Raw genomic sequence first — 41,405 nt, forward strand, 5'->3', positions numbered from 1 at the left:
TTTACACATATGTTTATAGTGATAAAACAAATTCATATTCAGGTATAATATGGGGAAACCTTTTATCAGTATACTCTGTAATAGTTGTAAAGTCACCATGTTGTTCTATCTTTACACATATGTTTATAGTGATAAAACAAATTCATATTCAGGTATAATATGGGGAAACCTTTTATCAGTATACTCTGTAATAGTTGTAAAGTCACCATGTTGTTCTATGTCTTGGTTGATATTTGCAACTCTATCTTGAAGCGCCTCTAGATATATACTATGTAGTATATATTTACTTTCTTTTCCTTTGGCTCTAAAAATTCGTTTATCACCATAATATAATTCATATGAAATTAATTGACCATATGGTTCAAAATGAATTCCCATACCTTTAGCGTGATTTGTTGAATATACACTTCTTATTTTTACTTGTTTTTCGAACATATATGAGCAAGTTGCAAGTTCAATATCTAACCAAGAGCATGCCTTTTCCCCCCTAAAATCACCAAGTGCTAATTTACCTTTTTTTTCAATTAAAGTTTCAACAGTAAAAAGCCCCCAAAATCCTTTTAAAGAAATAGCAAATCTTAGTGGAAAATTTTGCCTATCTGCAAAATCTTTTCTCTTTTGCAAATTCCCCTGGGATATTTTAAATATTTCTTTATCTGTATGTTTTACTTCAAGTAACATCTCATAGCCGTCACGCAATTCTATTTTAAAATCCGGAGTATATTCTCCTGTAATATGAGATAATCCTTCGTCATAGGCTTCAAAATGTTTTATGCTTCAAGTGATTTTAAAACAATAATAAAATCAGCTTCTTTTTCTTTCCCGACAATTCTTTTTTTATATTCTTCATAATCAATATTTAAAGACTGTGCTAAACTCTTTTTTTCATCTTCGGTCTTATCAATTACGAATTGATTAAATGCTAATAATTTATGTAAATCCATTAACAATTACCTCCGTCAAATTCCGATTTACTCTTGCCAATCGAACAGCCAAGACCAAAACTATTGAGCAGAGACTAACCGCTACCGTTTAGGTCGATAATAGATATATTATATCAAACATATGTTCGGAGTGCAATATATAAATGAAATTTTCAGGAGAAATTGATGGATGATATCTGTCCTGACTCCAAAATCATTTTCCATATCCTGATAGTACTGTCTATCACGTAATAAACACGAACTTATTCACCTTGTTCACACTTCAGAAAGTACGCTTTTCATATGCCGGACCTAGAAGAAAGTCCACTCAGCGAACCTCGTCTCCGGACTCCAGCCGGCGATTCCCAACTGCCTAAGGAACGGGCGTAGTGACTTGGCCACCGCCTTGGAACGCAGTCCGTTCCTTAGGCGGCGTAATCCTATGGAGTCCGCAGTGCAGCTCCATTGCGCTTCGCTTAATACCCGATGAAGCGGGGCACGCTGTGTCGCTCACGGGCTTCGCCCTATGAAAAAGGACAAAATCAAATTTGCTTATGTGCAAGCACAATGCAAATCCGCTTTTGTCCTTTTTCGCACTGCTCATTGCCTGCGTGTAAATTCCCATAGAACTTTGGAAAAAATTGTGATATAATTCATGGAAAACTGAAAAAGGTATGGTGAATCGCATGAAAATAAAGGAAATACTGGAACAGAGAAAACCAACCATTTCTTTTGAGGTGTTCCCTCCAAAGACAGAAGATAAATATGAGACGGTAAAAGAGGCGGCTCTTGAGATTGCAAAGCTGAAGCCGGCCTTTATGAGTGTTACATACGGAGCAGGCGGCGGGACGAGCCGCTATACGGTGGATATTGCTTCTACGCTGATGGAGCAGGGAGGTGTGACGCCGATTGCCCATCTGACCTGCGTTTCTTCTACCAGGGAAAAAGTGAGGGAAGTTCTTGGAGAACTGAAAATAAGAGAAATTGAAAACATACTGGCTCTGCGCGGTGATATTCCGGAAGGAGGGCCTGTTGAGAACGATTACCGGTATGCTTCCGAACTGATCTATGATATCAAGCAGGCAGGAGACTTCTGTATAGGGGCGGCATGCTATCCGGAGGGCCATGTGGAATCAGAGAATAAGACGGTAGATATCGGATATCTGAAAGAAAAGGTGGAAGCAGGCTGCGATTTTGTGACTACGCAGATGTTTTTTGACAACAATATTTTATATAACTATCTTTACAGGATCAGGGAGCGGGGAATTACGGTCCCCGTCGTGGCAGGGATTATGCCTGTGACGAATGTCAGCCAGATTAAGAGAATCTGCCAGATGTCGGGAACGGCTCTGCCGGTCAGATTCAAGGCGTTGCTGGACCGGTTCGGCAACAGCCCGGCAGCAATGAAGCAGGCCGGAATTGCCTACGCTACGGAGCAGATCATCGACCTGATTGCCAACGGAGTAAACGGAATCCATGTGTATTCCATGAATAAGCCGGATGTAGCGGCAAAAATCAGGGAGAATCTGTCCGATATCATAGACTGATGTAAGAAGCGGATGATCCGGAAAGGCGGCTTTGATCGATGCGGTTGGAACATGTGGCAAAGGAAACCAGACGGTATCTGGGATATGGAAACAGGGAGGCAGATGAGGCGACGGATAGGTTGATTGCAGAGGCGATGGAGGAACTTCTTCAGACGGCTGTCTGCCGTTCTGTCTGCCGTGAATTTGATCTGTTTCTTCCGCATGGAGATGAGGAAGGGACAGTGACAACGGATGCATTTACGGCAAAGAGCCGGAATTTGCATAAAAATCTGAAGGACTGTGAAAAAGTACTTATTTTTGGTGCTACGCTGGGAGCGCCGGTGGATAAGCTGATTCAGCGGTATGAGCGAATCAGAATGAGCCGGGCCGTCGTGCTTCAGGCCGCTGCCGCAGCACTGATTGAAGAGTACTGCGACGAAGAAAACAGCCGTTGGAAGACAGAGTATGAGGAAAAGGGCTGGTATATGAGACCGCGTTTCAGCCCGGGATACGGAGATTTTCCACTGGAATGCCAGAGCGGAATTATAGCGGCTCTGGAAGCCGGAAAACGAATCGGAATTACGCTGACGGAGAGCCTTTTGATGGCGCCTTCCAAGTCGGTGACGGCGGTAATCGGGCTGAGCCGCCGGAAGGCCTCATGCGTTCTTCAGGGCTGCGAGGCGTGTGCAAAAACGGACTGTGCCTACCGAAGAGGATGACAGACAGGAGTGAATTATGAGTATCTTAGATAAAATTGGAAAACAGATTATATTTTTTGACGGAGGAATGGGAAGCCTTCTACAGGAAAAGGGCCTGAAGCCGGGAGAGCTGCCGGAAACCTGGAATATCCGTCATAGTGACGTGATAACAGAGATTCACCGCAGCTATCTGGAAGCCGGCAGTGATATCATAACGACAAATACATTCGGCGCCAACAGGCTGAAATATCACGAGGCAGCGGAGTACGGGCTGGAGGCCGTCGTATCGGCGGCTCTTAAAAATGCCGTAAAGGCTGTGGAAGAGGCGGAGAAAACGACAGGCAGGAGAGGTGTAATTGCCCTCGATCTGGGACCGACCGGCAAGCTTTTAAAACCTCTTGGAGATCTGGATTTTGAAGAAGCCGTATCCATGTATAAGGAAGTGGTGGAGATCGGCGTAAAAAACGGAGCCGACTGCATTTTGATTGAAACCATGAGCGACGGCTATGAGATGAAGGCTGCCGTTCTGGCGGTGAAGGAAAATTCGGCCCTTCCTGTTTTTGCGACACTGACCTTTGACGAAAGGGGAAAGCTGCTGACAGGAGGAGACGTATCGTCGGCCGTTGCACTTTTGGAAGGCTTAGGCGTTGATGCGGTTGGAATCAACTGCGGTCTTGGCCCCGTTCAGATGAAAAAAATTGCTGAAAGCATGATAAAAACGGCTTCAGTTCCAGTTATTATCAACCCTAACGCCGGCCTGCCGAGAAGTGAAAATGGTAAGACCGTATATGACATTGACGCGGATGAATTCGCTAAGACGGTAAAAGAAATTGCAGACATGGGAGCCTCATTCATAGGGGGCTGCTGCGGCACCACGCCGGAACATATCAGGAAAACGGTGGAACTCTGTAAAGATATGACGCCTGTTCCGATTATAAAAAAAGACAAGACCGTAGTTACATCCTGGTCCCATGCAGTGGAGATCGGCAGGGATCCTGTAATAATCGGGGAGAGGATCAATCCTACTGGAAAATCGAAGCTGAAGCAGGCGCTGAAGGATCATAACCTGGACTACCTCCTTCAGGAGGGAGTGGTACAACAGGACAATGGAGCCCATATTTTAGATGTTAATGTGGGACTTCCGGATATAAATGAACCAGAAATGATGACAGAAGTGGTGAGAGAACTTCAAAGCGTACTGGACCTTCCGCTCCAGATCGATACCTCCGATGTGGAGGCGATGGAACGCGCCATGAGAATCTATAACGGCAAGCCTCTGGTCAATTCCGTCAATGGAAAAGAGGAATCCATGAGAGCCGTTTTTCCGCTGGTTAAAAAATATGGAGGCGTTGTGGTAGCACTGGCTCTGGATGAAGGAGGAATTCCGGAGACGCCGGAGGGCCGCCTGGCGATTGCAGAAAAGATATACCGCAGGGCGGCAGAGTATGGCATTGAGAAGAAGGATATTCTCGTGGATGCTCTCTGTCTGACCGTGAGTTCTGACAGCAAAGGCGCGCTGACCACCCTGGAGACGGTGCAGAGGATTACTGTCGACGGCGGAAGAACGATTCTGGGAGTGTCAAATATTTCGTTCGGCCTGCCCCACAGAGAGATTATCAATGCCTCTTTCTTTGCCATGGCGCTTCAAAGCGGCCTGAGCGCGGCGATTATCAATCCGAATTCAGAGGGGATGATGCGGGCTTATTACAGTTTCCGCGCCCTGGCGGATCTGGACGCTCAGTGTGCCGACTACATTGCCCAATACGCAGGCCTGCCGGCCGGAGGAGACACGAAACGGACGGCTGAAAAAGCGGGCGCAGGCGATGGAAAAGGCGCCAAAGGCGCGGAAAAGGGAGCTGTCAGATCACTAGGAGAGAGCGTGGAGAAGGGACTGAGAGAGCAGGCGGTTCACCATGTGAGAGAGCTTCTGGAGGAAAAAGAACCTTTGACCATTATCCAGGAAGAGATGATACCGGCTCTCGACGCCGTAGGAAAACGATTCGAAGAGGGGACGATGTTTCTTCCACAGCTTCTGATGAGCGCTGAGGCGGCAAAAGCCGCATTTGAAGTGATTAAGGACAGAATGGCTGTCAGCGGACAGAGCCAGGAGAAAAAAGGAACGATCATTCTGGCTACGGTGAAGGGCGACATTCACGACATAGGGAAGAATATTGTAAAGGTACTGCTGGAAAATTACAGCTATGATGTGATCGACCTTGGGAAGGACGTGCCGCCGGAGTTGATTCTTCAGAAAGCTCAGGAAGAGCACGTGCCTCTTGTCGGCCTTTCTGCTCTGATGACGACTACGGTTCCGAGCATGGAAGAGACGATCAGAAGACTTCGAAAAGAGGCGCCGTGGGTAAAGGTTATGGTCGGAGGAGCCGTTTTGACGGAAGAATACGCGAGAACGATCGATGCGGATCGATACTGCAGGGATGCCATGGCATCCGTAAAATACGCAGAAGAAATTTTTCTGTAGGGAAAAGAGGAGATAACGATGTATCAGGGATGTATATTTGATCTGGACGGAACACTGCTCAATACGATCCATGCGCTGACCTTTACTACGAACAAGGTTCTGGAGCGGTTTCACCTGCCTCCGGTAGGGGAAGAAGATATGAAGCAGTTTGTAGGCGATGGATATAAAAAGCAGATGGAACGCTCCCTGATCTGCGCCGGAGACAGGGAATTAAAGTATTTTGAGGATTCCCTTCCTGTATATATGGAAGAATTTGAGAAATACTGCCTTTATAAGGTAGTGCCATATGATGGAATCCCGGAGCTTCTGGATTTCCTGAAAAAGAAGGGAATAAAAACTGCCGTTTTTTCCAACAAGCCTCATGCCAGAACGGTGGAAACCATCGAGGGGACATTTGGCAAAGGCTGCTTTGATGCTGTTTACGGAGAACGGCCGGGCATAGCGAAAAAGCCGGATCCGGCCGGCGTTGCCGCAATTATAAACGAATGGAAGCTCAAACCGGAAGATATCCTTTATTTTGGAGATACAAATACCGATATGAAGACCGGGGAGGCGGCCGGCGTGGATACGGCGGGCGTTTTGTGGGGATTTCGCGGACGTGAGGAACTGGAAGCATTCAGCCCCAGATATATCATCGCCCATCCTTCTGATATTTTCAAAGCCTTTGAGGATTAGAACATGAAAATAAAGAGCAGAAAAAAAAGCCGGATCATGGCTTTTACAGCAGGTATCCTCCTTATTCTGACAGCTGCCGGATGCGGGAACAGGATCCATGGAGAATATTCAGACATAGATAAAGAGGCGGATGCATACCGTTTTGAGAGCCGGGCCGGGGAAGACGAGAATTCCCGGCTTTCTGTTGTTACGACCATATTTCCCTACTATGACTTTATCAGGCAGGTGGCCGGAGAACGGGTAGAGCTGTCCATGGTCGTACCCGCAGGCATGGACAGTCATTCGTTTGAACCAACGCCTGCGGATATGAGACTGATCCAGGAAGCGGACCTTTTAATCTGTAACGGCGGGGCCATGGAACACTGGATGGGAGAGGCGCTGCAGGCGATTGACACATCCCATATGGAAGTCATCACGATGATGGACTATGTGGAATTATTTGAAGAAGATCATGTGGAGGGAATGGAAGAGGAGGAAGTTCATGACCATGACGGCCATGAAGAAGAGATCGAATACGATGAGCATATCTGGACATCGCCCCGTAATGCGGTAATTATTGTAGGGAAAATACGGGATGCCCTGATTGCAGCAGACCCGCAGGGAGCAGAAGATTACAGAAAAAATGCGGGTTCCTATATTGCTTCACTGGAAAAACTGGATGAAGAGATGAAGACGGTTATGAAGGACAGAAAACGGAATATGATTATTCTGGGAGATAAGTTCCCGTTTCGCTATCTGGCGGAGGAATATGGTCTGGATTACAGAGCAGCGTTTTCCGGGTGCAGTACGGATACGGAACCGAGTGCCAGAACGATCGCCTATCTGATAGATAAAATAAAGGAAAAAAACATTCCTGCCGTGTATTATCTGGAGCTTTCCAGTCACAGGGTGGCGGAAATTATCTCAGAAGAGACGGGAGCAGAACCTTTGCTCTTGCATTCCTGCCACAATGTGACTAGAATAGAGTTTGAATCCGGCATTACCTATCTCCAGCTGATGGAGGGGAATGTGGAAAACCTTAGAAAAGGATTAGATGAATGAATTCGCTTATAACATGCAGCCATGTGGATTTTGGATATGAAAATTACGATGCGGTGGTGGATGTGACTATGGAGGTGAACCCGGGCGATTACCTCTGTATCGTCGGGGAGAACGGAGCGGGAAAGAGTACGCTGATGAAGGGCCTTTTAGGGCTTTTAAAGCCTACGGCTGGAACGATTGCCATTGCAGATGAATTAAAGAAGACGGGAATCGGCTATCTCCCGCAGCAGACAGCGGCCCAGAAGGATTTTCCTGCTACCGTATGGGAAGTCGTACTTTCCGGAACGCTGGCCAGGATGGGACACCGGCCTTTTTATTCGAGAGAAGAGAAAAACATGGCTATTGTCAATATGGAACGGCTGGGAATTATGGATTTGAAAAAGGAGTGCTACCGCGACCTGTCCGGCGGACAGCAGCAGAGAGTACTCATAGCGAGAGCGCTCTGCGCAACGGAGCGGCTTCTGATTCTGGATGAGCCAATTACGGGGCTGGACCCTTCTGCGGCTCAGGATTTTTACCATTTGATCCGCCATCTGAACAGGGATGAGCATGTCGCTATTCTCATGGTGACCCATGATGTGCAGAACATCGTGTCCCAGGCGGGGAAAATACTGCATTTGAAGCAGAAGACCCTGTTTTACGGGACGGCGGAGGAATACAAAAAGAGCCTGGTGGGAAAGAAATTTCTGGGAGGTGAGGGAGTATGAGCCTGTTCCTGGAAATGATGTCTTATCCCTTTCTTGTAAGGGCGCTGGCAGGCGGTATATTTATATCGCTATGTGCGGCACTGCTGGGCGTGAGCCTGGTGCTGAAGCGGTATTCCATGATCGGAGACGGTCTGTCCCATGTGTCTTTCGGTGCATTGTCCGTGGCCGTCGCTGTCGGCTGGTCGCCGATTAAATTTTCTATTCCGATTGTGGTCGTGGCAGCTTTTCTGCTTTTACGGATTCGGGAAAACGGTAAAATTAAAAGTGATGCTGCAATTGCGGTGATCTCCGCCAGTGCCCTTGCATTCGGAATTACGGTGACATCCTTGACTACGGGAATGACGACCGATGTGAGCAGTTATATGTTTGGAAGCATCCTGGCTATGAGCCGGGAAGACGTCCTGCTTGCGATGGCGCTTTCCGCCGTTGTATTGTGTCTGTTTCTGTTCTTTTACCACAAAGTGTTTGCAGTGACGTTTGATGAAAATTTTGCCAGAGCCACGGGAGTGAAGGTGGGTCTGTACGACGGCCTGTTTGCGGTGCTTACAGCCGTTACAATTGTTTTGGGAATGCGGATGATGGGGGCTATGCTGATATCCAGTCTGGTTATATTTCCTGCTCTCACATCTATGCGGATATGGAAAAGCTTTTTGGGAGTGGTAGCGGCCTCCGGTGTGATCGCCGTTATATGCTTCTGTATTGGAATGGTGATTTCTTATCAGTATTCCACACCGGCAGGGGCAAGCGTCGTGCTGGTCAATCTGACCGCCTTCCTGATCTGTGCCATGATTCAGAATATCCGCGGGAGGTAGGAAAGAAAATGAAAATAAACCGAGAAATAGTACGGCATCGGAAGAGCCACCTGTCTCAGACGCAGTTTATCGCTTACGGATTTTTCTGTGTAATTATGACAGGAACCCTTCTGCTGACCCTTCCTGTGGCAAGCAGAAGCGGAGTCAGTGTGGGATTTTTGGACGCCCTGTTTACTGCAACGAGTGCCACCTGTGTGACGGGGCTGATCGTTCATGATACATGGAGCCAGTGGACGCTGTTCGGACAGCTGGTCCTGATTACCCTGATTCAGATTGGAGGCCTGGGATTCATTACAATCGGCGTATTCCTTTCGATTATACTCAGAAGGAAGATCGGACTGAAAGAGAGAGGACTTCTGCAGGAGAGCGTGAACACCCTTCAGATCGGCGGAGTCGTGCGGCTTGCCAGAAAAATTATCATCGGAACCTTTATCTTTGAAGGTACGGGAGCCGTCATTCTGGCCGCGCGTTTTATACCGGAATACGGGCTGTTAAAAGGCGCCTTTTACGGGTTCTTTCACTCTGTATCCGCTTTCTGCAACGCAGGCTTTGACCTGATGGGAAGAAATGAGCCATATTCCTCCTTTGTAGGATATTACGACGATATTGTCATCAATGCAGTGATTATGTCCCTGATTGTGATCGGCGGCATTGGATTTATCGTGTGGGATGATATTCACAAGAATAAATGGCATGTCAGAAAATATATGCTCCATACGAAAATCGTACTTCTGACGACGTTCGTGCTCATTTTCGGCGGAGCATGGCTGATTTACCTCTGTGAGAAAAATTACCTGATGGAGGATATGACGACACAGGGAAAAATACTGACCTCCCTGTTCGCATCGGTGACGGCGAGAACGGCAGGCTTTAATACGATTGATACGGGAGCCATGAGAGACAGCAGTAAATTTATTACAATTATACTTATGTTTATCGGAGGAAGCCCGGGATCGACGGCCGGCGGTGTCAAGACGACCACAATCGTAATCATGCTGTTGAGCGTGCTGTCCAGCATAAAGAGAACGAACGGATTTAATGTATTTGGCAGAAGGCTGGAGGACGACGCAATTAAAAGGGCCAGTGCCATTTTTTCCATAAACCTGTTTTTAGCGCTGACGGCGTCAATGGCGATAATGATGATGCAGCCGTCCCTGGTGATGTCAGATGTGCTGTTTGAAACTTTTTCAGCGATTGGAACGGTAGGAATGACGACAGGAATTACGAGAAATCTGACGTCCGTTTCCAAGGTACTTATTATTCTGCTTATGTACTGCGGCCGTATCGGAAGCCTTTCCTTTGCCCTTGCATTTACGCAGCAGAAGAAGATTCTTCAGGTAAAACTGCCGGTTGGGCGGATTACAATCGGATAAAAGGAATAGGCCGCGAAGGGGCTGTGGACTGTTAAAAGGAGAAATGATATGAAATCGATTTTAATTATTGGAATGGGACGTTTCGGAAAGCATCTCTGCATGAATTTATCGAAACTGGGAAATCAGATTATGATCGTAGACGATCACGAGGAAAATCTGGAAGGACTTCTGCCGTATGTGGTCAGCGCCAAGATCGGCGACTGTACGAATGAAGAAGTATTAAAAAGCCTTGGAATCTCCAACTTTGACGTGTGCTTTATCTGCATCGGAACGAATTTTCAGAGCAGCCTGGAAGTTACGAGCCTTGTCAAAGAACTGGGAGCCAGACACGTGGTCAGCAAGGCCACCAGGGATATTCACGCCAAGTTCCTTTTAAGGAACGGAGCGGACGAAGTGATCTATCCTGACAGGGATGTGGCGGAAAAACTGGCGGTAAGGTTCTCTGCCAATCACGTATTCGACTATGTGGAATTATCGGAGGATTATTCCATCTATGAAATTCTTCCTCTTCCGGAATGGGTGAACAAGAGCCTGAAGGAGTTGGATATACGAAACCGCTGGCATATCAGTATTATCGGAAGCAAGGTAAATGGGAAGGTAAGGCTTATGCCGACTGCGGATTATAAAATTCTCTCGGGAGAGCATCTGATGATTCTCGGCCAGAAGAGCGATATTGATAAAATTCTCAAGAAGCTGTAAACCTTGATATTTCAAACTGGTTATGCTAGTATGGCTAGTGCAGAATGCGAACGAATGACATGTTAAAGGAGGACGATTGAACATGACAAAAATAGATATTATTTCCGGTTTCCTTGGAGCCGGAAAGACAACATTTATTAAAAAACTGATCCAGGAAGCCATTGCAGGAGAGCAGGTGGTGCTGATCGAAAATGAATTCGGAGAAATCGGCATAGACGGTGGATTCTTAAAGGATTCCGGCATCGAGATACGGGAAATGAATTCCGGATGTATCTGCTGTTCCCTGGTAGGAGACTTTGGAAAATCGTTGAAGGAGGTGCTGATAAAGTACCGGCCGGACCGGGTGATTATTGAACCTTCAGGAGTTGGAAAGCTGTCTGACGTAATGAAAGCCGTACGTGACGTTGCGGCAGACCTGGAAGTGGAGCTAAACAGCGCCGTGACGATTGTGGATGCCGCGAAATGCAAGATGTATATGAAGAATTTCGGCGAATTCTTCAATAACCAGATCGAACATGCTGGTACGATTGTGCTGAGCAGAACTGACGTGGTTCCGGCAGAAAAAGTCCAGGCCGCAGTAGAACTGCTGCGCGGCCATAATGAAAGATGCACGATTGTGACTACGCCGGCCGCAGAGCTTTCGGGAAGCCAGCTGCTGGAAATTATCGAAAAGCCGGACAACATGGAAGATGAACTGATGCAGGAGGCTCTTGAGGCATATAAAGAGCATCATCATCACGATCATGACCATGACCACGAGCACGGAGAGCACTGCAGCTGCGGCTGTGAGGACCACGAGCACGGACATGACCACGCCCATGAGGAATGCGGCTGCCATGAAGAGCATGACCATGCCCACGGACATGACCATGCCCATGAGGAATGCGGCTGCCATGAAGAGCATGACCACGCCCACCATCACGATCATGACCATGAACACGAGCACGGAGAGCACTGCAGCTGCGGCTGTCATGACCATGATCATGACCATCATCATGCGGACGAGGTATTTACCAGTTGGGGAATCGAGCATGTGGGAGCCTGCAAAAAGGAGGACCTGGAGGCTGTGCTGGAGGAACTGGCATATGGCGCTTCCTACGGCGATGTACTGAGGGCCAAGGGAATGGTTCCAGGTGAAAATCAGGGAGAATGGTACTATTTTGACCTGGTTCCGGAGGAATATGAAATCCGGACCGGTCGCCCGGAATACACAGGCAAGGTCTGTGTAATCGGCGCAAACCTGAATGAAGATGAATTAAAGAAAGCATTTGGCAGGGGTTGATGATATGGGACCAATGATTGAAGACGAAATCATGCCGGTATTCCTCATTAACGGATTTTTGGAAGCGGGAAAGACAGAATTTCTGAAATTTACGATGGATCAGGAGTATTTTCAGATTGAAGGCAAGACCCTTCTGATCGTCTGCGAGGAAGGCGATACGGACTATGAAAAAGAGCTGCTGGAGAGAACAAAAACAGCTGTTGTTTATATTGAAGACTTTTCCGATCTGACAGCTGAAAAACTTACGGAACTGGAACTTCTCTACAACCCGGAGCGGGTGGTAATCGAGTGGAACGGTATGTGGAATCAGGATGAACTGAAATTGCCGGAAGATTGGACGGTTTATCAGCAGATTACGATTGCCGACGGCTCTACGTTTGAACTGTACCTGAAGAACATGAAACCGCTTCTGGGAGCTATGCTGAGAAATACGGAACTTGTCATTATGAACCGCTGTGACGGCATTTCAGAAGAGGTGCTGGGCGGCTACAGGAGGACGATCAAGGCTATGGGTCGTCAGGCAGACATCGTATTTGAAACCTCGGAAGGAGAGGTGGAACCGGAGATTACGGAGGAAGACCTGCCATACGATATGAAAGCTGATGTGATATCCATTTCGCCTGATCAGTACGGAATCTGGTATATTGACTGTATGGACAGGCCAAAACGGTATGCAGGACGTGTCGTGGAATTTACAGCAATGGTTATGAAATCACCGGAGTTTCCGAAAAATTACTTTGTGCCGGGAAGAATGGCTATGACGTGTTGTGAAGCGGACATGACCTTTCTTGGATATATCTGCAAGGCCAGAGAAGCGCGCCTTTTGGAGAACGGCAACTGGGTTCGTGTCCGTGCAAAGGTAGCTCTGGAGTATTGGAAGGATTATAACGGGGAAGGGCCGGTTCTTTACGCAGAATCTGTAGAACCTGCCGCAGAGATCAAAGAAATCGTGCAGTTTTAAGAAGTGGAGGATGTTGCAATGCGGATTCGACTTTTGCAACACCCTCTATTTTTTGCCCAATTGTTGATTGAGTTCAGAATTGGAAGAACATCCTTTCCCATTTCTGTGAGAGAATACTCAACTTTGGGCGGCACAGCAGGATAAACTTCCCTGTGAATTACGCCGTAACGTTCAAGCATACGCAGATCTTTGGTGAGATTGGCCTCAGTGATATGAGGCAGCCGGCGCCGGATTTCACTGAATCGCAGCGTTCCTTCAGAGAGAATATATATGATGACCATGGACCGTTTCCCACAATGCCAAAGGAGATGATACTGGTTCTTCCGAAGGATTATCTGATCGAACTTGGCGCTGATGCGGCCAGCCTGATTTTATTTTTCTTTACACTTTATTCCGTAATTTCCCCGGCTGCCGTTTTCGTATCCTCTATAAATTTCGTATTTTTTTCCGTTTATCTCCACTTCATCATCACCGGTGAACATGTACGAATCTCCATTATCATCGCAATATTTGGATATTGCAGCCATGGCCTTCGTAACGGTAGGATAAGTTCCGCTTTCTTCATAAGGAACCCAAAATGATTTTTTAAACATAAGCTTCCTCCTTTACTTTCTCGTTCATTTCGATTTAATAATTATACCATGTAATTCAAAAAATTATATTAAAATTGGTGAATACATACACGATATTGAAAACAGGGACAGGAAATGATGTGACTTGGCTGCGTGCTGAAAACGCAGGAATCCGTTCCTGTTTTTTCCTATCGCTTTTCTGGAAAAATATAGTATAATTGTAACTATTCAGGGAGTTATGCGGCCTGAGTGGTTTACAGTAAATTAAAACATATCAAACAACAAGAGAGAAGGGGCAGAATCATGATTTACCGCTGTGCAAACAAGGAATGTGATTACATAGTAGAGCAGGAAGAGGCTCCTGCAAGATGCGCCATTTGTTCAAGTACGATGGAGGAAGCAGGGGAGCAGGATCTGGACGGCAGAGAGTGGAGCATGCTGGGGGTATTCTGGCTTAAAAAAGGGGATAACGGGGAACGGGCGCTTCAGTGTTTCCGAAGAGCGGCTTCTGAGGCAATGCCTGGGGAATCTGTAACCTGGGGTGGTGCATGGAGTGCGGAATCGGAACGGAAGCTGATTATAAACAGGCTGCGTGGCTGTATGAGCAGGCGGCAGAGATGGGATATGTACCGGCAATGTGCAATCTGGGAGTATTTTATGAGGATGGGCTTGGAGTGCCGAAAAATGGTGAAAAGGCAGCGCAGTTGTATAGAGAAGCGGCAGAAGCCGGCTTTCCCAGGGCACAGATTCTGCTGGCAAACTGCTATGAAGACGGCGTGGGGGTTGAGAAGGATTTAAAAGAGGCGTTTCAGTGGATGGAATCGGCTGCGTGGCAGAATGATCCGGAGGGACAGGCGGAGATAGGACGGTTCTATGAGTTCGGAATCGGCGTACAGGAAGAACTGCAGGCAGCTGTGAGGTGGTACAGGAAGGCTGCAGAACAGGGAAACAGAAACGGACAGGTATGCCTTGGAACGTGCTATGAGCTGGGACGCGGTGTGGAACAGGATTATGAACGGGCGGTTTACTGGTATACTGAGTCTGCAAAGCAGGGAAACGTTAGAGCCATGACGAGACTTTATCTCTGCATGGGGGAAGGAAAAGGAACGGCCAAAAATGAAGAAGAGGCAGTGAAGCTTCTTATGAGAGCAGCTGAAACCGGTTATCCCCCGGCTGTATGGCGCCTTGGATGTGAGTTTTATTATGGCGGTCATGGTATGGAACAGGACAGAGAGAAGGCCAGAGAACTCTTCGAAAAGGCAGCGGAGCATCATTCTCCGGAAGGGACATATTATCTGGGAATCTGGTACTGGGAAAAGAAAGAGGGGAATGAGAGCGACGCGAAAGCGGTGGAATGGTTCCGGAAAGCAGGCGAAATGGGGGATGATGATGCCCAGTTTTATATGGGATATGCATGCGAATCAGGTCGCGGAACGAAACAGGATATAAAAGAAGCGGCGGAATGGTACAGAAAAGCTGCTGAGAACGGAAATGCGGCGGCACAGAACAACATCGGCTTGTTTTACTGCAACGGCGAAGGCGTGGAACAGGACTATGAACAGGCCGTTTATTGGCTTAGAAAATCAGCAGCTCAGGGCGACATGAGCGCTGTCTGTACGCTCGGATGGTGCTATGAATACGGTAACGGCGTGGAAAAAGATACAACTCAGGCGGCGGAGCTCTATAAAAAGGCGGCGGAACAGGGATACAGTCAGGGAATGATCAATCTGGGCATCTGCTATGAATATGCAGTCGGCGTCGAGAAGGATGAACAGCAGGCGGCTCACTGGTACAGGCAGGCTGCAGAGAAAGGACATTCCCGCGGCATGGTCAATCTGGGTATCTGCTATGAATATGGAACTGGCATGGAAAAAGATATGGAACAGGCCGTTTACTGGTACCGTAAGGGCGTAGAAGCCGGAGATGCCAGGGCGATGGTTAACCTGGGAACATGCTACGAATTTGCAAAAGGTGTAGAGAAGGATATGGAACAGGCCTTTTCCCTGTACCTGCAGAGTGCGGAGAGAGGTCATGCAGGTGCAATGTGCAATGCGGCGTGGTGCTATGAACACGGAGCAGGAACAGAGAAAAATATAGAACAGGCGATAGCCTTATATGAAAAGAGCGCGGAAAACGGAATTCCCAGAGCAAAAAATAATCTGGGAAATATCTACCAGAACGGACGTGAGGGCGTTCCCGTCGATTATGAGAAAGCGGTTTACTGGTATATGAAGGCGGCAGAACAGGGATATGCTTCTTCCATGTGCAGTCTGGGCTGCTGCATGAAGGGGGAAAAGGCTGTGAAAAGAGTATGGAAGAAGCAGCCAAATGGTATGAAAAGGCGGCTGAGGCGGACGATTCCTGTGCTCAGGCTAATCTTGGCTTTTGCTACGACAGAGGAAACGGCGTAAAAATGGATAAGGAAAAGGCGGCATACTGGTACAAAAAAGCAGCTGATAACGGAGAAAGCAGAGGAATGAATAACCTGGGCGAGATGTACAGAACAGGTCAGGGAGTGGAAATAAACTACGAAGAGGCATTTAGGCTGTATCAGGAGGCTGCAAAGGATAAAGACAACTGTGCCATCTACAACATGGGAGAATGTTATGAACATGGCCAGGGAGTAGAAAAGAATATGGAAAAGGCTCTGGAAATGTACCGTCAGGCGGCAGAACTGGGCGACAGCTCCGCCTGCTGTGCGATGGGACGCTTCTGTGAATATGGAATTCTTATGGAAATCGATATGAATAAAGCCGTGGAATGGTATACAAAAGGGGCGGATAGCAAAAACAAAGATGAAGAGGCGCTTTACCGGCTGGCGCTCTGCTATGCGGAAGGAAAGGGAGTCGCACAGGACGAGGAAAAGGCAAGGGAATTGTGCCGCAGGGCATGGCCGGAGAATGAGTCGGAAAAAGAAGGCATAAGAAACGACTTCTTCAACGCTCCCAATGACCTTTCCCAGGTATTGTCCAGTCTAAAAGAACTTCTCCATGATGAAGTGATTGGTGCGCAGCTGGATGAGCTGGTGGAATATCTGAAAACAACGCCGGTGAAAAAATAATGAAAGGGGAATTAGGCCCTTCGTTAAAGAACCGCAGAGCGGTTCAGAAAGGATAATAGTTTATGATATACCGCTGTACAGGAAGGGACTGCGGCCTGCTGACAGAAGAAAAAGACGGAACAAAAATTTGTCCTGTATGCGGAAGCAGGATGAATACTCTGGATGAAAAAGAGCTGACAGGCAATGACTGGAGTCATCTGGGAATCTTCTGGACGGAACGGGCCGATGAAAACATGGGAGAAGAGAAAGAGTTCTGTGAAAAACAGGCTTATTCCCGCTTCCGACATGCGTCAGCCTTGGGGGACGCTCTGGGAATCTGTAATCTGGGATGGTGTATGGAATGCGGAATTGGGACGGAACCAGATGAAAATCAGGCGTTCTGGCTGTATGATCAGGCGGCAGAACTGGGATATGTACCGGCAATCTGCAACCTGGCAATCTGCTATGAAGGCGGGATCGGCGTACGTGAAGACGTATCAAAGGCGTTTGAGTTGTATAAAGAAGCTGCAGAATGCGGCTATCCGCGGGCGGAGCGGCTGCTGGCTTTCTGCTATGAAGATGGAATCGGGATAAACAAAGATGAGAAAAAGGCATTCTTCTGGATGAAACGGTCGGCAGAGCACAGAGATGGGACTGCACAGACGGAACTGGGCAGGATGTACGAATTTGGTATTGGAACAGCAGAAGATGGTAAGAAAGCTGTTTACTGGTACAAAAAGGCTGCTGAATCAGGGGATGCAGACGGGCAGTGCCGTCTGGCATGGTGTTTCGAAACGGGAAAAGGTCAGGAAATCGATCTGGAGCAGGCCGCTTTCTGGTATAAAAAGGCGGCTGACCAGGGCAATCTGAGAGCACAGACCTGCATGTATGTATGTCTCCGTGAGGGAAAGGGCACCGCGCATGATGAAAAAAAGGCCGCCGGATATTTAAAGAAGGCGGCTGAAGCCGGGTATGCACCCGCTATCTGGAGACTGGGATGTACCTATTACTTTGGTGAATGCGGTCAGACTAAGGATTACGGGAAAGCAAAGGAACTGTATGAAAAGGCTGCGGCGCAAGGCGTATCCGAAGCCGCATTCAGCCTGGGATGGATGTACTGGGAAGGCGAAGGCGTTGAGAGAGATTATGAAAAGGCTGTTTACTGGTACAGGAAGGCCGCCGGGAGACAGGACAGGTATTCCATGTTTTTTCTGGGACTGGCTTTTCTGGAAGGATGCGGAGTACAGAAGGATGAGCAGGAAGCGGTCAGGTGGTTCAAGGCTGCTGCAGAGCTTGAGCTGGAAAGCGCCTGTTATCTGATGGCATATTGCTGTAAAAAGGGACTGGGAACGGAGCAGAACCAGGAACAGGCCTTGAATTACTGCCGAGCAGCGGCGAAGGACAGGAGAGAGTTAAAATGGCTGTGCAGGGATTTAAGCGTTGCTCCGGATGAGTTTAAAGAAGTATTAAAAGGGCTGTCCGAAGGGATGGAAGACGGCCAGGGAAAAAAACGCCTGGAAGAATTGACCAGTACAATGAATGAGAGATAAAAGATTAGAGTGCTGCAAAAAAGAAAAAACCATTGCCTATACCAATCGGGTGATCTGTCGGCTGCCCAGGCGAAATCTGGTATCGGATGGAATTGATCTAATATTTGCAGCGCTCTTTTTATATCATGAAGACCTTGACGAAAGGATTTTCCAGTCATAAATTCCAGCCGGTGTAAAATTATACCAATCATTGATGATAATTATATTTTGTCTGTCCTTGTCTATACTTGTTAGCATGGAGGACATGATATGATTCTAAAAACTGCTGAACGGATTAAAGAACTGCGTGAACGGAATAATTTAACACAGTCAGAACTGGCCCGGAAGCTTCAGCTGTCACGTACCAGCATCAATGCGTGGGAAATGGGCACTTCGATTCCAGCATCGAAAAAAATTCCGGAAATTTGTCTGATTCTTCATACGACTGCTGATTATCTTCTCGGAATGGATACAGAAGATGTGATCCCCATTTATCCGTATGATCCCGATGAAAAGGAAATCCTGTACCGTCTGACCCGATATTTCGATGAGGTACATGCTGCTGCTGAAAAAAAGAAGAAATAATGTGATTACTGCCTGCCATGTGCCGATGACAGGCATGGGGAAAGAGAACTCTGCGAAGTATAAATCATTGTCTTCGATACCAGGGAAGGACCAGGCCGCTGTCTGGAAGAAAATCAGGTGTCGAAGATATATCTGATTATGGAGCGCTACTCATCAGGCAGATAAACAAGAATTTTTGCCAGCTGGATTTTTGCCAGCTGGTATTTTTATGCTGGAGCAAAAATTAAATGCTACAGATGGAAAAGTATTATTTTGCGATATTTGCTATACTTTACTCAAAGGACGGTGATACTTCATGGATACAAAGGAAAAATGGGCCGCCGTAATCTCAAACGATCAGAGATATGATGGGAGGTTCTTCTACGGAGTAAAGAGTACGGGAATCTATTGCAGACCCTCTTGTAAATCAAAAAATCCCTCTCAGAAAAATGTGCTTTTCTTTGACAGCAGAGAGGAAGCTGAATTCGCAGGACTTCGGCCATGCAAAATATGCAGGCCGGATTTACTATCCTATGACCCTGCTGCAGATATGGCTGAGGCGGTAAAAGATCTGATTGACAGAAATTTTGCCGACCGGATAGCGCTTCAGGATCAATTGAATTCCCTCGGTGTATCGAGAAGACATTTAACAGAACTGTTTGAAAGAAGGTTTGATATGCCGCCGGAACAGTATATGAATCAAGTCCGTTTTTCCCACGCAAAGAGTTTTGAAAAACCAAACAACAAAACAGGCGGTATACTGCCCTTTCCGGGAGCATACCGCCTGTTTATTGTCGGCAGACCGTTTTACGGTCTTCGAGTAATTCCTTGTAATCTGGCCGGACACACCTGTAAGACGATTTTTACATCGGCGGTACGGGAGTGGGCCGTGTGCGGTCAAAGACCTCGCTGACATCGAAGAGATCACTTAAATGATCCTTTTCCGGATTATTTTCCGGCAGGTCATAATACATACGGAAACCATCGAGATTGCGTCGCCCCTGTCTCATATAGTGATCGCCGATCTGCACCCAGTACGGCGTGGAATCTACGTTGCAGAAATATCGGAATCCGGCATTATAAAGGTAGGAAAATCGTTCGTTTTCCATTGTATAGGGATGCCAGTCACCGATATCTGCTCCAAAAGGAAACAGGATAATATCGGTAGGACCGATGAGGGACTCCACCTGATCTTCCCATTTGTCCGTATCCCTTCGGAAGGTATCCATATCGACGGTCCCCAGGTTCTTGTGCCCCCAGCTGTGAGAAGCCAGTTCCCAGCCGTTGTCACGGAGACACTGCGCCACTTTTTTTACCTGTTCTCTGTCTGCTTCAAGGTTTGGATTGGTGTCCCTGTAGGATTCATCTGTTCGGTATCCCAGTACGCCATTGTAGCCGGTAAAGGCGATGACGGCCCTCGCTCCCTTATAAGAAAAGTCGGGATGCTCTTCGATAAAGTCGTCTAAAAGAGGAATCAGATCATAGGAACCGGTTGAAATACTGCCGTCGTCCATTTTCATTTCGCAGGTGGGTTTTCCATCTTCGCCGATAACAATTCTGGAAGCAAATCCGTCACCTTCCATGTATTCATAATAGCAGACATCGTCCTGAGACATTACAAATGGCTTTTTTCCTTCAGGAAGCATAATATCGCCTGACTTAAAAACAGGGCTGCCATTTTCGTCTACAGTTTCATACGAAATGTCGTGAAGCCGGACTAGTACATATCCCCGGTCATACATCTGCTGAAGAATCTTCATAAATTCATCCTTAGTAGTCATTACCTGATTGTAGCCGGTCTGTGTCTTATCGCCGTCAAAGGCCTTGCTGTTGTCCATAATCAGGGAATGAAAGAAAACGTGGGTAATCTTATGGGGATCGGCACGCACAAGGGTGGACTTGACTGCTTCATAACGTTCTACTGCAGCGGAGGCCTTCGGATCGCTGCTGAATTCACTGTTCTTTATAAGGTCAATTGCCCTGTCGTAATCATAGCCTGCGGCAAGCAGGTCTGCTTCTGCAATCACTGCATCTACACCGGACAGAACAGGTTCTGTAGCGGCGGTAACGGTAACAGCGCCGCCGTCTGTCTGTTCAGTTGAAAAAGAAGCACTTTCCGCATGAAAATGCCCCCTTATTTTTTTGAATGCCAGTATGGACCCGCTTAACAGAATCGCGGCGATCAGTATGATCGCGATTAGAAATGGAAAATTCCGGAATGGCCTTCTGGGTTCCCGGAATGTCAGATCGCGTTTATAGCCATATCTTCTCATAATAAACAACTCCTGTATTATTCTTTATGCTTTTACCAATCTGTTTCGCAGATATGGGAATGGATATCCGGCAGAACTTCATCCGCCGCTTTCAGTGGTGCTTGCAGGTATGACAGCCACTTTGAAGTTATTATACCATAGTTGCAGGCGGCTATGGCTGCCTTCGGCAAATTTAAGCGCACGGCTTTTGCGGCAAGCGCAGAAACCGTCAATCCACTGGTATAATGCCTGCTTTGCGGACATTATACCATAAAGACAAGCTGGTTGTCAGTCTCTGTCATAAAAAACTTATCTTTTTTTAGATTTAAGCGTATTATCGAAGAAGAATGGGCCTATACATTATTAATGGAGAAAATAATAAGAGGGATTTTATGAAACGATTTTTAGCAGCCGTACTGGCCATGCTCATGGCGTTTCTGACCCCTGCGGGACAGGTACTGGCAGAAGAGCCGAACCTGGCTGTCGGCAGCGATGCAGTGATGGCCGGCGTCCTGAACGAGGAGGACGCTGCAGGGGGAACAAGTGAGTATTCAGGACTTCAGGTTCAGGCGCCGAGTGTAATACTTATGGAGGCCAGCACGGGAAAGGTCATTTATGAAAAAAATGCGGATGAACAGAGGAGACCTGCAAGTATTACGAAGATTATGACGTTGATACTGATTTTTGATGCGCTCAAATCAGGAAAGATAAATCTTTCTGACGAAGTAGTCACGAGCGCGCATGCGAAATCCATGGGAGGATCCCAGGTCTTTCTGGAGGAAGGGGAAGTACAGACGGTCGATACGCTTATTAAGTGTATCGTTGTGGCTTCAGGAAATGATGCCAGCGTAGCCATGGCGGAATACATAGCCGGCAGCGAACCGGAATTCGTGAATATGATGAACGAGCGGGCAGCGGGATTGGGAATGACAGGCACCCACTTCGAAGACTGCTGCGGCCTCACGGATTCCGGCACCCACCTGACGACGGCCAGGGATATAGCAACCATGTCCAGGGAACTGATTAATAAATACCCTGAAATCCACAACTATTCCACAATATGGATGGAAAACATCACTCATGTAACGAAACAGGGTACGAAAGAATTCGGCCTTTCCAATACGAATAAACTGTTGAAAATGGCGACTAATTTTAAAGTGACAGGGCTGAAGACTGGTTCTACCTCACTGGCAAAATACTGCCTGTCCGCTACAGCAGAAAAGGATGGGGTCCGTCTGATTGCATCGATTATGGCAGCTCCCGATTATAAAGCCAGATTTGCAGATGCCGTCAGCCTGCTGAATTATGGGTATGCAAACTGCCGACTTTATGAGGATACCGAGATGCCGCCGCTCATGCCGGTTGAAGTCATAAACGGCGTTGAAGACCGTGTGCCGTTAAAGTACGCAGGAACGTTTTCCTACCTGGGTCTGAACGGCGAAGATTTTTCAAAAATCGAAAAGAAGCTGATAGTAGAGGAAAAAATGCAGGCTCCTGTCGAACCGGGGCAGAAGGCAGGTACTCTGCAGTATATACTGAACGGAAACGTGCTTGGAGAGGTGGAAATTATCACTGACGGTACGGTGAAAAAGGCCGGAATATTTGATTACCTGAAAAAAATGGCAAGAGGATTTTTGTTCTGATAAAAAAGCAGGAAGAAAAACATCTTGTTCCATCAGTATCTTTATAGTATAATTAGCGTAAACGCGCCATAAGCGAACGTAAAATATAAAGATACAGGAGAATGAAAATGGATAGAATGGTTGGAACAGTATCACGTGGTGTGAGAGCACCGATTATCCGTGAGGGTGATGACTTGGCAAAGATTGTTGTAGATTCCGTATTGAAGGCAGCAGAGTCGGAGAAGTTTGATCTCCATGACCGGGATGTGGTTGCCGTGACGGAAGCTGTCGTAGCCCGCGCTCAGGGAAATTATGCTACAATTGACCAGATTGCAGAAGACGTACATCAGAAATTCGGAGACGATACCGTCGGCGTCATTTTCCCGATCCTCAGCAGAAACCGTTTTGCAATTTGTTTAAAAGGAATTGCAAAGGGATGCAGAAAAGTTGTGCTGATGCTGAGCTACCCTTCAGACGAAGTAGGGAATCATCTGATCGATGAAGAACTGCTGGAAGAGAAGAATGTAAATCCATGGAGTGATGTGCTGACGGAAGCTCAGTACAGAAATTATTTTGGCTATCAGAAACATTACTTTACAGGCGTGGATTACGTAGAGTACTATAAAGACCTGATTCAGAAGGCAGGAGCTGATGTTGAAATTATTTTTGCCAATAATCCAAAGGCAATCCTCAAATATACGACGAGTATTTTGAATTGCGATATCCACACCAGACTGAAGACCAAGAGGACTCTGCTGAACAGCGGAGCAAAGAAGGTCTACTCTCTCGATGATATTCTGACAGAGAGCGTAAACGGCGGCGGTTATAATGACAGATACGGTCTGCTCGGATCCAATAAGGCAACCGAGGACAGCGTAAAGCTGTTTCCGATCAACTGTCAGGATATGGTAGACAGAATTCACTCCATGTTCATGGAGAAGACTGGAAAGAAAGTCGAAGTCATGATTTACGGGGACGGAGCATTCAAAGATCCGGTCGGAAAGATCTGGGAACTGGCTGATCCTGTTGTTTCACCGGCTTATACGGATGGACTGGACGGAACGCCGAACGAGGTGAAGTTAAAATATCTGGCTGATAACGACTTTGCCCAGTTATCAGGAGAAGAACTTCAGGAAGCGATTAAAAATTATATTCATGAAAAAGATGAAAAGGCAGAGAATTTAAAGGGAACGATGGTAACCCAGGGAACGACCCCAAGAAGGATCACAGATTTAATCGGATCTCTGGCTGACCTCACATCCGGAAGCGGAGATAAGGGAACGCCGATCGTACTGGTTCAGGGATATTTTGATAATTATACGAAATAATTAAAAAGTAATTCTACAGAAAGAAAACCATGTTCTGATTCTGGTACAGCCAGACTTCAGAACATGGTTTTTCTGTTCTCTTACTTGAGGAATTTTGAACTATTATTTTGCGGCTGTTATGGAGAAATCGGTAGTAACCAGGTCTTCATAAGGAACACGTTCCTTCAGTTCTCCGGCTTCCTCCAGAATGTTCTGGAGCAGGTCAAAGCTGTCTTTTTCAAATATTGTATCCTCTTTCCAGGTGTCCTGTTCTTTATAGCGCTCTACGATTTTAGCGATAGTATCAACATCTGTTTCCGGAAACTGAGGCTTAATGGTCTTTGCGATCTCTTCGGCAGAGTGGGAATTGACGTATTCCAGACCTTTCTGAATTGCATTTGTGAATTTTTGAATGACTTCTGGATTTTTTTCCAGGTAGCTCTTTTTTGCAGAGTAGGCGGTATATGGAACATAACCGGAATCTTTGCCCAGAGAAGCTACAACGTATCCGCCCCCTTCCAATTCCAGGCCGGTTGCAAACGGTTCGAACTCTACGGTATAGTCGGCATCATTGCTTGTAAAGGCGGCAGCCGTCAGACCAAAATCGATACTCTGATCGATGGTCAGGTCTGCTTTGGGATCCAGTCCGTTCTTTTTCAAAATGTACTCAAAAATCATTTCCGGCATGCCGCCGGCTCTGCCGCCCAGCACTTTTTTGCCTTTCAGACTCTGCCAGTCAAAGGAGGTTTCCGGTGTGCGTCCAACGAGGAAGTTGCCGGCCCTCTGAGTCAGCTGGGCAAAATTCACGGCATAGTCGTCAGAACCTTCCTGATAAACGTAAATACTGGCTTCCGATCCCATAAATCCGATATCGGCGTCTCCGGAGATCAGGGCGGTCATGACCTTGTCTGCTCCCGCGCCATTGACCAGTTTCAGATCCAGGCCTTCGTCTTCGAAGTAGCCGAGTTCAATGGCCGAGTACTGAGGAGCGTAAAAAATAGAATGGGCAACTTCATTTAATGTGACGGGAGTCAGACCGTTTTTGTCCCCGGATGAGCTGCAGCCGGAAAGAAGTGCGGAAGAGAAAAGGAGCGTCCCTGCGAGGAAGCAGGAAAAAACAGATGTACGGGTGCTTTTTTTCATAAAATACAAAGTCCTCCTGTTAAATTTCCATATAATACATAGTATTAAAGGAATGTGGAATGGTGCTGTAAATTTAATTGAATTTTTCGTAATTTAAGAAAACTATAAGGCGACATACACAGAAATATCACAGAACGTACACAATATTGCCTTATTATGGGAAACAGGTGAAAAGGGCTGCGGAGGACGGGATCAGCCGGCGGTCCTAAGAAAAAGGAAAGTGAGAAGAAACTGTGGAAGGGTATCTGACAGAGGAAGATTACAGAAAACTCATCGTTCCGTATGAAGAAAGTATGGAAACCGTGGAAAAACGGATTTTGATTCTGGGTAATAATTATCAGGAGACATTTGGATATGAGGCAATTCACCATATCCAGATGCGTGTAAAGACCAAGACAAGTATCGAAGGGAAGCTACTGCGCAAGGGGAGTGAGGTATCTCTTGAAAGCGCCAGGGATACGCTTCAGGACATAGCCGGGATACGGGTAATCTGCTATGATGCAAAAGTCATATATGAGATTGCGGAATGCCTTAAAAAACAGAATGATATGGAGATCATACGGGAAAAAGACTATATTGTAAACCCAAAACGGAATGGTTACAGGAGCTATCACCTGATCGTAGGGGTTCCCTTTTATCTTCTGGAAACGAAAGAGTATTATCCGGTAGAAATCCAGTTCCGTACCATGGCTATGGATATGTGGGCGAGTCTGGAACACAGGAACTGCTATAAAAAAAGCGAAGAAGAAAAGAGAAGATGGCAGGAACAGTTTCGGGAATATGCGGCCCTTCTGGATCAGATGGAACGGGATATTACGCAGGTGAGAGATGAAGATATGAGAAAATCAGCTGTAAAATTACATATATAGTTGAAATTGACAGTAAGATAACGTAAAATTAGGGAAAGAAACAAAAGAAATGGAGAAGAGAAAACGAAATGGAATACGAATTGATTGTGCTGGATCTCGACGGGACGCTGACGAACAGCGATAAGGTGATTACGCCTAAGACCAGAGAGGCTCTCATGCGTGTGCAGGAGAGGGGGAAAAAAGTGGTCCTGGCATCCGGGAGGCCGACACAGGGGGTGGTCCATCTGGCGGACGAGCTGAAGCTGGGGGAATATGGAGGATTTATTCTCTCCTATAACGGAGGGGTCATTATTAATTATGAGACAAAGGAAGTTGTCTTTTCAGCACTTCTTCCTGTATCGTCAAATCAGAAAATTATCGGATTGTCAAGAGAATACAGGGTGGATATTCTGACTTATGAGGGCGAAACAATTATTACGAATAATAAAGAATGCCCTTACGGACAACTGGAATCGAAAATAAACGGTATGGAACTGAAAGAAATCCAGGATATGGAAAGCTACGTAAATTTCCCGGTGCCCAAATTTATTATGCTGGATGACGGAGATTATCTGGCAACGGTAGAACCAAGGGTAAAGGCGTATCTTGGTAAAAATTACAGCGTTTACCGGTCCGAGCCTTACTTCCTGGAAGTGCTTCCAAAGGGAATCGATAAGGCTCAGTCCCTGGAACGTCTGCTGGAGCGGATGGGACTTACAAGAGAACAGATGATTGCATGCGGAGATGGATATAATGATCTGTCCATGATCAAGTATGCAGGTATGGGCGTTGCAATGGAAAATGCAGTTCTTCCTGTCCGCAATGCTGCTGACTTTATAACGTTTTCCAACAATCATGACGGAATTGCTCACGTTGTGGAGAAATTTATGCTGGCGTGAACGGCCTCTAAAAAACAGTGGACTTTGCAACTTTAGTATGCTAAAATATGTTACATAATAACTGATCAGGACAGTTGATCTGCCCGCATGGCCTTTGGCCGCAGAGGTAAGGCCTGAGATTCATTTGATGGAAATGCGGGTATAAAAATCTGCTTACAGACAAACTTGAAGCTGAGTTCGCCTCATGTTTCCGCCGCCCTGAACAGTCGTGATACATCATTGAAATACCGGGATGAGCCGGACAAAGAGGTAGGATTATGAATAAAAAGATTAAAACAGAGACGGTGGACCATTTGTTCCAGGCTATATTGACATTAAAAGATATCGATGAATGCTATACATTTTTTGAAGATGTCTGTACAGTAAACGAGCTGCTTTCCCTCTCCCAGAGATACGAAGTCGCTAAAATGCTCAGGGAAGAGAAGACATATCTGGAAATCGCTTCCAAGACGGGTGCTTCTACGGCAACCATCAGCAGGGTGAACCGTTCGCTTAATTACGGGAACGACGGATACGACATGGTTTTTGAACGGCTGAAAGAGAAAGAATAAGCGGACATACGTAAGCGCTGGAAATGCCATGAGAATTGTTAAAAATCAGAATTTCTAAGAACATTAAAAAACAGCCTGTTGGAGTAAATATGATCTGCTCCGGCAGGCTGTTTTCTTTTGATATCAATTCAGCTATTTTTTCTTTTTCATTGAGGAATTCCTGGTATTTTCAGCTTTCAGCTCGTCAATAATCTTTTCGATCATCTGTTTCTTCAGATAAACGTCAAAGGCAAGCTCGCTCAGAAAAGCAAAGAGCTGCAGATATTCCTTCTCAGACGACGAGTCATCCACGTCAGGAAACGTCTTCAGGGCATGTTCAAACTTCTGTAGAACATCGTCCTTTAGATGCTGCCGCTGTTCCTGCTCCAGAGAGAATACTTCCTCATAAATCCGGGAAAGAGACGGAGATGAACCGGAAGCAAAATGGCCTTCCGTTATGGGCCGGAGCAGTTCCCCGATGTCGGTAATCGACAGTATGTTTTTATAATAATAGATAAAAATCAGGAGCAGGATATGCTCTCTGGAATATTTTTTCTTGTTCGGAGGAGGAAGAAGATTGTTCTTGGCATAATTATTAATCATGGTCTTAGTCAAAATCTTATCCTCGTCATCCCGCTTACAGACACCAAGATGAGTATCCATAAATGTGGTCACCTGATCCATATATAAATCAATGTTTGGAATGTCTTCCGGAGTCACATAACTCAGGCGGCCGAGCCTGTCAACTATATCATGTAATCGTTCATCATTCGTTTTCATTCTGCTTTTATCACCTCTCTACCCTATTATATAGTATTAAAAACTATATGACAAGAGGTAAATAACAGTAAATAACATTTACAAGTGAACCATATTGTTCCGATGTAACGTTGCGGTCAAATCACGGCAGGATCAGCTAATGCGGAGATTTCAGCCAGAAAACGGCAGGCTGCAAATACCTGGCTGCAGATGAAGCCGGACAGTTGATCCAAGGAAATGGACGGCTTGTCGGAACAAAACCATTCTTTATAGGCAGCGGAAATCTGCGCCAGTATGACGTTTAAATAGAATTGGAAGATATCATAATCGATCAGGAAATTCTTTGACAGCATATGATAAATGTAGTCTCTTGCCCACGCCCGGATCTTCGTAAAGATCTCAGCTTCAATTCCGGATCGAATCAGAATGCGGTAAATGCTTTCCTGCTCCTTCAGGCGGGCGGAAAGAGCATCAAAAAATGGTTTGGGGTCCCCCATATTTTCCAGGAAGTCTTCATGCTTGAGCACATCAAAAATAGAATCAGACAGTTCATCTTCAATATCTACGAGCACATCCTGCAGGCTGGTATAGTGATTATAGAAGGTCTTACGATTAATATCTGCCGTTTCCGCCAGTTCGCTGATGGAAATTTCTGAAAGCGGCCGGTCGGCCAGCATCGTAAGAAGAGCTGTCTTAATCGATTCTACTGTCTTGCGGCACCTGCGGTCCTGTCTTTTTTTCTCAATTATTTCATCCATGCAACACAACACCTCGCTTTTGTGTAATAAGTAACACTATGTGGCTGAATTGACCATTGTCAAATCTCGTATCTTTATTTATTATAATATACAAAAGTATAAAAATCAACAAGTGAGTAATAAAATGATAGAAAATAAGAATAACAAGGGGAAGAAAATCATGGGAGACGGCATGAAGAAACATAAAAGCTTCATAGATATCGTGATCGAGATTGTCGTGACCAAACGCAGAATCATTGAGAAATTTTTTATGGTGGGCGTCGTTATTTCTGCGGCTTTGAGTCTTCTGGTAGGAACAAATTACGATTTGACGGAATATCTTCCCGATTGGGCGCCGGTAGAGCAGGGAATACACGTGATGGAGGACCATTTCGGATATCCGGGAAGCGCCCGGCTGATGATCGACGATGTATCCATTTATGAGGCGAAGACATACAAAAACCAGGTACAGGATCTGGATGGCGTGGATACGGTTTCCTGGATGGACAGTACAGTGTCCGTCTATGAATCAGAGGCATTTTTAAATACTCATGATATTGAGGATTACTATAAGGACGGCCATGCGGTTATGGATATCCTGTTCAAGGAAGGCGACTCTAATCCGAAGACTTACGAGGCCCTGGAGCAGATCCGACAGATGTTCGGAGATAAAGGTCATTTGTCCGGGCCTGCGGTGGATAATAAAAACGTAGAAGAGAGCCTGGAAAACGAGATGCCTAAGATTCTGGCATTCGGAGTTTTTGCGATCCTGGCGATCCTGGCGTTTACAACGACTTCCTGGGTGGAGCCGCTGCTGTTCATGACAACTATGGGAATTGCAATCGCCTTCAATATGGGCTCCAACATCATATTCGGAAAGATTTCGTTCCTTTCCGCCAGCGTGGCCGCAGTGCTTCAGCTGGCCGTAGCGATGGACTATTCCATTTTTCTGTTACATACATTTACGAGAGAGAGGGAAGCAGGGCTGGATATTGAACCTGCCATGGTCAATGCCCTTCATGAGGCCGTTCCGTCCATCATGGCCAGCGGTGTAACGACGATCATCGGCTTTGTAGCCTGGCGCTCATGAAATTTACAATCGGAATGGATATGGGATTTGTTCTGGCAAAGGGGATTGTCTGGAGCATTCTTACGGTTCTGTTTCTCATGCCGGCTCTTATTATCCGTTTTAACAATCTGATTATGAGAACACGGCATAAATCATTTGTGCCTCCGCTGGACCATTTTGTAAAGATGCAGTTTAAAGTGCGGTACGTGATAGCAGCGCTGGCTATCATTCTGGCTGTTCCGTGTTATGTTGCCCAGGGAATGAATGATTTCCGCTACGGCAATGCGGCCATCGGTTCGGGGGAAGGCTCCAGAAGTTATGAGGATAAAAAAGTAACGGATGAGATGTTCGGCGAAAGTAATATGCTCATTGTGATTGTGCCGGATACGAGTACGGTTAAGGAAGGGAAGCTGTCCGACAGGCTGGAGGATCTGCCTTATGTGAAGAGCGTAACTTCCATGGCGGGAGCGCTGCCGCCGGGAATTCCCGAGGACTTTCTGCCGCGAAGCCTGACATCCCAGCTCCATGACGGCGGATATGCCAGAATGGTGGTAATCGTCAAGAGTGATACGGAGAGTGCGAAAGCGTTTCACTGCATCAATGAGATTAAAGAAATAACCGGTGAATACTATTCGGACGAAACTTATTTTGTCGGGACGACGCCTGCAACGCAGGACATGAAAGAGATCATTTCTTCTGATTATAATTCTGTTAACGGAATTTCCACGCTGGGGGTTGCTCTCGTTATTCTCGTCAGCTTTTCCTCCATGGCTTCCGTAATCGCTGTAATGATCCCGATTGAACTGGCGATTTTCGTCAATATGGCTCTGCCTTACCTGTATGGTCAGGAACTGGTATTTTTGGGATATCTGATGGTCAGCAGCATGCAGCTGGGGGCTACGGTGGACTATTCTATATTGATGACTAATACTTACCTGTCCGTGAGGGAAAATGAGCCGGATAAGAAAAAGGCGGCGATCGCAGCCGTTGACCAGTGTGTGCTTTCCATACTGACATCAGGAACGGTTTTGACAGTGGCCGGCTATGGCGTATATAAGCTGTCTTCCGTTAAAGCAATCGCTACGATGGGGCAGCTGATCGGCAGAGGCGGATTTTTCGGCATGACTCTCGTGCTCACTCTGCTGCCATGGCTTCTTAATACCTTTGATTCCAGAATTATGAAGGACAGGGCGAAGAAGCAGGCGAAAAAGAAGAAACGTATGGAGAAGAAGGCGGAAATGAGAAAAATAAAGGGTCAGGAATCTGACATTGTAAATAATAAAGCAGAGGGAGAGGAGGAATCCGTATGAAAGGGGTTATAAGTAAAAGCAGATGTAAAAAATTTATAATAGATAAAAAATGGATAAAGAGAAGTACGGCTGTCCTGCTCGCTTCTGCTATGACGTTTCCTTCCATGGCAGCTCCAGTCCCGGTGACTACGGATGAAACGGCATATGTGCTGCTGGATTACGATGGGAAAGTACGCGACGTCAGCATTGTGAAGGCCTGCGATCTGAACGGCAACAACACGGTAACGGATTACGGCAGCTACGGCCAGGTGAAGAATATGACTACCGAAGATGAGCCGGAAATCCGGGACGACGGGGTCACATGGAAAATCAACGGGATTGCGCCGAGAAAATTTTATTATGAAGTAAAACCGGAAAATGAATTCCTTGACGTTCCATGGAATGTAGAGGTGAGTTATAAATTAAACGGGGTTCCGACGGACCCGCAGAAGCTGGCGGGAGCCTCCGGGCTCGTGGCTGTCGACGTTCATGTCGTGCCCAATGAGGCAGCAGACGATTATTTTAAGAACAACTTCATGCTGATGGCAGGCATGGTGTCCGATACGGAGGATGACTTAAGCTTTACTGCGCCGGGAGCACAGTTTCAGACGTTCGGCTCGTATCAAGCAGCAATTTTCATGGCGTTTCCGAAAAAGGAAGAGACATTTCACTTTGAAATCGGTACAGACAGTTTTGAAAATATGGGGGTTCTCATCTCCATGCTGCCTGTGACTATGAGCCAGATGGACGATATCGCCGACATTCGGGAACATAAGGAAAATATCGAAGATGCAGGGAATGCCATGGACGAAATCATGAACGATATGCTGGACATGATGGGAGATATGACAGAGGATACGGACCAGACCATTGCAGGGCTGGAGCGGCTGGATAAAGCCAGGGAAGAGGCTCACAGTTACAGAAATGATACGGACGCCAGTCTGGAGGAAATCAAGGCATCCATCAGCCGTCTGGAGGCTACCATGACGGATTTTGCGGCAATCGTTGGCGACACGAAACTGCCAGCCGCCGTTAGGACCATGGGGAGAGGGCTGGAGGACATTTCCAGCGCTGTAAACAGTATAATGGGCAAGATGGAAACCATGGTTGATGCCATGGACAATATTCAGAATACTCTGGATAAGATCAAGCGGATGACGGATATGGAGCAGAAGGCTCAGATGATGGAGAAGCTGAAGCAGGAAGTGGAAGCTCTCCAGCAGCAGATGGGTGCTATGCAGGAGAGCGGGGAACTGGATCAGCTGGCGGGAGGGATTCAGGACTGGCTGGATTCTCTGGAGGATGCCGGCCTGGTACATGAGGGGACCGTCCCCCACCTGGCAACCCCGTCAGAAATCGATATGCCGATTCTCGATCTGGATGAGGTAGATGAATACGCAGGCCTCCTGGAAGATATGGCCAGCTCCATGATTTACGAGACAAAGAGAATGACAAATTCCATGTCCAGAATCGTGGATAAGGGAGATGACCTGGTGGACGGAATTGATACCATGGTGGATGGTATTTTTGATACGGCGGATGAACTGGACAGCATTCTGAAGGTGACTTCCGACACTATGGTGGATACCTCAGGGCTTTTAGGCAGTATGAGAAATACACTGGATATAATCGACAGAACTGGACGCATGCGATGCCGACCTAAACTCGGGAACACAGCTGACGCTGAACGGCCTGACGGGAATGCTGAGACAGCTGACGAAAACATTGAACAAATCAGAAGATCTGAAGAAGAATAAGAATATCATTTCGGATATTGTACGGGACGAGTGGAACAGGCTGGACGATGATTTTGAACTTCTGGACATCGATACGAAAGCAGAAAAGGTCTCTTTTACATCCGTTCGGAATGAAGAGCCAAGAAGCCTTCAGATTATCATGAGGACGGATGAAATTTCGCTGGACGATGACAACGATGTGAAGTCAGAGGTAACGATCCCGGCCGGTCCGACTACGTTCTGGCAGCGGGTGGCGGCCATATTCAAAGCAATCAGGGATTTTATTGTGGGCCTGCTGAAATAGGTCCGGGAAGGAACTGCGTATGAGAGGAAAAAGAGAAGGGAAAAAGGATAAAAGATGCGGCGCCCGGCCGGAGAGAAAGCTGGCGGCAGTTATTCTTACCGGTCTCCTCATGGGAATTGCGGCGGCCGGAACAGCAGCTGCTGCAGATGCTCATATTACAAAGATAGAGCTTCATTTTGCAGATGATATTAAAGAAGGCGAACTGAGTTATCCTACGGAGGTCTTCGCTCCGGAAAATGCCACATATGAAGTGACGGACGTAGAAGAAATAAAGATGGATGAAGAAGATTACCAGCCCGGCGATTATATCCGGTTCGAAGTGACGCTTTCTTCCGCTAAGGACGGCAGGTATTTTAACGAAGACAGAGATAACAGGAAGTTCACGCTGACGGCGGACCATTCGGAGGTAACTGTGCTGAATTCCGATGTGGACGAATACGGCGATCTGGTGGTAAAGGTAAAGTACGGTCCGGTGATCTATAAGCTCAAAACGCCGGAAAATGTGAACTTCTCAGCGGCTAATTCTAGAATTGTAACATGGAATGAGGTGCCGGAAGCGAGCGGATACGAAGTAGAGCTGATGGATGGAGAGAGGGTCGTAAAAACAGTCAGCGTAGGACGCGTTACATCATGTGCTCTGGGGACGGCCTCAGGAACCGAGGGCGTGGACGGAGACGGCAGGTATTATGCACGGGTAAAAGCCGTTCCTGTCGGAACATCACAGAAACGATATCTATACGAGAGCGACTACGGTGTAACGGGAAGCACGATCGACGGAACCTCTCTGGCCGTTCAGGGCGAGTGGGTAGAACAGGATGACGGATGGCGATACCGTCTGCCGGACAACAGGTATTACAGGGGAGGCTGGCTTCTGGTCGACGGCAGCTGGTACTATTTCGACAGTGAAACAGGGCTTATGCAGACAGGATGGATCTGCCCTGCTCTTGGAAAATGGTATTACATGAATGAAGACGGAAGGTGGGATCCGGATGCAGCCGCGGCCGCTTCCTAACCGAAGTGGTACGAGATAACTGCTGATGGCTTGTTGACATCAGGGAGAAGAACTGGTATTCTATTTCTGTATAGCCGTTTAGCGAAAAAACACTGCGCGGCTGTTATGCATCGGCATGGGGCCGAAGGCATCAGGAACAGGATAGAGAGGTATTTACATATATGAGTATTTATGATTCATTAAATCCATGCCAGAAAGAGGCGGTCCTTTGCACGGAAGGGCCGCTCCTTGTTTTAGCCGGAGCCGGATCGGGCAAAACGAGAGTACTGACCCACAGAATCGCTTATCTGATCGATGAAAAAGGTGTGAATCCGTGGAATATTCTGGCGATTACATTTACGAACAAGGCGGCCGGCGAGATGAGAGAGCGAGTGGACAAGCTGGTGGAATTCGGGGCGGAGAGCATCTGGGTCAGCACCTTCCATTCGTCCTGCGTGCGTATTTTGAGAAGGCATATTGAGAGTCTGGGATATTCCACAGATTTCACGATCTATGATTCCGACGACCAGAAGACACTGATGAAGCACGTCTTTAAGGCCTTGAACGTGGACTCCAAGACGCTGAAAGAGAGAACGGTACTGGGCGAAATATCCTCAGCCAAAGACGAGATGATTTCTCCGGAGGAGTTTGAGCTGAACGCAGGAGGAGATTACCGACAGAAGAAAATTGCCCAGATTTATAAAGAATACCAGAGACAGCTGAAGAAAAACAACGCCCTGGATTTCGATGATCTGATCGTAAAAACAGTAGAACTTTTGAGGACCAACGAAGAGGTCCGCGGCTATTACCAGGAGCGGTTTAAATACATCATGGTCGACGAGTACCAGGATACCAACTATGCTCAGTTCTGCCTCGTAAGCCTTCTGGCCGGAAAGTACAGAAATCTGTGCGTGGTTGGCGACGACGATCAGTCCATCTATAAATTCAGAGGCGCTGATATTGAAAATATCCTGAATTTTGAGAAATTATTTCCGGGTGCAAAAGTCATCAAGCTGGAACAGAATTACCGATCGACAGAGAATATCCTGAACGCGGCCAACGAGGTGATCCGTCACAACAGGGGGAGAAAGGACAAGACCCTCTGGACGGCCAATGGAGAAGGTGAACGAATCCGTTTCTGCCAGTTTAACCAGGCGTATGAGGAAGCGGAAGCCATTGTGAAGGATATTCAGGAGAAGGGATACTCCTACAAGGATACGGCAGTTCTCTACAGAACCAACGCCCAGTCCCGTATTTTGGAAGAAAAATTCGTGGCATATAGCGTTCCTTACCGCATGGTCGGAGGCGTCAACTTCTATCAGAGAAAAGAGATCAAGGATATTCTGGCATACCTGAAGGTAGTAGCCAACGGCCAGGACGACCTTTCTGTGCTCCGCGTGATCAATGTACCGAAACGTGGCATAGGAGCAACGTCAGTGGGCAAGGTAACGGCGTATGCTTCCGAATATGGATTCAGCATGTATGACGCATTTGCCAGGGCGAAGGCAGTTCCGTCCCTTGGAAAAGCAGCCGATAAAATCCTCGTCTTTGTAAATCAGATTGAAGATTTCAGGGAGAAAATGAAATCCGGAGATTACGCGATCCGCGACCTGATTGAAGACGTTCTTCATTCCACCGGTTATCAGAAGGAACTGGAGGATGAGGGAGAAATCGAAGCTCAAACACGCCTTGAAAATATTGAGGAATTGATCAATAAGGCGGTGAGCTATGAGAATAACAGCGACTCCCCGTCCCTTGGTGAATTCCTGGAAGAAGTAGCTCTTGTAGCCGATGTGGACCGCATGGATGATTCGGAAGACAGGGTGACTCTGATGACCCTTCACAGTGCGAAGGGACTGGAGTTTGACAATGTGTATCTGAGCGGCATGGAAGACGGTCTGTTCCCTAGTATGATGTCGATTATGTCAGATGACAGAGAGGCTGTGGAAGAAGAACGCCGTCTCTGTTATGTTGGAATCACCAGGGCGAAGAAGCATCTGCTCATGACGGGAGCACGGCAGAGAATGATCAACGGAGAGACAAGGTACTCCAAAATGAGCCGTTTTATTGAAGAAATCCCACCGGAGATGCTGGATGCAGAGAGCCTGGAACCGGCTTTGGCCTCCTGGAAATCAGGCGGTTCCAAGCAGCAGGAAGGCGGCTTAAAGCAGTCAGGGAGCAGCGGCGGATGGAACAGAGCCGGAGGATTCGGAAGCATGGGAATGGCGGCTCAGGGCGGATTTGGACAAAAAACGGCTGGGTTCGGAAAAACAGCCAATGCGTATGCTTCCGGTACATCGTCGTTTTCTTCGTCGCCATCTTCGTTTTCAGCGGGGAAAAATCCTGGTTTTGGAAAAGTTTTTGATGTCCAAAAGGCAAAATCGCTTGATTACGGAGAAGGAGACAGAGTCCATCATATTAAATTCGGCGACGGAACGGTAAAATCTGTCAAAGACGGCGGAAGAGATTTCGAAGTGACGGTGGATTTCGACCAGGCCGGAGTAAAAAAGATGTTCGCATCGTTTGCAAAGCTCAGGAAGTTGTAATAATTCAGGAAAAATTAAGTAAAATAAGATAGTAAAACTTAAAGAACTGTGATACAATAAATACAACTTGTGGGATGATGTGATTCGCCCTGCAAAGCGGTCTGCAAGAAAGGATGTGGAGTTTATGAACAGATTTGATGTTATGGGGAAGGAAGCCATGAACCGTTTCGATTCCATGGGAAGAGATGCTATGAATAAGGTTGAGGAAATAGTTAATTCAACAAAGCTGAACGAATTCCTTCATAGAAAAGAAGAAGAGGAAAAGAAAAAGAACTGTATTCTTTGGGTATTGGCTATCATCGGCGTTGTAGCGGCTGTGGCAGCAATTGCCTACGGTGTGTACAGGTTCTTCACTCCTGATTACCTGGAAGATTTTGAAGACGATTTTGACGATGATTTCGATGATGACTTCTTTGACGAAGACGACGAAAAAGATAAGAAAGATAAATAAGTTTAAGACGATTCGGGCCGCTGTGGTTTCCTTAAAAAGATGCTGCAACGGCCCTTTTCTTTCGCAGTTCGATGAATGATTTTAAGAATATAAAGTGTAAAAGAAAGTGTAAAAGTAAACAGAATGAGAGGAGACGGCTGCGGCAATGAAAAAAGGCGGACAGTACGAAGGAATAATAGAGAAAATTGAATTTCCTAACAAGGGAATTATGTGGATAGAGGAAGAGATTCAGGAGCAGGGACAAAACCGTGCCGGACAGGATAACCGGAAGGCCAGGGATGGTCAGGAGGCTGAGGAAGCAGCCGAAGCCGTTCAGGAATCTGCCCCGGCCGTTCAGGAAGATCAGTCTGAACAGAACGACCAGGAAAGCAAAATCTGCAGAAAGAGGGAGAAGGTAATCATCAAGAACGCCGTACCTGGACAGAAAGTCCGCGTTGTGATCACAAAAAAGAGAAAAGGGAAGAACGAGGGACTGGTTCTGGAGGTTCTGGAAAAATCGCCTCTTGAGACGGCAGAAGATCCATGCAGCCATTTCGGAACGTGCGGCGGCTGCCTTTACCAGACCATCCCATATGGGGAACAGCTGAAAATCAAGGAAGAACAGGTGAAAACTCTTCTCGGAACCGTTTTGCAGGAAGGCACATATGAGTTTCAGGGTATTAAGCCCAGCCCTCTGGCCTGCGGATACCGCAACAAGATGGAGTTTTCCTTCGGAGATGAATACAAGGACGGCCCGCTGTCCTTGGGAATGCATAAACGCGGCAGCTTTTATGACGTGGTTACGGCAGACGGCTGTAAAATCGTACATGCAGATTTCAGCCTCGTGCTGGAGCTACAAAGGAATACTTTGAGACGCTGGGAGTGATTTTTTACAAGAAGCTTTCCCATATCGGATATCTGCGCCATCTTCTGGTGCGCCGGGCCGTTAAGACAGGAGAAATCCTGATCGACCTCGTTACCACGACTCAAACAGAGACTCTTCCCAAAGGCGTGGCAGAGGAGCAAATGCTGAATGAATGGAAGGAACAGATCATGGCCCTTCCCCTTGAAGGTAAACTGGCAGGAATTCTTCATACGAAAAATGACAGCCTGGCGGATGTGGTGCAGAACGACAGCACGGATATCCTGTACGGTCAGGACTTTTTTTACGAGGAACTTCTCGGTCTGAAGTTCCGCATTTCGCCGTTCTCCTTCTTCCAGACGAATTCCCTGGGAGCGGAAGTACTTTATGAAACAGCTCGCAGCTACATCGGAGAGACGAAAGATAAGGTAGTGTTTGATCTGTACAGCGGCACAGGAACGATTGCTCAGATCGCTGCTCCAGTGGCGAAAAAGGTAGTCGGTGTCGAGATTGTAGCAGAAGCAGTTGAGGCAGCAAAGGAGAACGCGAGGCTCAATGGCCTTGCAAACTGCGAATTCATCGCCGGAGATGTGCTGAAAGTGATTGATGAGATTCCGGACAAGCCGGATCTGATCATCCTGGACCCGCCCAGGGACGGAATCCATCCAAAGGCCCTGAGCAAGATTATCGACTACGGTGTGGACCGGATGGTCTACATCTCCTGCAAGCCAACCAGCCTGGTGCGCGATCTGGTGATGCTGCAGGAACGAGGGTATAAGGTGGAGAAGGTGTGCTGCGTGGATATGTTTCCGTCGACGGGAAATTGCGAAGTCTGCGTGGAATTGCGTCGAATCTAAAGTTTATCTGTAGCACCTGGATGCTTTTCTAAACACGTTATGATATTAGCTTAAGTATAATCAAGAATTCGCAAGAAAAGGCTAATTTATTTTAGAGCGAGGAAGTGCATATGCAAAAGATAAGAGATATTGTATATCTTTGGGACTCAAATATCGGATGGGGCAATGATAACCAAGGTGTAATACTTAGTGGAAAATATGTGATAGAATTCAACAAAGAGAATAATAATTTATATATTCAATGGAATAACGATTATATAGATGGATTCTGGGGTGAAAATATACATGACTGCTTTGCTATAGTTGGAGATAATGGAGCTGGAAAAACTATGTTGACGAATTATATTATGGAGGATATCCAAACTATAAAAAGTCCCAATTTACCCTCAAACGAATTTATTATTATAGCTGAATGCCAACAGCGTGGTGATTTGCTTGTGTTTTGTACGAAGCAATTTGCAGAAATTAATTTGGTTGCAGATAACAGGACTAATTGTAATAAAATAATAGTGAGTAATGAGCCAAGGTCAGAACTGGATGAATTTGAAATTGCTTATTTTCATAATGCATTGAATTATAAAGATTATTTTTTTGAGTCTCGTTGTAACTATGACTTTTCCTTAGGTCGGATGATAAATCAGCATCACAAAACTACTTATGAGATGCATTATGATGATTTGAATAAAGATAAAATTAAAAACTATTTTGACAATGATGCGTTTCGAATTATTAGTTTTCTATACAATTATGCAATGCATAACGACTTGGAAATCGAATTTCCGGTCCCTAAAGCAGTTAATATTAGTATTGCCAATGCTCATTATAGTGAAGACTATATTTTGAACGAAGCAAAGAGATTACGAGTTGATAAAGATAAAGAAGAATCATTAAGCGAGGCAGTATATAATTTCAGAAAAGCAGTTAATAATTTTGTGGATATTTTTGGAAGAACATGGATTAATTATACTGTAAAGAATTTGATTTTAAATTGTTTTAGAAATCTTTGTATTCCTGCAACGGTTCCAAATAATATTTCGGACGAACATATGAGATTTTTTGAGGCTTGCGCTTTTTTGAATAATGAAAAAAAGATAAGAGGACAAAATGTTTATAAATGTGCATATAAAGTAATCGTAAATGTTAGAAAAAAATTTGAAGATGATTTTAGTAAAAAATACTTGGATAGTACAGAATCTTTTATTCGGTGGATTGAAAAGAATAAAAAATACTTGGATAGTACAGAATCTTTTATTCGGTGGATTGAAAAGAATGAGTCAGTAATTAAAAAAAATGAAATTGAAGGGATAATGCAACTTTATATAATTAAAAAAAATGAAATTGAAGGGATAATGCAACTTTATATAGTGCCAGAGGAAAATACAGAAGAATTTATGAGCGGATTACTAAACTTATACTCCAAAATGAATTTTGCTTTTCCGTTTTTTGATTTTTCATTTGGAATAAGCACAGGTGAGTATTATTTTCTATCTGTTTTTTCTAACATATATTCGATGGTTAAAAGTAGTTATTTGGAATATAACGCATATGACTATCCTAAATTAGGCGATAATACAAAAAGCATTTTGCTGATCTTTGATGAGGCTGATTTATCTATGCATCCGAGGTGGCAACGGATGTATATGAAATGGATTACAGATTTTTGTAAACAAATATTTCATGATAAATATGTAAAAATAGTAATTACAACACATTCTCCTATTTTGTTATCGGATTTTCCAGCTAATGATGTACTTTACTTAAAGAAAAATGCGAAAGGGAAAGTTTTTGCATATATTGGAGAAACAAATACGTTTGGCAGTAATATTCACACCCTCTTTTTAAATTCCTTTTTCCTGGAAGATTATGGTACTATGGGTGCTTTTGCTGAAGAAAAGATTAATAGTATAGCAGGAAGACTTTTTGAACAAAAGGGTAAATTAGAAAACATTGAAGAAATTGAAAAAGTTATTAGTTATATAGGAGAAGGAATTATACGAGAAAAACTTAAGGATGAAATGGATAAACATGAAGAGAACAAATTTATTGATGTCGATTCCAACGGTAAAAAGGTGATTAACGATACATTGCGGAGCTTAAAGGAGCAAAGAAAGTATATGAATCAGTTAATAGAAGACCTTGAGAGGAAAATTCAATGATACAAATTGCTGTTGATAAAGTAAAAAGAAAAGAAATGGAAGAAAAGTATTTAGAAGATGCGGATGGCTGTAATGCAAGTATATTTAAAGTGTTACGAACTCCAACAGCTAAAGATCTATTAGAAAGTAAATATAAAAAAATATATCAAATGTTTTATGACAAGACTACAGGAGAACTGATAGAAGA

Annotated in this window: 38 protein-coding genes and 1 pseudogene; 31 read left to right on the forward strand and 8 right to left on the reverse strand. The window is 46.0% G+C overall.

The window, feature by feature from the left end:
- Positions 1 to 123: 123 nt before the first annotated feature.
- Together DXA13_RS17215 and DXA13_RS21105 are read right to left on the reverse strand one after the other, a co-directional pair.
- Positions 124 to 681, reverse strand: a complete 558-nt coding sequence (locus tag DXA13_RS17215; protein WP_147348048.1) for a hypothetical protein — start codon at positions 679 to 681, stop codon at positions 124 to 126.
- Positions 682 to 770: 89 nt separating this feature from the next.
- Complete coding sequence (locus DXA13_RS21105; RefSeq protein ID WP_181995727.1) at positions 771 to 944, reverse strand: hypothetical protein; 174 nt, start codon at positions 942 to 944, stop codon at positions 771 to 773.
- A gap of 665 nt (positions 945 to 1,609) precedes the next feature.
- Here DXA13_RS21105 and metF point away from each other — a divergent pair.
- The 11 genes from metF to DXA13_RS17270 all read left to right on the forward strand — a co-directional run bounded on the left by metF (position 1,610) and on the right by DXA13_RS17270 (position 13,176).
- The gene (gene metF, locus DXA13_RS17220; protein ID WP_118246343.1) at positions 1,610 to 2,470 is read left to right on the forward strand and encodes a methylenetetrahydrofolate reductase [NAD(P)H]; all 861 of its coding nucleotides are present in this window, start codon (positions 1,610 to 1,612) and stop codon (positions 2,468 to 2,470) included.
- A 38-nt stretch (positions 2,471 to 2,508) separates the two neighbouring features.
- The gene (locus DXA13_RS17225) at positions 2,509 to 3,168 is read left to right on the forward strand and encodes a vitamin B12 dependent-methionine synthase activation domain-containing protein (protein ID WP_118246311.1); all 660 of its coding nucleotides are present in this window, start codon (positions 2,509 to 2,511) and stop codon (positions 3,166 to 3,168) included.
- 16 nt (positions 3,169 to 3,184) lie between these two features.
- Positions 3,185 to 5,626, forward strand: coding sequence for a homocysteine S-methyltransferase family protein (locus tag DXA13_RS17230; protein ID WP_118246312.1), 2,442 nt, complete (start codon positions 3,185 to 3,187; stop codon positions 5,624 to 5,626).
- An 18-nt stretch (positions 5,627 to 5,644) separates the two neighbouring features.
- The gene (locus DXA13_RS17235) at positions 5,645 to 6,301 is read left to right on the forward strand and encodes an HAD family hydrolase (RefSeq protein ID WP_118246313.1); all 657 of its coding nucleotides are present in this window, start codon (positions 5,645 to 5,647) and stop codon (positions 6,299 to 6,301) included.
- Positions 6,302 to 6,304: 3 nt separating this feature from the next.
- A complete protein-coding gene (locus DXA13_RS17240) occupies positions 6,305 to 7,342 on the forward strand; it encodes a metal ABC transporter substrate-binding protein (RefSeq protein WP_118246314.1) in 1,038 nt (345 codons plus the stop codon).
- Positions 7,339 to 8,049 (forward strand): metal ABC transporter ATP-binding protein, encoded by a 711-nt coding sequence (locus DXA13_RS17245; RefSeq protein WP_118246315.1) that lies wholly within the window; start codon positions 7,339 to 7,341, stop codon positions 8,047 to 8,049. The genes DXA13_RS17240 and DXA13_RS17245 overlap by 4 nt, the downstream gene beginning before the upstream one ends.
- Positions 8,046 to 8,861 carry a metal ABC transporter permease gene (locus DXA13_RS17250; protein WP_118246316.1) on the forward strand — a complete coding sequence of 272 codons (816 nt, stop codon included), beginning with the start codon at positions 8,046 to 8,048 and terminating at the stop codon, positions 8,859 to 8,861. The genes DXA13_RS17245 and DXA13_RS17250 overlap by 4 nt, the downstream gene beginning before the upstream one ends.
- Positions 8,862 to 8,869: 8 nt before the next feature.
- Complete coding sequence (locus DXA13_RS17255; protein ID WP_118246317.1) at positions 8,870 to 10,234, forward strand: TrkH family potassium uptake protein; 1,365 nt, start codon at positions 8,870 to 8,872, stop codon at positions 10,232 to 10,234.
- 48 nt (positions 10,235 to 10,282) lie between these two features.
- The gene (locus DXA13_RS17260) at positions 10,283 to 10,933 is read left to right on the forward strand and encodes a TrkA family potassium uptake protein (RefSeq protein WP_118246318.1); all 651 of its coding nucleotides are present in this window, start codon (positions 10,283 to 10,285) and stop codon (positions 10,931 to 10,933) included.
- 82 nt (positions 10,934 to 11,015) lie between these two features.
- Positions 11,016 to 12,215, forward strand: coding sequence for a CobW family GTP-binding protein (locus tag DXA13_RS17265; protein WP_118246319.1), 1,200 nt, complete (start codon positions 11,016 to 11,018; stop codon positions 12,213 to 12,215).
- 4 nt (positions 12,216 to 12,219) lie between these two features.
- Positions 12,220 to 13,176 (forward strand): GTP-binding protein, encoded by a 957-nt coding sequence (locus tag DXA13_RS17270; protein WP_118246320.1) that lies wholly within the window; start codon positions 12,220 to 12,222, stop codon positions 13,174 to 13,176.
- Here the strand turns inward: DXA13_RS17270 and DXA13_RS17275 are convergent.
- Entirely contained in the window at positions 13,173 to 13,457 is a 285-nt protein-coding gene (locus DXA13_RS17275) for a winged helix-turn-helix transcriptional regulator (RefSeq protein ID WP_118246321.1), read from the reverse strand. The genes DXA13_RS17270 and DXA13_RS17275 overlap by 4 nt on opposite strands.
- A gap of 90 nt (positions 13,458 to 13,547) precedes the next feature.
- Complete coding sequence (locus tag DXA13_RS17280) at positions 13,548 to 13,769, reverse strand: DUF4318 domain-containing protein (protein WP_118246322.1); 222 nt, start codon at positions 13,767 to 13,769, stop codon at positions 13,548 to 13,550.
- 515 nt (positions 13,770 to 14,284) lie between these two features.
- Here DXA13_RS17280 and DXA13_RS17285 point away from each other — a divergent pair.
- The 5 genes from DXA13_RS17285 (at position 14,285) to DXA13_RS21110 (ending at position 19,794) form a co-directional block, all read left to right on the forward strand.
- Positions 14,285 to 16,159, forward strand: a complete 1,875-nt coding sequence (locus DXA13_RS17285) for an SEL1-like repeat protein (RefSeq protein WP_278287066.1) — start codon at positions 14,285 to 14,287, stop codon at positions 16,157 to 16,159.
- Positions 16,060 to 16,809, forward strand: coding sequence for a tetratricopeptide repeat protein (locus DXA13_RS17290; protein ID WP_147348049.1), 750 nt, complete (start codon positions 16,060 to 16,062; stop codon positions 16,807 to 16,809). Before DXA13_RS17285 ends, DXA13_RS17290 begins: the two co-directional genes overlap by 100 nt.
- A gap of 62 nt (positions 16,810 to 16,871) precedes the next feature.
- A complete protein-coding gene (locus tag DXA13_RS17295; RefSeq protein WP_118246325.1) occupies positions 16,872 to 18,338 on the forward strand; it encodes an SEL1-like repeat protein in 1,467 nt (488 codons plus the stop codon).
- A gap of 249 nt (positions 18,339 to 18,587) precedes the next feature.
- The gene (locus DXA13_RS17300; protein WP_118246326.1) at positions 18,588 to 18,902 is read left to right on the forward strand and encodes a helix-turn-helix transcriptional regulator; all 315 of its coding nucleotides are present in this window, start codon (positions 18,588 to 18,590) and stop codon (positions 18,900 to 18,902) included.
- A gap of 295 nt (positions 18,903 to 19,197) precedes the next feature.
- The gene (locus tag DXA13_RS21110) at positions 19,198 to 19,794 is read left to right on the forward strand and encodes a methylphosphotriester-DNA--protein-cysteine methyltransferase family protein (RefSeq protein ID WP_181995728.1); all 597 of its coding nucleotides are present in this window, start codon (positions 19,198 to 19,200) and stop codon (positions 19,792 to 19,794) included.
- Here DXA13_RS21110 and DXA13_RS17310 read toward each other — a convergent pair.
- Positions 19,745 to 21,154, reverse strand: a complete 1,410-nt coding sequence (locus DXA13_RS17310; RefSeq protein ID WP_118246327.1) for a polysaccharide deacetylase family protein — start codon at positions 21,152 to 21,154, stop codon at positions 19,745 to 19,747. The two genes, DXA13_RS21110 and DXA13_RS17310, sit on opposite strands and share 50 nt — an antisense overlap.
- A gap of 371 nt (positions 21,155 to 21,525) precedes the next feature.
- Here DXA13_RS17310 and DXA13_RS17320 point away from each other — a divergent pair, with 371 nt between their 5' ends.
- The gene (locus DXA13_RS17320; RefSeq protein WP_118246329.1) at positions 21,526 to 22,776 is read left to right on the forward strand and encodes a D-alanyl-D-alanine carboxypeptidase family protein; all 1,251 of its coding nucleotides are present in this window, start codon (positions 21,526 to 21,528) and stop codon (positions 22,774 to 22,776) included.
- 107 nt (positions 22,777 to 22,883) lie between these two features.
- The gene (locus DXA13_RS17325; protein WP_118246330.1) at positions 22,884 to 24,083 is read left to right on the forward strand and encodes a coenzyme F420-0:L-glutamate ligase; all 1,200 of its coding nucleotides are present in this window, start codon (positions 22,884 to 22,886) and stop codon (positions 24,081 to 24,083) included.
- A 102-nt stretch (positions 24,084 to 24,185) separates the two neighbouring features.
- Here the strand turns inward: DXA13_RS17325 and DXA13_RS17330 are convergent, their stop codons facing one another.
- On the reverse strand, positions 24,186 to 25,205 hold the full coding sequence (locus DXA13_RS17330) for an ABC transporter substrate-binding protein (RefSeq protein ID WP_118246331.1): 1,020 nt from the start codon (positions 25,203 to 25,205) through the stop codon (positions 24,186 to 24,188).
- A gap of 233 nt (positions 25,206 to 25,438) precedes the next feature.
- On the opposite strand from DXA13_RS17330, the gene DXA13_RS17335 reads away from it, so the two are divergent.
- The 3 genes from DXA13_RS17335 to DXA13_RS17345 all read left to right on the forward strand — a co-directional run bounded on the left by DXA13_RS17335 (position 25,439) and on the right by DXA13_RS17345 (position 27,503).
- Positions 25,439 to 26,074: a (p)ppGpp synthetase gene (locus DXA13_RS17335; RefSeq protein ID WP_243009202.1), complete on the forward strand. Its 636-nt coding sequence runs from the start codon at positions 25,439 to 25,441 to the stop codon at positions 26,072 to 26,074.
- 68 nt (positions 26,075 to 26,142) lie between these two features.
- On the forward strand, positions 26,143 to 26,952 hold the full coding sequence (locus tag DXA13_RS17340; protein ID WP_118246332.1) for a Cof-type HAD-IIB family hydrolase: 810 nt from the start codon (positions 26,143 to 26,145) through the stop codon (positions 26,950 to 26,952).
- Positions 26,953 to 27,209: 257 nt separating this feature from the next.
- Positions 27,210 to 27,503: a YerC/YecD family TrpR-related protein gene (locus tag DXA13_RS17345; RefSeq protein WP_118246333.1), complete on the forward strand. Its 294-nt coding sequence runs from the start codon at positions 27,210 to 27,212 to the stop codon at positions 27,501 to 27,503.
- A 132-nt stretch (positions 27,504 to 27,635) separates the two neighbouring features.
- Here DXA13_RS17345 and DXA13_RS17350 read toward each other — a convergent pair whose 3' ends face one another.
- Positions 27,636 to 28,262 (reverse strand): DUF1836 domain-containing protein, encoded by a 627-nt coding sequence (locus DXA13_RS17350; RefSeq protein ID WP_118246334.1) that lies wholly within the window; start codon positions 28,260 to 28,262, stop codon positions 27,636 to 27,638.
- A gap of 116 nt (positions 28,263 to 28,378) precedes the next feature.
- The gene (locus DXA13_RS17355; protein WP_118246335.1) at positions 28,379 to 28,999 is read right to left on the reverse strand and encodes a TetR/AcrR family transcriptional regulator; all 621 of its coding nucleotides are present in this window, start codon (positions 28,997 to 28,999) and stop codon (positions 28,379 to 28,381) included.
- A 124-nt stretch (positions 29,000 to 29,123) separates the two neighbouring features.
- Between DXA13_RS17355 and DXA13_RS17360 the strand changes: the two genes are divergently transcribed.
- The 10 genes and pseudogenes from DXA13_RS17360 to DXA13_RS17405 all read left to right on the forward strand — a co-directional run.
- Positions 29,124 to 30,068 (forward strand): MMPL family transporter, encoded by a 945-nt coding sequence (locus DXA13_RS17360; RefSeq protein ID WP_118246336.1) that lies wholly within the window; start codon positions 29,124 to 29,126, stop codon positions 30,066 to 30,068.
- Entirely contained in the window at positions 30,065 to 31,357 is a 1,293-nt protein-coding gene (locus tag DXA13_RS17365) for an MMPL family transporter (protein ID WP_118246337.1), read from the forward strand. The genes DXA13_RS17360 and DXA13_RS17365 overlap by 4 nt, the downstream gene beginning before the upstream one ends.
- Positions 31,354 to 33,093, forward strand: a complete 1,740-nt coding sequence (locus DXA13_RS17370; RefSeq protein ID WP_118246338.1) for a hypothetical protein — start codon at positions 31,354 to 31,356, stop codon at positions 33,091 to 33,093. The genes DXA13_RS17365 and DXA13_RS17370 overlap by 4 nt, the downstream gene beginning before the upstream one ends.
- Positions 33,062 to 33,376: a hypothetical protein gene (locus tag DXA13_RS17375; RefSeq protein ID WP_118246339.1), complete on the forward strand. Its 315-nt coding sequence runs from the start codon at positions 33,062 to 33,064 to the stop codon at positions 33,374 to 33,376. The genes DXA13_RS17370 and DXA13_RS17375 overlap by 32 nt, the downstream gene beginning before the upstream one ends.
- A 19-nt stretch (positions 33,377 to 33,395) precedes the next feature.
- Positions 33,396 to 34,388, forward strand: a complete 993-nt coding sequence (locus DXA13_RS22570) for a hypothetical protein (RefSeq protein WP_118246340.1) — start codon at positions 33,396 to 33,398, stop codon at positions 34,386 to 34,388.
- A 161-nt stretch (positions 34,389 to 34,549) separates the two neighbouring features.
- The gene (gene pcrA, locus DXA13_RS17385) at positions 34,550 to 36,913 is read left to right on the forward strand and encodes a DNA helicase PcrA (RefSeq protein WP_118246341.1); all 2,364 of its coding nucleotides are present in this window, start codon (positions 34,550 to 34,552) and stop codon (positions 36,911 to 36,913) included.
- 157 nt (positions 36,914 to 37,070) lie between these two features.
- Positions 37,071 to 37,364 carry a DUF4366 domain-containing protein gene (locus DXA13_RS17390; RefSeq protein ID WP_118246345.1) on the forward strand — a complete coding sequence of 98 codons (294 nt, stop codon included), beginning with the start codon at positions 37,071 to 37,073 and terminating at the stop codon, positions 37,362 to 37,364.
- Between the two features lie 388 nt (positions 37,365 to 37,752).
- Positions 37,753 to 39,062, forward strand: a pseudogene (rlmD, locus tag DXA13_RS17395) (23S rRNA (uracil(1939)-C(5))-methyltransferase RlmD); the annotation flags it as partial.
- Between the two features lie 110 nt (positions 39,063 to 39,172).
- Complete coding sequence (locus DXA13_RS17400; protein WP_118246342.1) at positions 39,173 to 41,218, forward strand: AAA family ATPase; 2,046 nt, start codon at positions 39,173 to 39,175, stop codon at positions 41,216 to 41,218.
- Positions 41,215 to 41,405 (forward strand): hypothetical protein (locus DXA13_RS17405; RefSeq protein ID WP_147348050.1); only part of this gene is annotated, 191 nt, incomplete at its 3' end. The genes DXA13_RS17400 and DXA13_RS17405, both read left to right, overlap by 4 nt.

The sequence above is a fragment of the Clostridium sp. AM58-1XD genome, assembly GCF_003464085.1.
Classification (GTDB): domain Bacteria; phylum Bacillota; class Clostridia; order Lachnospirales; family Lachnospiraceae; genus Lachnoclostridium_A.

Coding starts and splice junctions, on each gene's coding strand:
- DXA13_RS17255 (WP_118246317.1), top strand. CDS start 8,870: ATGAAAATAAACCGAGAAATAGTACGGCATCGGAAGAGCCACCTGTCT.
- DXA13_RS17330 (WP_118246331.1), bottom strand. CDS start 25,205: ATGAAAAAAAGCACCCGTACATCTGTTTTTTCCTGCTTCCTCGCAGGG.
- DXA13_RS17245 (WP_118246315.1), top strand. CDS start 7,339: ATGAATTCGCTTATAACATGCAGCCATGTGGATTTTGGATATGAAAAT.
- DXA13_RS17320 (WP_118246329.1), top strand. CDS start 21,526: ATGAAACGATTTTTAGCAGCCGTACTGGCCATGCTCATGGCGTTTCTG.
- DXA13_RS17400 (WP_118246342.1), top strand. CDS start 39,173: ATGCAAAAGATAAGAGATATTGTATATCTTTGGGACTCAAATATCGGA.
- DXA13_RS17290 (WP_147348049.1), top strand. CDS start 16,060: ATGGAAGAAGCAGCCAAATGGTATGAAAAGGCGGCTGAGGCGGACGAT.
- DXA13_RS17390 (WP_118246345.1), top strand. CDS start 37,071: ATGAACCGTTTCGATTCCATGGGAAGAGATGCTATGAATAAGGTTGAG.
- DXA13_RS17340 (WP_118246332.1), top strand. CDS start 26,143: ATGGAATACGAATTGATTGTGCTGGATCTCGACGGGACGCTGACGAAC.
- DXA13_RS22570 (WP_118246340.1), top strand. CDS start 33,396: ATGAGAGGAAAAAGAGAAGGGAAAAAGGATAAAAGATGCGGCGCCCGG.
- DXA13_RS21110 (WP_181995728.1), top strand. CDS start 19,198: ATGGATACAAAGGAAAAATGGGCCGCCGTAATCTCAAACGATCAGAGA.
- DXA13_RS17350 (WP_118246334.1), bottom strand. CDS start 28,262: ATGAAAACGAATGATGAACGATTACATGATATAGTTGACAGGCTCGGC.
- DXA13_RS17280 (WP_118246322.1), bottom strand. CDS start 13,769: ATGTTTAAAAAATCATTTTGGGTTCCTTATGAAGAAAGCGGAACTTAT.
- DXA13_RS17325 (WP_118246330.1), top strand. CDS start 22,884: ATGGATAGAATGGTTGGAACAGTATCACGTGGTGTGAGAGCACCGATT.
- DXA13_RS17270 (WP_118246320.1), top strand. CDS start 12,220: ATGGGACCAATGATTGAAGACGAAATCATGCCGGTATTCCTCATTAAC.
- DXA13_RS17260 (WP_118246318.1), top strand. CDS start 10,283: ATGAAATCGATTTTAATTATTGGAATGGGACGTTTCGGAAAGCATCTC.
- DXA13_RS17235 (WP_118246313.1), top strand. CDS start 5,645: ATGTATCAGGGATGTATATTTGATCTGGACGGAACACTGCTCAATACG.
- DXA13_RS17240 (WP_118246314.1), top strand. CDS start 6,305: ATGAAAATAAAGAGCAGAAAAAAAAGCCGGATCATGGCTTTTACAGCA.
- DXA13_RS17310 (WP_118246327.1), bottom strand. CDS start 21,154: ATGAGAAGATATGGCTATAAACGCGATCTGACATTCCGGGAACCCAGA.
- pcrA (WP_118246341.1), top strand. CDS start 34,550: ATGAGTATTTATGATTCATTAAATCCATGCCAGAAAGAGGCGGTCCTT.
- DXA13_RS17265 (WP_118246319.1), top strand. CDS start 11,016: ATGACAAAAATAGATATTATTTCCGGTTTCCTTGGAGCCGGAAAGACA.
- DXA13_RS17345 (WP_118246333.1), top strand. CDS start 27,210: ATGAATAAAAAGATTAAAACAGAGACGGTGGACCATTTGTTCCAGGCT.
- DXA13_RS17295 (WP_118246325.1), top strand. CDS start 16,872: ATGATATACCGCTGTACAGGAAGGGACTGCGGCCTGCTGACAGAAGAA.
- DXA13_RS17230 (WP_118246312.1), top strand. CDS start 3,185: ATGAGTATCTTAGATAAAATTGGAAAACAGATTATATTTTTTGACGGA.
- DXA13_RS17370 (WP_118246338.1), top strand. CDS start 31,354: ATGAAAGGGGTTATAAGTAAAAGCAGATGTAAAAAATTTATAATAGAT.
- DXA13_RS17360 (WP_118246336.1), top strand. CDS start 29,124: ATGATAGAAAATAAGAATAACAAGGGGAAGAAAATCATGGGAGACGGC.
- DXA13_RS17215 (WP_147348048.1), bottom strand. CDS start 681: ATGTTACTTGAAGTAAAACATACAGATAAAGAAATATTTAAAATATCC.
- DXA13_RS17225 (WP_118246311.1), top strand. CDS start 2,509: ATGCGGTTGGAACATGTGGCAAAGGAAACCAGACGGTATCTGGGATAT.
- DXA13_RS17355 (WP_118246335.1), bottom strand. CDS start 28,999: ATGGATGAAATAATTGAGAAAAAAAGACAGGACCGCAGGTGCCGCAAG.
- DXA13_RS17365 (WP_118246337.1), top strand. CDS start 30,065: ATGAAATTTACAATCGGAATGGATATGGGATTTGTTCTGGCAAAGGGG.
- DXA13_RS17275 (WP_118246321.1), bottom strand. CDS start 13,457: ATGGTCATCATATATATTCTCTCTGAAGGAACGCTGCGATTCAGTGAA.
- metF (WP_118246343.1), top strand. CDS start 1,610: ATGAAAATAAAGGAAATACTGGAACAGAGAAAACCAACCATTTCTTTT.
- DXA13_RS17300 (WP_118246326.1), top strand. CDS start 18,588: ATGATTCTAAAAACTGCTGAACGGATTAAAGAACTGCGTGAACGGAAT.
- DXA13_RS21105 (WP_181995727.1), bottom strand. CDS start 944: ATGGATTTACATAAATTATTAGCATTTAATCAATTCGTAATTGATAAG.
- DXA13_RS17250 (WP_118246316.1), top strand. CDS start 8,046: ATGAGCCTGTTCCTGGAAATGATGTCTTATCCCTTTCTTGTAAGGGCG.